Annotated in this window: 51 protein-coding genes and 2 CRISPR repeat arrays (1 of these 53 cut by a window edge); of the genes, 12 read left to right on the top strand and 39 right to left on the bottom strand. The window is 71.3% G+C overall.

The window, feature by feature from the left end:
* Positions 1-293 precede the first annotated feature (293 nt).
* From ACZ6CV_RS20475 to ACZ6CV_RS20420, 12 genes are all read right to left on the bottom strand, one after another.
* On the bottom strand, positions 294-974 hold the full coding sequence (locus tag ACZ6CV_RS20475; protein ID WP_469252166.1) for a phosphatase PAP2 family protein: 681 nt from the start codon (positions 972-974) through the stop codon (positions 294-296).
* A 150-nt stretch (positions 975-1,124) separates the two neighbouring features.
* The gene (locus ACZ6CV_RS20470) at positions 1,125-1,649 is read right to left on the bottom strand and encodes a flavin reductase family protein (protein WP_469252165.1); all 525 of its coding nucleotides are present in this window, start codon (positions 1,647-1,649) and stop codon (positions 1,125-1,127) included.
* Positions 1,646-2,998, bottom strand: coding sequence for an ATP-grasp domain-containing protein (locus ACZ6CV_RS20465; RefSeq protein ID WP_469252163.1), 1,353 nt, complete (start codon positions 2,996-2,998; stop codon positions 1,646-1,648). Before ACZ6CV_RS20465 ends, ACZ6CV_RS20470 begins: the two co-directional genes overlap by 4 nt.
* Entirely contained in the window at positions 2,995-3,867 is an 873-nt protein-coding gene (locus ACZ6CV_RS20460) for an NAD(P)-dependent oxidoreductase (protein ID WP_469252162.1), read from the bottom strand. Before ACZ6CV_RS20460 ends, ACZ6CV_RS20465 begins: the two co-directional genes overlap by 4 nt.
* 118 nt (positions 3,868-3,985) lie before the next feature.
* The gene (locus tag ACZ6CV_RS20455) at positions 3,986-4,726 is read right to left on the bottom strand and encodes a TSUP family transporter (protein WP_469252161.1); all 741 of its coding nucleotides are present in this window, start codon (positions 4,724-4,726) and stop codon (positions 3,986-3,988) included.
* Positions 4,719-5,966, bottom strand: a complete 1,248-nt coding sequence (locus ACZ6CV_RS20450) for an MFS transporter (protein ID WP_469252160.1) — start codon at positions 5,964-5,966, stop codon at positions 4,719-4,721. The genes ACZ6CV_RS20455 and ACZ6CV_RS20450 overlap by 8 nt, the downstream gene beginning before the upstream one ends.
* Position 5,967: 1 nt before the next feature.
* The gene (locus tag ACZ6CV_RS20445) at positions 5,968-6,972 is read right to left on the bottom strand and encodes a diiron oxygenase (protein WP_469252159.1); all 1,005 of its coding nucleotides are present in this window, start codon (positions 6,970-6,972) and stop codon (positions 5,968-5,970) included.
* Positions 6,969-8,324: a diaminobutyrate--2-oxoglutarate transaminase gene (gene ectB / locus ACZ6CV_RS20440; RefSeq protein ID WP_469252158.1), complete on the bottom strand. Its 1,356-nt coding sequence runs from the start codon at positions 8,322-8,324 to the stop codon at positions 6,969-6,971. The genes ACZ6CV_RS20445 and ectB overlap by 4 nt, the downstream gene beginning before the upstream one ends.
* Positions 8,321-9,295: a 3-methyl-2-oxobutanoate hydroxymethyltransferase gene (locus ACZ6CV_RS20435; protein ID WP_469252156.1), complete on the bottom strand. Its 975-nt coding sequence runs from the start codon at positions 9,293-9,295 to the stop codon at positions 8,321-8,323. The genes ectB and ACZ6CV_RS20435 overlap by 4 nt, the downstream gene beginning before the upstream one ends.
* Positions 9,285-10,454: a pyridoxal phosphate-dependent aminotransferase gene (locus ACZ6CV_RS20430; RefSeq protein WP_469252154.1), complete on the bottom strand. Its 1,170-nt coding sequence runs from the start codon at positions 10,452-10,454 to the stop codon at positions 9,285-9,287. The genes ACZ6CV_RS20435 and ACZ6CV_RS20430 overlap by 11 nt, the downstream gene beginning before the upstream one ends.
* An 8-nt stretch (positions 10,455-10,462) precedes the next feature.
* Complete coding sequence (locus ACZ6CV_RS20425; protein ID WP_469252153.1) at positions 10,463-11,842, bottom strand: LLM class flavin-dependent oxidoreductase; 1,380 nt, start codon at positions 11,840-11,842, stop codon at positions 10,463-10,465.
* A 191-nt stretch (positions 11,843-12,033) separates the two neighbouring features.
* The gene (locus tag ACZ6CV_RS20420) at positions 12,034-12,732 is read right to left on the bottom strand and encodes a response regulator (RefSeq protein WP_469252152.1); all 699 of its coding nucleotides are present in this window, start codon (positions 12,730-12,732) and stop codon (positions 12,034-12,036) included.
* A 345-nt stretch (positions 12,733-13,077) separates the two neighbouring features.
* On the opposite strand from ACZ6CV_RS20420, the gene ACZ6CV_RS20415 reads away from it, so the two are divergent.
* Positions 13,078-14,268, top strand: coding sequence for an ATP-grasp domain-containing protein (locus ACZ6CV_RS20415; RefSeq protein WP_469252151.1), 1,191 nt, complete (start codon positions 13,078-13,080; stop codon positions 14,266-14,268).
* Positions 14,269-14,458: 190 nt separating this feature from the next.
* On the opposite strand, the gene ACZ6CV_RS20410 is transcribed toward ACZ6CV_RS20415, so the two are convergent.
* Entirely contained in the window at positions 14,459-15,340 is an 882-nt protein-coding gene (locus ACZ6CV_RS20410; protein WP_469252150.1) for a helix-turn-helix transcriptional regulator, read from the bottom strand.
* 159 nt (positions 15,341-15,499) lie between these two features.
* Here ACZ6CV_RS20410 and ACZ6CV_RS20405 point away from each other — a divergent pair, with 159 nt between their 5' ends.
* Together ACZ6CV_RS20405 and ACZ6CV_RS20400 are read left to right on the top strand one after the other, a co-directional pair.
* Complete coding sequence (locus tag ACZ6CV_RS20405) at positions 15,500-17,077, top strand: MFS transporter (RefSeq protein WP_469252149.1); 1,578 nt, start codon at positions 15,500-15,502, stop codon at positions 17,075-17,077.
* 64 nt (positions 17,078-17,141) lie between these two features.
* Positions 17,142-17,957: an SDR family NAD(P)-dependent oxidoreductase gene (locus ACZ6CV_RS20400; RefSeq protein ID WP_469252148.1), complete on the top strand. Its 816-nt coding sequence runs from the start codon at positions 17,142-17,144 to the stop codon at positions 17,955-17,957.
* A 132-nt stretch (positions 17,958-18,089) separates the two neighbouring features.
* Here ACZ6CV_RS20400 and ACZ6CV_RS20395 read toward each other — a convergent pair whose 3' ends face one another.
* From ACZ6CV_RS20395 to ACZ6CV_RS20380, 4 genes are all read right to left on the bottom strand, one after another.
* Entirely contained in the window at positions 18,090-18,680 is a 591-nt protein-coding gene (locus ACZ6CV_RS20395; RefSeq protein WP_469252147.1) for a hypothetical protein, read from the bottom strand.
* Between the two features lie 464 nt (positions 18,681-19,144).
* Positions 19,145-20,071 (bottom strand): class I SAM-dependent methyltransferase, encoded by a 927-nt coding sequence (locus ACZ6CV_RS20390; RefSeq protein WP_469252146.1) that lies wholly within the window; start codon positions 20,069-20,071, stop codon positions 19,145-19,147.
* 81 nt (positions 20,072-20,152) lie between these two features.
* Positions 20,153-21,304 carry an NAD(P)-dependent alcohol dehydrogenase gene (locus ACZ6CV_RS20385; protein WP_469252455.1) on the bottom strand — a complete coding sequence of 384 codons (1,152 nt, stop codon included), beginning with the start codon at positions 21,302-21,304 and terminating at the stop codon, positions 20,153-20,155.
* Between the two features lie 85 nt (positions 21,305-21,389).
* On the bottom strand, positions 21,390-22,148 hold the full coding sequence (locus tag ACZ6CV_RS20380) for a (5-formylfuran-3-yl)methyl phosphate synthase (RefSeq protein WP_469252145.1): 759 nt from the start codon (positions 22,146-22,148) through the stop codon (positions 21,390-21,392).
* 418 nt (positions 22,149-22,566) lie between these two features.
* Here ACZ6CV_RS20380 and ACZ6CV_RS20375 point away from each other — a divergent pair, with 418 nt between their 5' ends.
* The 3 genes from ACZ6CV_RS20375 to ACZ6CV_RS20365 all read left to right on the top strand — a co-directional run bounded on the left by ACZ6CV_RS20375 (position 22,567) and on the right by ACZ6CV_RS20365 (position 24,530).
* Positions 22,567-23,100, top strand: coding sequence for an EF-hand domain-containing protein (locus ACZ6CV_RS20375; RefSeq protein WP_469252144.1), 534 nt, complete (start codon positions 22,567-22,569; stop codon positions 23,098-23,100).
* 112 nt (positions 23,101-23,212) lie between these two features.
* Complete coding sequence (locus ACZ6CV_RS20370) at positions 23,213-23,884, top strand: polyamine aminopropyltransferase (protein WP_469252454.1); 672 nt, start codon at positions 23,213-23,215, stop codon at positions 23,882-23,884.
* A gap of 76 nt (positions 23,885-23,960) precedes the next feature.
* On the top strand, positions 23,961-24,530 hold the full coding sequence (locus tag ACZ6CV_RS20365) for a DUF6328 family protein (RefSeq protein ID WP_469252143.1): 570 nt from the start codon (positions 23,961-23,963) through the stop codon (positions 24,528-24,530).
* 106 nt (positions 24,531-24,636) lie between these two features.
* Positions 24,637-25,031: direct repeats of the CRISPR family, unit length 29 nt; unit sequence GGGACCATCCCCGCAGGTGCGGGGAGCAC.
* A gap of 93 nt (positions 25,032-25,124) precedes the next feature.
* Here the strand turns inward: ACZ6CV_RS20365 and cas2e are convergent.
* From cas2e to ACZ6CV_RS20310, 11 genes are all read right to left on the bottom strand, one after another.
* Entirely contained in the window at positions 25,125-25,472 is a 348-nt protein-coding gene (gene cas2e, locus ACZ6CV_RS20360; protein WP_469252142.1) for a type I-E CRISPR-associated endoribonuclease Cas2e, read from the bottom strand.
* Positions 25,469-26,452, bottom strand: coding sequence for a type I-E CRISPR-associated endonuclease Cas1e (gene cas1e / locus ACZ6CV_RS20355; RefSeq protein WP_469252141.1), 984 nt, complete (start codon positions 26,450-26,452; stop codon positions 25,469-25,471). Before cas1e ends, cas2e begins: the two co-directional genes overlap by 4 nt.
* 4 nt (positions 26,453-26,456) lie before the next feature.
* Entirely contained in the window at positions 26,457-27,248 is a 792-nt protein-coding gene (gene cas6e, locus ACZ6CV_RS20350; protein ID WP_469252140.1) for a type I-E CRISPR-associated protein Cas6/Cse3/CasE, read from the bottom strand.
* Complete coding sequence (cas5e, locus tag ACZ6CV_RS20345) at positions 27,248-27,991, bottom strand: type I-E CRISPR-associated protein Cas5/CasD (RefSeq protein ID WP_469252139.1); 744 nt, start codon at positions 27,989-27,991, stop codon at positions 27,248-27,250. Before cas5e ends, cas6e begins: the two co-directional genes overlap by 1 nt.
* Complete coding sequence (gene cas7e / locus ACZ6CV_RS20340; RefSeq protein ID WP_469252138.1) at positions 27,988-29,175, bottom strand: type I-E CRISPR-associated protein Cas7/Cse4/CasC; 1,188 nt, start codon at positions 29,173-29,175, stop codon at positions 27,988-27,990. Before cas7e ends, cas5e begins: the two co-directional genes overlap by 4 nt.
* Positions 29,172-29,855 carry a type I-E CRISPR-associated protein Cse2/CasB gene (gene casB / locus ACZ6CV_RS20335; RefSeq protein ID WP_469252137.1) on the bottom strand — a complete coding sequence of 228 codons (684 nt, stop codon included), beginning with the start codon at positions 29,853-29,855 and terminating at the stop codon, positions 29,172-29,174. The genes cas7e and casB overlap by 4 nt, the downstream gene beginning before the upstream one ends.
* Positions 29,852-31,516 carry a type I-E CRISPR-associated protein Cse1/CasA gene (gene casA, locus ACZ6CV_RS20330; protein ID WP_469252453.1) on the bottom strand — a complete coding sequence of 555 codons (1,665 nt, stop codon included), beginning with the start codon at positions 31,514-31,516 and terminating at the stop codon, positions 29,852-29,854. Before casA ends, casB begins: the two co-directional genes overlap by 4 nt.
* A 28-nt stretch (positions 31,517-31,544) precedes the next feature.
* Positions 31,545-34,343 carry a CRISPR-associated helicase Cas3' gene (gene cas3, locus ACZ6CV_RS20325; RefSeq protein ID WP_469252136.1) on the bottom strand — a complete coding sequence of 933 codons (2,799 nt, stop codon included), beginning with the start codon at positions 34,341-34,343 and terminating at the stop codon, positions 31,545-31,547.
* A gap of 357 nt (positions 34,344-34,700) precedes the next feature.
* A CRISPR array of direct repeats spans positions 34,701-36,437; the repeat unit is 29 nt; unit sequence GTGCTCCCCGCACCCGCGGGGGTGGTCCC.
* A gap of 422 nt (positions 36,438-36,859) precedes the next feature.
* Positions 36,860-38,203, bottom strand: coding sequence for a class I SAM-dependent RNA methyltransferase (locus ACZ6CV_RS20320; RefSeq protein ID WP_469252135.1), 1,344 nt, complete (start codon positions 38,201-38,203; stop codon positions 36,860-36,862).
* 112 nt (positions 38,204-38,315) lie between these two features.
* On the bottom strand, positions 38,316-40,385 hold the full coding sequence (locus tag ACZ6CV_RS20315; RefSeq protein ID WP_469252134.1) for an APC family permease: 2,070 nt from the start codon (positions 40,383-40,385) through the stop codon (positions 38,316-38,318).
* A complete protein-coding gene (locus ACZ6CV_RS20310) occupies positions 40,327-42,696 on the bottom strand; it encodes an MMPL family transporter (protein ID WP_469252133.1) in 2,370 nt (789 codons plus the stop codon). The genes ACZ6CV_RS20315 and ACZ6CV_RS20310 overlap by 59 nt, the downstream gene beginning before the upstream one ends.
* A 158-nt stretch (positions 42,697-42,854) precedes the next feature.
* Between ACZ6CV_RS20310 and ACZ6CV_RS20305 the strand changes: the two genes are divergently transcribed.
* The 5 genes from ACZ6CV_RS20305 (at position 42,855) to ACZ6CV_RS20285 (ending at position 46,367) form a co-directional block, all read left to right on the top strand.
* The gene (locus ACZ6CV_RS20305) at positions 42,855-43,187 is read left to right on the top strand and encodes an ArsR/SmtB family transcription factor (protein ID WP_469252132.1); all 333 of its coding nucleotides are present in this window, start codon (positions 42,855-42,857) and stop codon (positions 43,185-43,187) included.
* Positions 43,188-43,195: 8 nt separating this feature from the next.
* The gene (locus ACZ6CV_RS20300) at positions 43,196-43,426 is read left to right on the top strand and encodes a hypothetical protein (protein WP_355804510.1); all 231 of its coding nucleotides are present in this window, start codon (positions 43,196-43,198) and stop codon (positions 43,424-43,426) included.
* 200 nt (positions 43,427-43,626) lie between these two features.
* Positions 43,627-44,295, top strand: coding sequence for a potassium channel family protein (locus ACZ6CV_RS20295; protein ID WP_055565843.1), 669 nt, complete (start codon positions 43,627-43,629; stop codon positions 44,293-44,295).
* The gene (locus ACZ6CV_RS20290; protein WP_062770899.1) at positions 44,295-44,972 is read left to right on the top strand and encodes a potassium channel family protein; all 678 of its coding nucleotides are present in this window, start codon (positions 44,295-44,297) and stop codon (positions 44,970-44,972) included. The genes ACZ6CV_RS20295 and ACZ6CV_RS20290 overlap by 1 nt, the downstream gene beginning before the upstream one ends.
* Before the next feature lie 165 nt (positions 44,973-45,137).
* Positions 45,138-46,367 (top strand): cytochrome P450, encoded by a 1,230-nt coding sequence (locus ACZ6CV_RS20285; RefSeq protein WP_469252131.1) that lies wholly within the window; start codon positions 45,138-45,140, stop codon positions 46,365-46,367.
* A 7-nt stretch (positions 46,368-46,374) separates the two neighbouring features.
* Here the strand turns inward: ACZ6CV_RS20285 and ACZ6CV_RS20280 are convergent, their stop codons facing one another.
* The 8 genes from ACZ6CV_RS20280 to ACZ6CV_RS20245 form a co-directional block, all read right to left on the bottom strand.
* Positions 46,375-47,115, bottom strand: coding sequence for a DUF3159 domain-containing protein (locus ACZ6CV_RS20280; RefSeq protein ID WP_355804505.1), 741 nt, complete (start codon positions 47,113-47,115; stop codon positions 46,375-46,377).
* Positions 47,116-47,118: 3 nt separating this feature from the next.
* A complete protein-coding gene (locus ACZ6CV_RS20275; protein ID WP_355804503.1) occupies positions 47,119-47,517 on the bottom strand; it encodes an OB-fold nucleic acid binding domain-containing protein in 399 nt (132 codons plus the stop codon).
* Between the two features lie 151 nt (positions 47,518-47,668).
* A complete protein-coding gene (locus ACZ6CV_RS20270; protein WP_355806220.1) occupies positions 47,669-48,352 on the bottom strand; it encodes a response regulator in 684 nt (227 codons plus the stop codon).
* Between the two features lie 71 nt (positions 48,353-48,423).
* Positions 48,424-50,970, bottom strand: a complete 2,547-nt coding sequence (locus tag ACZ6CV_RS20265) for an ATP-binding protein (RefSeq protein WP_469252130.1) — start codon at positions 50,968-50,970, stop codon at positions 48,424-48,426.
* A 157-nt stretch (positions 50,971-51,127) separates the two neighbouring features.
* Positions 51,128-52,351, bottom strand: coding sequence for an alginate lyase family protein (locus tag ACZ6CV_RS20260; RefSeq protein WP_469252129.1), 1,224 nt, complete (start codon positions 52,349-52,351; stop codon positions 51,128-51,130).
* A 225-nt stretch (positions 52,352-52,576) separates the two neighbouring features.
* Positions 52,577-53,347 carry a DUF3710 domain-containing protein gene (locus ACZ6CV_RS20255; protein ID WP_469252128.1) on the bottom strand — a complete coding sequence of 257 codons (771 nt, stop codon included), beginning with the start codon at positions 53,345-53,347 and terminating at the stop codon, positions 52,577-52,579.
* 1 nt (position 53,348) lies between these two features.
* Positions 53,349-53,891, bottom strand: coding sequence for a dUTP diphosphatase (gene dut, locus ACZ6CV_RS20250; protein ID WP_469252127.1), 543 nt, complete (start codon positions 53,889-53,891; stop codon positions 53,349-53,351).
* Positions 53,888-54,472, bottom strand: a complete 585-nt coding sequence (locus tag ACZ6CV_RS20245) for a PaaI family thioesterase (RefSeq protein WP_469252126.1) — start codon at positions 54,470-54,472, stop codon at positions 53,888-53,890. Before ACZ6CV_RS20245 ends, dut begins: the two co-directional genes overlap by 4 nt.
* Before the next feature lie 58 nt (positions 54,473-54,530).
* Here ACZ6CV_RS20245 and ACZ6CV_RS20240 point away from each other — a divergent pair, with 58 nt between their 5' ends.
* Positions 54,531-54,980, top strand: a complete 450-nt coding sequence (locus ACZ6CV_RS20240) for a DUF3093 domain-containing protein (RefSeq protein ID WP_358705912.1) — start codon at positions 54,531-54,533, stop codon at positions 54,978-54,980.
* A 14-nt stretch (positions 54,981-54,994) separates the two neighbouring features.
* Here ACZ6CV_RS20240 and ACZ6CV_RS20235 read toward each other — a convergent pair whose 3' ends face one another.
* The 3 genes from ACZ6CV_RS20235 to ACZ6CV_RS20225 form a co-directional block, all read right to left on the bottom strand.
* A complete protein-coding gene (locus ACZ6CV_RS20235; RefSeq protein WP_469252125.1) occupies positions 54,995-55,942 on the bottom strand; it encodes a hypothetical protein in 948 nt (315 codons plus the stop codon).
* 13 nt (positions 55,943-55,955) lie between these two features.
* Complete coding sequence (locus tag ACZ6CV_RS20230) at positions 55,956-56,252, bottom strand: DUF4193 domain-containing protein (RefSeq protein ID WP_055544889.1); 297 nt, start codon at positions 56,250-56,252, stop codon at positions 55,956-55,958.
* 393 nt (positions 56,253-56,645) lie between these two features.
* On the bottom strand, positions 56,646-57,083 hold the final stretch of the coding sequence (locus tag ACZ6CV_RS20225; RefSeq protein WP_355804486.1) for a sensor histidine kinase. Its footprint extends 810 nt past the window's final position; only the last 438 of its 1,248 coding nucleotides appear in the window; its start codon lies beyond the right edge, outside the window; it ends in the stop codon at positions 56,646-56,648.

Raw genomic sequence — 57,083 nt, 5'->3', positions numbered from 1 at the left:
GGGGAGGCCGGGGGCCGGCGAGGTCAGCGAGACCCGGCGGGACGGGCAAAGCCCGACCAGGCAGGAGAAGCCCGGTGGGACGGGCGGGGCCAGCGGGCAGGCGGGGCAGACCAGGCGGGCGAAGTCCGGCGAGGCAGGGTGGGGCTGGCGAGGCAGGACGCGCTGGCGGGCTGGCGGGCTGGCGGGCTGGCGGGCTGGCGGGCTGGCGGGCTGGCGGGCTGGCGGGCTGGCGGGCTGGCGGGCTGGCGGGGCAGTATCGCCCGAGCTGCGCCGCACCCGAGCCTGACGCAACGTCAGGCGTGCTGCCCCTGGCGGGAGTCCGTCGTCCGGGGCGTCATCCGGTCGGCCACCCCGTCGGCCAGCCACGCCACCGCCGGTACCAGCGCTAGCGCGACGCACCAGCCGCCGAGGACGTCCGTCGGGTAATGCGCTCCCAGCGCGACCTGCGCCCAGCCCATCGCGGCGCCCGCCACCAGCGCCGTGGCGAGCACGAGCAGCAGCCCGGCGCCCCTGCCGAGGCCGAGTCGGCCGGCCGCGAGCAGCGCCGCCGCGACGGCGAGTGCCGTGAAGAAGGCCGTGTGGCCGCTCGGGTAGGACAGGTTGCCCGCGCCGTGAATGGTGCGCCCCACCACGTGCTTGAGCAGCGTCGCCGCGCCCACGGCCAGGGCGGCGGAGGCCACCACGAGCACCGCCCCGCGCGGCCGCCGCCACAGCAGGCAGCCCGCGACGGCCGCCACCATCAGCAGCGCCGCGCCCGCGGGCTCCCCCAGGAAGTCCGTGGCCAGAGCGATGCCGCGCCACGGCGACCGCACGCTGTCCGCCGTCGGGTCGACGAACCACCGGTCCACCCGGCCGGGCTCGCCGTGCCCCGCGTACAAGGCCCCGATCGCGCCGACCACGAGCGTGGCGAGGAGCGCGATCAGACCGAGCGGGCCGCGCAGCGAAGGGGGCAGGGCGGGGGCCGGCGCCGTCATCTCAGGCGCACTTGAGGGCCGTTCGGTCCGCTTTCGGTCGTGTCCCGTCAGTTTCCCGGCTCCCGCCTGGCCTCGCGCATCGGCAATCGGTCTCTTCCCGTCACCCTAACCAACAATGCGGCACGGCAAGTGGCCGTCCCGCACAGGGAGTCAGCTCTGTCGGCCACCGGGCGCCGCGGGTGAACCCGGCGCGGCGTGCAGGCCTCCGTGCAGATGGACCAGGCCTCCGCCCGGCGCACCGATCCGTACGTGCTCCACGACGCACACGATCAACTCGTGGTCGCCCAGCGTCAGTTGACGGTGGCGGGCGCCGACCAGCCAGGCCGCGCAGTCGTCGAGCAGCGGCACCCCGTGCGGGCCGGTGTGCCAGCGGGTGGGCGGGGCGAACCGGTCGACGCCGCGCGCCGCGAACCGCTCGGCCACCTCCCGTTGCCCCGCACCCAGCAACTGGATCCCGAACCGCCGGCAACCCTTGATCCTGGCCCACGTCGAGGACGTCTCGGCGAGCGCGAAGGAGACCAGCGCCGGTTCCGCGCTCACCGAAGTGAACGACGTGATCGTCACCCCGGCGGGACCGTCGGGCGTGGCCGCGGTGAGCACCGCGACGCCCGAGGCGTGCCCCCGCAGCGCGGCGCGCAGCTCACCCGCTCCCACCGTGGGCGGCGCCGTGGTCACGAGCGCGCCGCCGGGGGCGTCGCGCCGATCAGCCGCTCGGGCCGGGGGGCCACCGCCGTGATGGAGCGGGGTGCGCCGGGCGCCGCGCCCGGCCGGGTCGTGATGGTGATCCGGGCGGCCAGTTCATGGGCCGCGTCGCGCGCCTCGTCGGCCGAGTCGCCCCGGACGATGAGCAGCCCGGACCGGTCGTACGACCAGGCGATGGGGTCGACCGTGTCACCGGGGGCGACGGAGAGCTGCAGGGAGACCACCCGCGGGTCGGCGCGCACCTCCTCGGCGCCGGTGACGGACTCGACGACGCCCGGCTCGGCGGTGAGGAACCGGATCGCGCCGCCGCCCCTGGCCGGGCCCGGCGTGCGGGGCCCGGTGCGGCCCGCGTACCAGAGGAAGCCCAGCGCGTCGATGTCGGTGCCGTACACCTCGTGGGCCAGGTCGGTGATCCGGTCGCCGCCGCGCCGGTTGTGCGACTCGACCAGGCGGGGCCCTTCGGCGGTGAGGATCACCTCGGTGTGCGAGGGGCCGTCCGTGACCCCGACGGCATCCAGCATCCTGCCCACCAGCGAGCCGATGCGGGCCACGTCCACCGCGTCGAGGCCCGCCGGCTGTACGTGCCCGACCTCGACGAACGAGTCGAGCTTCTCCTTGGCGGTGTACGCGACGACCACGTGCTCACCCGCGAAGCTGAACGCCTCGACGCTGAACTCCGGGCCGCGCAGATACTGCTCCATCACGAACGTGTGCAGCCCGAACTCCGCCGCCCAGGACGCCACTTCGGCCACCGCTTCGGGCCCCGGCACCAGCCGCACGCCCAGGCTGCCGGAGCCGTACCGGGGCTTGATCACCGCGGCCCCGTGCGCGTCGACGAAGGCGCGGATGTCGGCCTCGTCGTGGCCGAGGCGTGCGGCGACGCCCTCGATGCCGCGCTCGGCGAGCAGCTCCCGGAAGGCCAGCTTGTCCTGCAGCAGGCGGACGGTTTCGAGGCCGGTGCCCGGCAGGCCGAGCGCCGTCGTCGCGGCCGCCGCCGACTCCAGGCCGTCCTCGATGATCGAGACGACCCGGACCAGCGGCCGGTGCCGGTGCACGGCGGCGAGGAGGTCGGCGACGGCCTGCGGGTCGCGGTAGTCGGTGAGATGCGCCTCGGCCACCAACGCAAGGCCCGCGGGGTCGAGTTCGTGCGGTCCGTGCAGCCAGACGACGTCGAACCCGGCCGCGCGGGCCTTCTCCAGGGCGGCGACCTGCCCGCCGATCACCGCGATCCGGGGCGCGGCCTCGTGCCGGTGGTCGTCGCTCTCGTGCCCGCGGTTGTCGCTCTCGTACTCGTGCTTGTTGCTCTCGTCTTCGTGCGTCATGCGCGCAGCTCCCGTCCCGATGCGTTCTCCAGCCAGCGCACGACCTCGACGTTGTCGGCGCCCGCCGGCAGCTCGTCGTGCGCCTTCTCCCACAGCTCCTGGCAGGCGTGGCCGAAGGCGGCGGGGCCGCCCGCGGAGTCGAGCAGCGACGTGCCGATGCGGATGTCCTTGAGCATCAGCCGCAGCGCGAACCCCGAGTCGAAGGTGCCGGTCAGCACATGGTCGGGCAGCTTGGTCTGCGAGGCGTGGTTGCGCCCGGTCGACGCGTTGATCACCTCCAGCATCGCCGCGGGTTCGAGCCCGAACGCCCGCCCGGCGAGCATGACTTCGGTGACGGCTGCCAGATTGACCGCGGAGAGCAGGTTGTTGAGCGCCTTCAGGGCGTGGCCCGCGCCCGCGGGGCCCACCCGGTGGACCCGGCCGAGCGCGCCGAGCACCTGTTCCGCCCGTACGACGTCCTCGGCTCCGCCCGCGGCCATCAGCGTCAGCTCGCCCGCGCGCGCGGCGGCCGGTGAGCCGGAGACCGGCGCGTCCACCACGGACACCCCGTACGCGGCGGCCGCGCGCCCGAGGGCGAGGGTGTCCCCGGGCGCCGATGAGCCCGTGTCGACGATCAGCGAGCCGGCGTCGAGGTGCGGGAGCAGCTCGTCGGCCACCTGCCGGACCGCCGCGCCGTCGGGCAGCATGGTGACCACCACCGGCGCGGCCAGCTCCGCGACGCCCCGCGCCGCGCGCACGCCCGGGTGTTCCCCGCCCGCCGCGGCGACGCCCGGATCGGCGTCGTACGCGACCACGTCGAACCCGCGCTCCGCGAGGCGGCGGCACATCCCGCCGCCCATGGACCCCAGTCCCGCGAACCCCACTCTCATCGAACCGTTCCTTTCTCGGTGCGTGAGCTCATCTCGGTACGTGAACTCATCGCGGTACGTGTGCTCATCCCGGTACGTGTGCTCATCTCGGTGCGTGTGCTCATCCCGCTCCATGCGCTCACCCGGCGACGAGGGCCGTCAGGCCCCGGACGATGAGGACGGCCGCGGCGACGACGGCGAGGACGAGCACCGCGCCGCGCAACCGGCCGCCGCCATCCACCCGCTTGCGGACCGGCCCCGACAGCGCGAACCCGGCCACCACGGCGGGCAACAGCATCGCGCCGAAGGACAGTTGGTCGCCCGAGAGCCGGCCCACCGCGGTGAGGGAGACGAGCGACAGCAGCGTGCCCGCCGTGTAGAAGACGCTGAGGGTGCCGCGGACCTTGGGCCCGGGTTCCTGGCTGTAGACGAGCGCGATGAACGGCCCGCCGATGGACGAGGTCGTGCCGGTGAGGCCCGCCACGGCGCCGGAGGCGATCAACGTGCTCCGGTTTCTGGGCAGCCTGGCCGGGTCGAAGGCGAGCAGCGAGACGACGCCCAGGGTGATCCCCGCGGAGAGCAGGTCGAGCGTCGGCACCGAGACGACGAGGATGACGTACGACGCCGTCACCGTGCCGACGATCCGCCCGGCCATCGCCCAGGAGACGCCGTACCAGTCGGTGTGGGAGATCTCCCGCACCGCCCCGAGCGCGGCCAGGACCGCGGCGACCAGGAGCAGTGAGCCCGGCATGAGGTCCGGCGCGGCGATCTGCACCACCGGCGCCGACACCAGGGCGAGCCCCACGCCGAGGCTGCCCTGGACCAGCGCGCCGAGGAAGACCGCGACGGACGCGAAGACGAGGACGGAGAGTTCAGGCATCGACGAGCCCCTTCTCGCCGATCCGCCGTCCCGCCGCGCGGGCCACCCGCTCGGCCGCGAAGCCCGCGGCCACGAGGACCGCCGCGGCCACCACCCAGCCGAGCGAACCGGAGCCGAGCAGCAGCCCGGTGACCAGGACGGGTCCGAGGACGCGCTGGCCGGCCACGCTCAGGTTGAACACGGACAGGTACCGCCCGCGCCGCTCCTCGGGGGCCAGGGCGATGGAGAGGTCCCACACCGCGGAGTTGGCGGTCACCTCGGCCAGGGACAGCGTCACCACGGCGGCGGCCAGCCACGCCACGGCGGGCCCGCCCGCGACCGAGCCGGACGCGGCGAAGCACAGGCTGCTCACCGCGAGCACGGCGCCCGTCCAGGTGAGCATCCGGGTGGTGCGCCGCCGGCCGGTGGCCAGCTTGCTGACCGGGATCTGCAGGACCACGACGAGCACGGTGTTCAGCGTGAACAGCACCGACACGGTGGCCCGCGGCGCGTCCGTGTGCTCCAGGATCCACACGGGCATCGCGACGAGCAGCATCGTGTCGAAGGAGAACAGCAGGAAGTTGAGCGCGGTCAGCGTCAGATAGCGCGCGTCGGGCAACCCCCGTTCCTTGACGGCTCGTTCCGCCGTCTCCCGCGGTTCGGCACCGGCTTCATCATCCAAACCGGCCCCGGGCGCGGCCAGTTCGTCCACCCGCAGCACCAGCACCGCGCCGCCGAGAAAGGCCAGCCCGATGGCGATCAGGGTGACCCGGTAGGCGGCCTGCGTGTCACCGACGAGCGCCACACCGGCCGCCATCGCACCGACCCCGAGTCCGCAGTTGCGTACGACGTTGACCACCGCGAGCAGCCGGGTGCGCTCCCGGCGTTCCGGCACGGCCACGGCGACCAGCGCCTGGAGCACCGGGGGCCCGGCCCTGTCGCACGCCACCGCGCAGAGCGTCACCACCATGAACTGCCAGAAACTGGTGACGAGGACGTACGCCGCACAGCACACGCCCCGCCCCAGATACACCGCGGCGAGCACCCGCCGCGCCCCGTACCGGTCGGCGAGGACCCCGCCGAGCAGCGAGATCCCGAGGGCGACGACGCCGGCGACGGCGAGCCCGGAGGCCACCTGGTTCGCCGACAGGTCCACCTGCCGGGTGAAGTACGCCATGGAGCTCGCCATGAACAGGCCGATGCCGAGCGACTGGACGAGGGCTGCGGCGGCGAGCCTGCGCCCGCCCGCGGTGAGCTTCACGTCACTCGGTCCCGAAGTCGAAGTCGACCCGGTCCTCGAGCTCCATCTCGCGCACGATGCGCCGCACCCCGGAGAAGTCGCGCACCAGCAGGCCGGTGCCGGCCTGCCGTCGGCAGTCCTCGACGATCTCGTCGGCCTTCTCGAACCCGGCCGCCCGCAGGATGCCGGGCCACACCGCGAAGTCCTGCTCCACGAAGGCGTGCAGCGCCGTGGGCAGCGAGTCGACGAAGGTGCGGCGCTGCTCGGTGTTCATGTGCACGTACAGCGCCTTGGCGACCTCGACCATGACGGAGGAGTGCGCGGACTCGTCGCGGGCGTGCAGCCGGGGCACCAGGGCGTGCAGCGGCTGGACGCTCTTGTCGCGGGAGAGCAGCTCCAGATAGGCGTTGACGCTGATCTCCGAGACGGTCGTCCAGACCAGCCTCAGCAGATCGCGCTCCCAGCGCTCCGACGCCTTCGCGTCGGCTTCGAGGAGGCGGCGGTAGGTGACGGTGTGCGGGTAGGCGGGCTCGCCGGTGATCTGCCGCACCTCGCGGGTGCGCTGCATCGCGATCATGTGCATGTACGTGTGCCAGACCTCGTCCACGTGCGTCTGCTGGACGGCACGCTTGAGCTGGACGCTGTCGGCGCCCGGGAAGGCGCCGTGCATGATCATGGCGAAGGTGGGGTTGGCGACGTGCTCCTCGGCCGCGATGACCCGCTCGTTGTAGACCAGCCAGGCCAGGGTGAGGACCTTCTGCCGCTGCTCGGGCGCGGCCGCGAGGTAGAGCGGGTGGTCGGCGAAGGGCAGCAGGTGCTCGGGGTAGTCCGGCAGTCCCTCGTCGTACTCCTCGGGCTCGGATATCTGGTCCAGGTCGGTGCGGATGGTGGCGCGCCGGGGCCAGGAGTCGGCGATCCGGCGCAGCACGGTCTCGTCGATGTCGTGCGCGTGGCCGTCTCCGTGAGCGTCCTCGAAGTCGCCCTCGATGTCGTCCTCAACGGTGTGCTCGTGTTCGGCGATGCTCAACTCGGGTCCCCTTCGGATACGTGCTGTCGTGCCGCCGCCGCGACGGAGTCGGCGAGCAGGGCGAGGCCGGGCGCGAGCTCGTCGGCGTCGGCCACGATGGGCGGCATGATCTTGAGGACCTGGCCGCGGGCGCCGGACGTCTCCACCAGGAGCCCGCGCGTGAAGGCGGTCCGCGACACCCGGTCCGCGAGCGCCGGGTCGGTGAAGCCGAGGCCGCGGATCAGGCCGCGGCCGAGGACGGTGCAGCCCAACTCGGCGAAGGAGCCCGCCAGTTCGGTGAGTCGGTCCGCGAGGGCGGCGGCGTTGCGCCGCACCTGCGCGGCGAACTCCGGGTCCGCCCAGCGGTCCAGGCAGGCCGTGGCGGTGACGAAGGCGAGGTTGTTGCCGCGGAAGGTGCCGCTGTGCTCGCCGGGGCCCAGCTGGTCGAGCTCGGGGCGGACCAGGACCAGGGCCATCGGCATGCCGAAGCCGCTGATGGACTTGGACAGACAGATCAGGTCCGGGACGATGCCCGCCTCTTCGAAGCTGAAGAAGGTGCCGGTGCGCCCGCAGCCCGCCTGGATGTCGTCGACGATGAGCAGGATGCCCCGCTCGCGCGCCACCTCGGCGAGCCTGCGCAGCCACGAGGGGCTCGCCGCCGCGAGGCCGCCCTCGCCCTGCACGGTCTCCACCACGAAGGCCGCGGGCAGGTCGACGCCGCTGCCCGGGTCGTCGAGCATCCGGGTCAGATAGTCGATGGTGTCGACGCCTTCGCCCGCGTACCCCTCGTACGGCATGCGCGTGACGTGGCCGAGCGGCACCCCGGCCGCCCCGCGCTTGAACGAGGTGGCGGACGCGGCGAGCGCGCCGAGTGAGAGGCCGTGGAAGCCGCCGGTGAAGGCGATGACGTCGGTGCGCCCGGTGACCCTGCGGGCCGTCTTGAAGGCCGCCTCGACGGCGTTGGTGCCGGTCGGCCCGGTGAACTGCACCCGGTGGTCGAGCCCGCGCGGCGCGAGCACCACCTCGCGGAAGCGGCGCAGGAACGCGGCCTTGGCGCCGGTGTGCAGGTCGAGGCCGTGGACCGGCCCGTCGGCCTGGAGGTAGGCGATGAGGGCGGCGCGCAGGTCGGCCGGGTTGTGCCCGTAGTTGAGCGCGCCCGCGCCGGACAGGAAGTCGATGTACTCGCGGCCCTCGGCGTCCCACATGCGGTGTCCGGAGGCCCGCGTGAAGACGGCGGGAAAGCGCCGGCAGTAGGTGCGCACGGCCGATTCGAGCTCGTCGAAGACGGCCGTGTCGGAGCCGGGGGTAACCGGCTCTGTGGTCACCGGCTCTGCGGTGACCGGCCCAGCGGTGACCGGTTCGGCGGTGGTCATGAGGCACTCCAGGGGTCGATGCCGGTGATCTCGGCCGTCTCACGGGGGGTCAGTGCGGTGCGCGGGGAGAGCGGGAACCAGCCGGCGACGCTGAGCCGCAGCAGTTCGCGCATGCGGTCGGCGATCAGCTCCGGGGTGTACCGCTCGGGCACCTCGGCCGCGTCGATGACCGGGGTCGGCGGGAAGTAGCGGCCGCCGGGGACGGGGCGCACGACGGCGTCCCACAGGTTGAGGCTCTGGCCGCCCCAGCGGGCCCGGCCGCTGAACACCGAGTACAGCGGGAGGCCCGCGGGGTGCGGGCGGCTCAGCGCCTGGTTCACGGCCTCGCTGACCATCTCGACGATCAGCCCGCAGCCGCCCGCGTCCCGGGCCCTGCGGGCCTGCGCGAAGAGCGTGAGCGCGCCGTCCAGGGCGTCGCCGTGCCGGGCCAGGCCGCCGCTCTGCGGGGTGTAGCCGAGGTGCGCCAGGGTGGGGACGCCGGCCGCGGCCACCGCCTCGACGCAGCCGAACTCGCCCTCCCCCGCCACCTCGATCTTGACGGCGTCCGCGCCGGCGGCGACGAACCGGTCGGCGGCGGCACGGGCCGTGGCGGGGCTGCGGGTCGTCCCGTCCGGCAGGTCGGCGAGGAGGAACGGCCGCCGGGCGGAGGGGAATGCGGCGTCCAGCGTCTCGCGCACCTCGGCCACCAGGCCGGTGAGGGTGGCAAGGCCCCACTCCTGCTCGGCGTCGCCGGTCAGGGCGGTGCCGGTGCGGCCCAGGTGCGTCATGAAGTACGAGTCGCCGACCATCACGCATTCGACGGGGGCGTCGAGGAGGTCCGGCGCGCGCAGCGCCTCGGCCAGGCCCTCCACCTCGTACCCCCGGTACGCGTTGATCTTGAGGCCTAACTGGGCCGGGCTGTCGTACCGGTGCAGGTAGGGGGTGAGCGCGGTGGCCGCCGTGGGCCTCGCGGTGGTGGTGTCAACGGTCACGGCCGCCCTCCCAGTAGATCTTGTTGATACGGCCGATGGCGTCCGTGACGGCCTCTTCGGGCGCCGCGGTGAAGCAGAGCCGGGCCCAGCCGTCGCAGTGCGCGCCGAACACCCGGCCCGGCGCGAGCCCCACGCCCGCCTCGGCGCAGCGCCGCACGAACTCCGCGCCGTCGCCGTACCCGCCGAGGTCGAGGAAGGTGTAGAGGCCGCCCCTGACCCGGGTGTGCGGGATCTCCAGGGCGGCGTCGGCGAGCCGCCAGGCGCGCTCGGCCGCCGCCCGGCGCCGCGCGAGCTCGTCGGCGGGGGTGGCGAGCGCGCGGAAGGCGGTGTATTGCGCGGCCGTGGAGACCGAGTACAGCGTGTGCAGCGACCACTTGGTGAGGACCTCCTCGGCGCCGGGCGGCGCGATGAGGTGGCCCACGCGGGCGCCGGGCATGGCGTACGTCTTGCTGCAGCTGTGCACCGAGAAGGTGCGCTCGGCGGCGCCGGGGACGGTCGCCGTGTCGAGGAAGCCGCCGTCGCCGAAGTCGTAGTTCTCGTAGGCGTTGTCGGCGATCAGCCACAGGTCGTGCCGGGCCGCGAGGTCGGCGAGCGCGGCCAGGGCGCGTGCGTCGAGGCGGAAGCCGGTGGGGTTGTTGGGGTTGTTGAAGTAGATCGCCCGGGTGCGCGGTCCCACCGCCCGCTCGATCGCGGCGATGAAGTCGAAGTCCGGGTCCTCGCTGAGCTCCAGGAAGACCGGCACCTCGCGCGGGATGCCGCCGGCCGCCCACACCAGGCCGGTCGCGAACAGCCACTGCGGGGAGAGCACGACGACCTCGTCGCCCGCGTCGAGGACGGCGTGCAGGGTCACCGCGATGGCGTGGGTGGCGCCGCTGGTGACCAGGACCTGCCCCGGGTCGACGGGGGTGCCGCGGCGCCGGCTCGCCGCCTCGGCGAAGGCCGAGCGCAGCGCGGGGACGCCGGCGGGCGGCGCGTGCTCGTGGGCGGCGATCCCGAACTCGGCGCGGTCCCAGGTGCCGGGCCGCGCGCACGGCTCGAAGACGGTTCTGCCCTGCTGCAGCGGCACCGGGTCGGCCACCGCCGAGGAGCGCAGCAGCCGGTCGACGGCCACCAGCGCGGAGGGCGGTATCTCACTGAGGGTTCTGGCGAACGACGGCATGGCGGTGCTCACTCCTGGACTCGGGACGGGCCCGGCTTCAGCGGGACGCGGGCCGCGGCACCCCGGGCGGGCCGGTCGATGCCGAGGTTGCCGCGCAGGGTGGTGCTCTCGTACTCGGTGCGGAACAGGCCGCGGCGCTGCAGCTCGGGCACGACGAGGTCGACGAAGTCGTCCAGGCCCTCGGGGAGTACGGGCGGCATGACGTTGAAGCCGTCGGCGGCCCCGCCGGTGAACCACTCCTCCATGAGGTCGGCGACGTCGTCGGGGGTGCCGATGACGATGCGGTGGCCGCGGCCCCCGGTCAGGGACCGGTACAGCTCCCTGACCGTCAGGCCCTCGCGGCGCGCCTTGTCGTAGACGAGCTGCTGGCGGCTGGTGCTGCCCTCGGTGGGCGGCAGTTCGGGCAGCGGCTCGTCCAGCGGGAGGCCGGAGATGTCGATGTCGCCGAGGAGCTGGGTGAGCAGCCCCAACCCGACGACGGGGTCGACGAGTTCCTGCAGCACGGCGTACTTGTCCTCGGCCTCGGCGCGGGTGCGGCCGATCACGGGGAAGAGGCCCGGCATGACCTTCATCTGGTCGGGGTCGCGTCCGTAGCCGGCGGCCTGTTCCTTGATGCCGCGGTAGAACGTCCGCCCCTCGTCCAGGGTCTGGGCCGCGGTGAAGATCACCTCCGCCCAGCGCGCGGCGAAGTCCTGGCCGTCCGCGGAGGCGCCCGCCTGGACGAGGACGGGGTAACCCTGCGGCGGGCGGGCCACGTTGAGCGGCCCGCGCACCGAGAAGTGCTCGCCCTTGTGGTCCAGGACGTGCAGCCCGGCCGGGTCGAAGTAGCGCCCGGACTCCTTGTCGCAGATGAACGCGTCGTCGTCCCAGCTGTCCCACAGGCCGGTGACGACCTCCATGAACTCCCGGGCGCGGTGGTAGCGCGCGGCGTGGTCGGGCTGGGAGTCGCGGTTGAAGTTCTTCGCCTCGGCGTCGGTGACCGAGGTGACGATGTTCCAGGCGGAGCGGCCGGAGCTCAGGTGGTCGATCGAGGCGAACTTCCGCGCGATGTGGAACGGTTCGTTGTACGTCGTCGACGCGGTCGCCGCGAGACCGATGTGCGTGGTGTGCACGGCGAGGGCGGACAGCAGCGTCAGCGGGTCGAACTGGAGGAAGCGGCCCCAGCGGCTCAGGTCGTCGGCGTCGCGGTACGGGGTGCGGATGCCCACCCCGTCGGCGACGAAGAACATGTCGAACTTGCCGCGCTCGGCGGTGTGCAGGAGCTCGCGGTAGTGAGCGAAGTCCAGGCCGCCGTTCGCGCGGGCCGTCGGGTGCCGCCAGGAGGCGACGTGGTACCCGGGGGCCAGGAGAAAGGCTCCGAGGCGGAGCGTACGGCGTGTCACGCCCATAGCAGGTCTCCGGTGTCCTTGCAGGTGAGGAGCTTGTGGATCGAGTCGGACACTAGATCAGGAGCCAGGGGCGGACACGGTTTAGCGGGCACTGTGGCTTTACTGCGGAAATCCCCTTCTGCTTCTTTTGACTACCGCTTCTTTCGGCTGCCGCTTCTCTCGACTGCCGCTTCTCTCGACTGCCGCGGAGTTCAGCGGGGGTGCGGGCGTAAGGCGCCGTGCGCGGTCTCGTAGTGGTGCTCGGGCCGGCCCGCTCCCCCGTACTTCAGGGCGAGTTGGACGGTGCCGCACTCCTGGAGGTGCTTGAGGTAGCGCTGCGCGGTGGAGCGGCTCACCCCGGTGCGGTCGGCCACCTCCTGCGCGGACAGCGCCTTGCCGGCCCGCAGCAGTACGTCGCGGATGTGCTCGGTGGTCGCCGCCGAGTAGCCCTTGGGCGGCAGCTCCGCGCGGACCGGCGTGTGCAGCGTGCCGAAGATCTCGTCCACCTCGCCCTGGCCCAGGGAGTCCGAGCGGTCGAGCCGGTCCCGCATCTGCGCGTACGAGGTCAACTTGGCGCGCAGCGCGGCGAAGGTGAACGGCTTGACGAGGTACTGCAGGACGCCGTTGCGCAGCGCCGAGCTCACCTGCTCCGCCCCGTGCGCCGCCGAGATCATGATGACGTCGGTCTCGTGTCCGAGCCGCCTCAACCGGCGCACCAGTTGGAGCCCGTCCTCGTCGGGGAGGTAGTGGTCGAGCAGCATCAGGTCGACGCCGCCGCGCTCGACGGCCCGCAGCGCCTCGGCGGCCGTGTGGGCCCGCCCCATGACGCGGAAGCCCTGAATGCGGGACACGTACCGGGAGTTGATCTCGGCCACATGGAAGTCGTCGTCCACGACCAGCACGTCGATCACGGCGCGGCTCCCGGCTGCATTTCCGGGTCGGACGAGCCCGCGAGGGTATGCGGGAAATTCACCGGTCCGTGGTCGTGAACCGATGGCGTTGCGGCGAGAATTCGTTGGTTCTTCAACTTCCCCCCCGTTTCCTGTGCAAGATCAAAAACTCTGGGTCTCCGTTCTTCCTACACGGGCGCAATGAGCAGAACAATCTTTCCGAGGTAAAGCCGAGGTATCCGCCGGGACGGCCCTGACCTGGGCTCACGCCCCTAGCCTGGGTGCCGCGCGCAGCCGGTGCGCGCGGTGAGAGGGGGCGCGGAGATGTCGATGAGTTCCGGCGCGGCACGGAATGTTCTGGCTTTCGTGGACAGCGACTATGCGGACACTCCGTACGACAAGTGGGCGGCCGATACGGGCGTACGGCCGTACCTTCTGGTCTCCGCGGCCAAATTCCCGCAGTACCGGCACATCCCCGACGCCGTCTCCGTCGCCGACTTCCGCGAGGGCGGCGAGGCCGAGCGGCTGGCCCTCGACATCGCAGGGCGCACGCCGATCGGCGCGGTCATCGCCCGCATGGAGGGCGACCTGCTGCGCGCCGCGCGGCTGCGGGAACTGCTCGGCGTACCGGGCCAGGACTTCGCCGGCGCGCTCGCGTTCCGCGACAAGGTCCACATGAAGGACCTGGTGCGCCGACACGGTCTGGAGGTACCGGAGTTCGCCCCGGTCCGGGTGGCCTTCGATCTCTTCGGCTTCGTCCGCGAGCACGGCTACCCCGTGGTGGTGAAGCCGGCCCTCGGCTCCGGCTCCACGGGCACCCAGGTGCTGCGCGGCCCCGCGGACCTGGCCTGGCTCCTCGCCGCCGGCCTGCCCGAACAGGCCGAGGTGGAGCGGTTCGTGGAGGGCCGGATGTACGTGGTGGACGGCCTGGTGGCGGACGGCGCGCCGGTGGCCACGTTCGCCTCGCGCTACCTCAACGACTGCCTGTCGTTCCACGACGGCGTGTACCTGGGCTCGGCCCAACTGGCATCGGACCGCCCCATGACGGACCGTCTGATCGCCTACGCCCGCACGGTGTTGGCGTCACTCCCCACCCCCGAGTGCACCACGTTCCACCTGGAGGTCTTCCACACGCCCGACGACCGCCTGGTGCTGTGCGAGGTCGGCAGCAGGACGGGCGGCGCGCTCACCTCCCCCGCGATCCACGCGGCGACCGGCTTCAGCCTCGACGAACAGTGGTTCCGTGCGCAGGTCGCCCCGCGGACCCTGACCAGCGCCCGCCCGCACGGCGTCGCTCCCGGCCGGAGCGCGGGCTGGGTCGTCTTCTACCCCGAGCGCGCGACGCTGGCGGCCCTGCCCCACAACCCCCCACCGTTCGTGGTGGAGGAACGCCTCCGCGCCACGATCGGCACGTCGTACGAGGGCGGAGTGAAGTCCGCCCACTACTTGGCGGCCTACGTCCTGACGGGAGCGGACGACCGGGAGATCGAACGCAACGCACAGGAACTGGCGGGGTGGTTCGGGGCGGGGGTGCGGTGGAGGGAGCGGCGGGGGTAGGGGGGCGGGGGGCCGGGGGGGTACGACTGTGGGGGGGGCGCGGCACGTGCGTACTTACTCACGGGCTGGCGAGGTGGGGCCTTTACGGACGGACGACGTCCGCCGCACCACGCTCGGCACCGGCGTACCCGGCACGGAGGCACCGGAGTACCCGGCACGGATGCACTGGCGTACCCGACACGGAGCGCCGTCAGGCGTTGCGCTCCGTCGCGTCCGACGACCCAGCCCTGCGCCGCGCCAGCAGAGAAGGCCTCCGGGAGGCGTGCAGCGAGCCCAAGAGGGCCAGGGCCTGGGCCGATGGGCCGGCCGGTTCGGCGTGGTAGATGACGAGTTGCTGGCCCGGGGCGTCCCTGACGTCGAAGGACTGGTAGGTCAGGGAGAGCCGCCCCACGTCGGGGTGGAGGAGTTGTTTGGCGTCCCGGGTCTTCCCGCGCACCGTGTGCTGCGCCCACAGCCGCCGGAACGCCGCACTGCGCTCGGTCAGCGTGTCCACCAGGTCCCGCAGACGCGGGTGTTCGGGGTCGAAGCCGCTCGCCAGCCGCAGGTTGGCGACCGCGGCCTGGGCGGCCCGGTCCCAGTCCCGGTAGAACTGCCGTCCGGCCGGGTCGAGAAACGTCATGCGGGCCAGGTTGTCCGCAGGGGTGAAGGGGGCGTACAGCGCGTCGGCCAGGGCGTTGGCGGCCAGCAGGTCGAGGGTGCGGCTCATCACGAACGCCGGAGTGTGCGGGTAGCCGTCCATCAGCTGCCGCAGCGCGGGGCTGACGTGTTCGCCGGCGTGGAGGCGGTCCTGCCCGTCCGGTGAGACACCGGCGAGGCGGTGCACGTGGTCGCGGGCGTCCCCGTCGAGCAGCAGGGCACGGCTGAGCGCGCCGAGCACCTGCGGCGAGGGATGGCGCTCACGGCCCTGCTCCAGCCGCGTGTAGTAGTCCGCGTTCACGCCGGCCAGGACGGCGACCTCCTCGCGGCGCAGTCCCGCGACCCTGCGTACGCCGTGACTCGGCATGCCGACGTCCTGCGGCCGCAGACCGGCGCGGCGCGCGCGGAGGAACTCCCCGAGGTGGTTGTCGTCCATGCCGTCCAGGCTAGGCCGTGGCCCGCTCCCACAGCCTGGGTGTGCCGCACCCAGGCAACGAGCACCCTGGTACCCCCTCGCTGACCTGCACAGACTCGGTCGGGCACGACACCTGCACCCCACCGAGGCACCTGCACCCCACCGAGGAAGGCCACGTTGATGACAGCCGATGCACGGAGCGGCGGCCGCGATGTCGGACATGCCGACGAGGGCGCCGCGGACGCCGCGGACGCCGCGGACGCCGACGAGACCACCACGGATGCCCGCGAGACCGCCACGGACGCCGACGGACCCACAGCTGCCGCCGACGGCCCCGGAGCTGCCACCGACGGACCCGGAGGCGCCGCCGAGGTCTCCCCGCGACCCGGCACCCCGGCCCTGCTCGTACTGTGCGCAGCTCACTTCATGGACGCCATCGACCTGTCCGACGTCGGCGTGGCCCTGCCCGCGATCCAGCACGACCTCGGCCTGGCCGCGGGCTCCCTGCAGTGGATCGTCTCCGCCTACGCCCTCGGCTACGGCGGGTTCCTGCTCCTGGGCGGGCGGGTCGCCGACCTGTTCGGCAGGCGGCGCGCGTTCCTGACCTCGGTCGCCGTCTTCGGCGTGGTGAGCGTGCTGGGTGCGCTCGCCCCGACCGGGGAACTGCTGATCGCGGCGCGTCTGGTGAAAGGCGTCGCGGCGGGCTTCCTCGCCCCGGCGGCGCTCTCCCTGATCACCGCCAACTGGCCGGAGGGCCCACGGCGCGGCCGTGCCCTCGGCTGGTACGCCACCGCCGGCGCCTGTGGCTTCGTCGGCGGTCTCGTGCTCGGCGGCGTACTGACCGAACAGTCGTGGCGGCTGGTCTTCGCGCTCCCCGTACCCATCGCCGTGGCGGCGCTGCTCGCGGGACCGCGCCTGCTCCCGCCGGACCCCCGGGGCGGCGCCCGCGGAAAGCTCGACGTGCCCGGCGCGCTGACGGCCACCGGAGCGCTGGTGATCCTGGTCTACGCCCTCACCCTGGCCCCCTCGTACGGCTGGCTGTCCGCCCGTACCCTCGTCCTCTTCTGCGCGGCGGCCGCCCTGCTCGTCCTGTTCGTACGTGCCGAGTCCCGCGCCCGCACGCCCCTGGTCCCGCTGCCCTTCCTCACCCGGCGCACGACCGCCGCGACCAACCTGACGATCTTCGCCATGTGGGGCGCCTACACGTCGTTCGCGTTCCTGGCCACGCTCTACCTGCAGAACGTGCTGGGCTGGACGCCGCTGCAGACCGCCGGCGCCTTCGTCCCGCTGGGCCTCGCCAACGGCGCGCTGGCACCGTTCGCCGGGCGGCTCGCCGCCCGGTTCGGCGCGCCCAGGATGATCGCCGCCGGGATGCTGCTCCTCGCGCTGTCCTACGCGCTGTTCTTCCGCATCGGCCCCGACAGCCCGTTCCTCACGGTGGTCCTGCCCGTCATGGTCGTCAACGGGATCGGCACCGCGGCGACGTTCCCGGCCCTGAACATGAGCGCGGTGGCCGGGGTGCCCGACCGGGACCAGGGGCTGTCGGGTGCCCTGCTCAACACCTTCATGCAGATCGGCGGCGCGGTCGTCCTCGCCCTGGTCACCGCCGTCGTCGAGGCCGGACAGCGGACGGACCGGGGCGACCCCCTGGCGGGCTACGCCCTCGGCACCGGCGTCATCGTCGCCACCGTGCTCGCGGGCCTGGCCGCCGCCACGCTCATCGGGCGCGGGAGCCCGACCGAGGGCCGGGACCACTGACCCGACACCTCACTGACCACCGACCCAAGACCCCAAACCCCAGACCTCACCAGGGAGCACCCACATGACACCCCGAACCCCGTCCCCCGAAGCCACCGAAGCCGCTGCCTCCGCCGAGTTCGCCGCCTCCGCCGAGTCCGCCGAGTTCGCCGGGAAAACGGCTCTCGTCACCGGCGCCGCACGCGGCATCGGCAAGGAGACCGCAGCCCTACTCCACACCCGCGGCGCCCACGTCGTCGCCCTCGACACACGCCCCGAACTGGGCGCCCTCGCAACGGAGTTGGCCGGGGTCGTGACCGTGACCGGCGACGTCACCGCGGAGGAGACCGCCACCCGCGCGGTGGGCGCCGCCGTCGACGCCTTCGGCGGCCTCGACATCCTGGTCAACAACGCCGGACGCACCCTGAACAAGCCCGTCACGCACACCACCGCACAGGACTGGGACAGCGTGATGGACGTCAACGCCCGCGGCGCCTTCCTCTTCGCCCGCGAAGCCTTCCGGGCGATGGAGGGGCGCGGCGTCAGCGGCGCCATCGTCAGCACCGGTTCGTACGCGTCCACGGTCGGCCTGCCCCAGGGGGCCGCCTACAGCGCGTCGAAGGGGGCCCTGGCCCAACTGACCAAGGTCCTCGCACTGGAGGGCGGCCCCCTCGGCATCCGCGCGAACCTCGTCGCCGCGGGCGTGGTCGAGACGGACTTCCTCGACACGTTCCGCCCCGACAGCCGCGCCTACCTCGCGTCCTTCGCGGACGTCCACCCCTTGGGCAGGGTGGCGCGGCCCCGCGAGATCGCGGAAGTCCTGTGCTTCCTGGCCTCCCCGCGCTCCTCCTTCATCACGGGCGCCGTACTCGCCGCAGACGGCGGCTTCACGGCCGCCTGATCCGTCGTTCGTACGACACCGACTCGGCGTAACAGCCGAGGAACTCCTCCAGGGCCTGCCGGTTGTCACGCTCGACGCCCGTGGAGACACTTTCGTGGTTCACAGACGACTCCTTGATCACGGATCACGGCTTCAGATCTTCAGGGCTCTGGGAAACGCGTCCGGGTTGTCCGCCGAGACGTAGACCGACGTGACCTCCATCGTCCCGTCCTTCCCGAGGTCGACGAGGACCCGCGGTTCGAGGTGGACGCAGACGCTGACGGAGCCGCCGACCGAGCAGGCCAGGGACCCCGGTTCGTCGGGCACGGGCCGCAGGCCGCGGCCGGGGATCGTGCGCATCGACCGGCTGGCCGAGCGAACGTTTTCGCGCGGTAGGGAGATCTCCCCCATGAATCCGGTGCTCAGGACGACCCGGGAGGCGGACACCCGGTGCGGATGCCGGGCCATGGCCGCGAGCACGCTGAAACCGAGCAGGATCAGTGCCCCTTCGAGCAGCGCGTGAGGGAACCGCGCGGGCACCGGCAGGATCGACGACACCAGGAAGGCGACCGGTATCTCACACAGCGTCAGGGCCATGACCATCTGCCGGACCTCCGCGGAGTGGCGGATCAGGGTCGGCCCCTCGGCCTCGGACGCGCCGTCGAGCGGCCGCCTGCCCACCCACCCGACGAGGGCCCGCGTCAGCGCGCGGACCTGTTGGGCGGCGGCCGGCTTCGGTGTCACCCGCACTCCAGTCGTCGTATCTGACACAGCGCGACTCCCGTTCACGGCGGCGGACAACGAAGCACGAGCTTCCCCTCAGGTGCACCCCCTTCACTCAGGTGCACCCCCTGGGGTCGACACCGGCGGAGACGGGGCAAAGGGAGCGTTACCCAGTCAAGATCACGTTTTGACTGACATCGAAGTTGACCGCACACCTGCCCCCACGTCAGTACCCGCCCAGGACCCAGGCGGTGGGTGCGGGGGGGGGCGACGAGACACGCAGAAGAGGGCGCGACGCTCATCCCCCGCGCCCTGGCCGCCCAAGCGGGCGGCGAGCCCGCGACCTCCCGCGCGGTGGGCATCATCCTCCCCGCCAAGGACACCTTGAGCGCCGACACCCAGCAACTCACCACGGTCTCCCGCTCACTTGCTCTCCCTCCCGCTTCGGACACCGTGACCCTGTGCGTCATCGCCGGGCCTGCACGTCACCGCCGGGGCTTGTGCGCGAACACCCACCGGTTGCCCGCCAACGCGTCGTTCGGCTCGGGCAGCGGGCCGCGTCCGTGCCGGCGGGTGAAGTCGAAGGGGGTACGGACCGTCGTGGACCAGCCCTTGCCCGCGAGGTCACCGGCGGAGTCGGGGCGCGGTCCGGTGTCGAACAGGTCGAGCAGGTCGATGCCGATCTGCCGCGTCGTCGCGGTGTAGAGCGGGCTGTCGCGGTAGGCGAGCAGGTCCTTCTCCAGCTTGACTTCATAGGCCAGGGCACTGCCTGCCGCGCTCAAGTGGTCGATCCTGTCGACGAGGTACGTCTCTGCGGCGGGCGGCAGGTAGAACAGCAGCCCCTCGGCCAGCCACGCGGTCGGCGCGGCCGTGTCGAAGCCGGCGTCGGCCAGCGCCGCGACCCAGTCGGCGCGGAGATCGACGGGGACGGGTACGCACTTCGCCCTCGGGGTGGCCGACAACCCGTCGAGTACCTCGTGCTTGAACTGGAGCACCCCTTCCCGGTCGATCTCGAAGATGACGCACTCGGAGGGCCAGTCGAGGCGGAAGGCCCGCGAGTCCAACCCCACGCCCATCAACACGACTTGGCGGATGCCTGACGTGTGCACCGACCGGAGCAGGAAGTCGTCGAGGACCCTCGTCCGCAGACCGAAGTACCGCGCGAACCGCCCCCACAGGGGGTTCGCGTCCCCGTCCGCGACCTGGTGCATACGGACCGGCCAGCCGGCGGAGGCCGGTGCGGTGAGCACGAAGTGCTCCGCGTAGACGTCCCGTGCCAGGGCGTCGGGGCGGTGGGTCTCGATCGCCCGCGCCGCGGCGACCAGCAGAGCGGTCGCGCCCACACCTCCTTCCACGCCGTCCGTAGGAGTGGGGTGAGCGGGGTGAGTGGGGTGATGCGTTGTGCCGGCCACGTTTCCTCCGTTGGCGGATGCGGTCCCCGTAGAGCGAGAAGTACGTACGAACGAGAGGGAGCGAGGCCTCGAAGTCCCCGCTCACCGGCTCCCGCGCTCCGGCACCACGACGGGTTTGACCACGCGGCCGGCCTCGCAGTCCCGTTCGGCCTCGTTGATGTCGGTGAGTGGATAGGTCCGGATCAGCTCGTCGAAGGGGAACCGTCCGGCCTGCCACAGCCCGATCAGCCGCGGCACCAGCACTCCCGGCACCGCGTCCCCCTCACAGATGTGCGAGATGCTCCTGCCCCGGTCCAGCGCCCCCGGTTCGAGCGACAGCGGGGCGTGCAGCCGTGCCACCAGGCCGAGGCGGCCGGTCGGACGCAGCGACAGGAGCGCGTCGTTGATCAACCGAGGGGAGGCCGTGGTGTCCAGGGCGTAGGCCGCGCCGCCACCGGTCAGTCGCCGGATGTGGGCGGGCAGGTCGGATGTCGCGGCGCTCACCGCGGTCGCACCGAAGCGTTCGGCGAGGGCCAGCCGTTCGGGGTGCCGGTCGACGGCCACGGTGACCGCACCGGAGGCGGTGGCCGCCATCACCGCGGCCAAGCCCACCGCTCCCGCACCGAAGACCACGAGCGTCTCGCCGGGCCCGGCACCGAAGGAGTTGAGGACCGCGCCGGCGCCGGTGAGGAACCCGCAGCCGAGCGGCCCGAGCAGTTCGAGGGGCAGCGCGGGGTCGACCCGTACGGCGTTGCGCGCCGGGGCCACCGCGTACTCCGCGAACGAGGACTGCCCGAACCACCGGGGAGCCAGCTTCTCCCCGGCCTCGTCGGTGAACCGCGCGGCGTTCTCCGCGCGCCCGCCGAAGAGGTTGAGCGAGGCGAAGGAGTCGCAGTAGGCGGGAGCTGCGGCCAAGCAACTTCGGCAGTGTCCGCAGGAGTCGAAGCTCAGGACGACGTGGTCGCCCGCGCTCAGGCCGGTGTGCGGGCCGCCCGTCGCCACCACGACTCCGGCCCCTTCGTGGCCGAGCACCACGGGCAACGGTGAGCGGCCCGCCGAACGCCGGACCGCGAGGTCGGTCCGGCACATCCCGCAGCCCGCCATCTCGACCAGGATCTCGCCGTCGGCCGGGCACGTGCCCGTATCCGTACCCGTATCCCTACCCGTGCCCGTGCCCGTACCCGTGTCCAGGTGTACCTCTTCGACGGTGAACGGGCCGTCGTACGAACGCAGTACCGCCGCGCCGAACCTCATCGTCACGCCTCCTGCGGGCATCGAAGGTCGCGGGTGGACGCCGGGGTTCATGGTGGGTGGTGGCCGTGGCGGCACGTACCAGCACTCACCCCGCAGCGGTCACGGCCGGCGTGTGGTGGTCCCGCGCATGCCGGTCCATCTCCGCCCGGAAGGCGGCGATCAACTGCGGCTTGATCCTTCCGGCGTTGCGGTCGCCGCCCTCGCAGACCGCCCCGCGCACACCCACGATGTCCGTGCCGATACGAGTGAGCGCACCGAGGTCACCCACCCGCACACTGCCCGCGAGGGCGGCGAGCAGACCGGCCCGGTGGGCCCGGAGCACGAACTCCCCGCAGACCTCCGGCGGAACATGGTCGAACAGCCTCGTCCCGTCCTTGACCGCGGTGTCGAGCATGGCGGCGTCGGAGCCGGAGCGCGCGGCGATGTCGGGCAGTGCGAGCGGGTTGACGGAGCCGATCCGGTGGGCGTCGGCGTACCCCGAGGCGACGACGAGGGCGTCGGGCCGGTGGTCCTTGACCGCCCGGACGACCCCTCGCATGACGTCGATGGCCTGCTCGGGTGTGGTGCAGCCGTACAAGCCGACCTTGATGTAGGTGGCTCCGGAGACCACCGCGCCGAGGGCCGCCTGGGCCACGGTGCCGGGTTTGTACGGGACGTCGCCGACGGTCGCGGAGACGGGTCTGTCGGCCGGGACCACGTCACGGATCTCTCTGATGACCCAGGGGTAGTTGGCACCGAGCGAGCCCTCGTCGGGCTTCTTGACGTCCACGATGTCGAGGTGTTCCGCCGCCTTCGCACATTCGAGGGCTTCCTCGACGCCGTCCGGGGAGATGAGCAGCAGCAATGTGGGCTCCTTCTTCGCAGATCAGCCTGACGGGGGCACCGGGGCACCACGGGTGCCCAGAGGGCAGAGGTGGACAGGGGGTGCGGAGTCGCTCGGGATCCGTGCGGTGCGCTCATCATCGAGTGCGTCCCGCGACCACGGGTAGGGCGCACGCGGACCGAACGAGGCGCCGGCGATCTCCCCAGTGCGCCGTGCACGCCGGTCCACGTACTGCCTGCGTCGGGTTGCGGCGGGTCATGCCCTAGTGGGGCGCCGGTTCATGCCGGAGCGACGCCCGTTTCACTCTTTCTGTTGACCGGTCAGATCGCCCCGGGACACGGCGTTCCGGGGCCCGCATAGTGACAACGCGACGGCCGTGCCACCCGCTCACCGCGAACACGGCTGTCCGTCAGCCGGCCTGAACGAAAGGTAGGAGCCCATGCGCAGCGAAGCGGTCAACCGCGTTCGACTCGTCTTCACCCTGTTTGACGCCGACGGCAACGGAGTTCTGGAATCCGACGACTTCGACCTGATGAGCGACCGGGTCGCCGCGGCCGCACCCGGCGCCGACGCGGAGAGCGAACGGGCCATGCGAGCGGCGTTCACGCGCTACTGGAAGACGCTGGTCGGCGAACTCGACACCAATCGTGACGGCCGGATCACCTACGACGAGTACCAGGCGTGCGTGCTGTCGCCCGAGCGTTTCAGCGGGGCGATCGACGAGTTCGCGGCCGGCTTCGCACGCTTCGGGGACCTGGACGGCACCGGTACGGTGACCCGGCCGGTCTTCACCGGCATGCTGAGGGGGGTCGGGTTCGAACTGCCGAACATCCAGGCCCTCTTCGAGGCCCTCGGGCCCGATGACGCCGACCGGATCAGGGTGGATGCCTGGGAAGCCGAGATCAAGAACTTCTACGCGCCGGACAAGGGCGGCATCTCCGCGGACCTGCTGGCACCGGCCCCGGCGGTCTGATTCCGGCCCCACGGTCCCGGCCCGCAATCCGCAGCCCGCAGTCCGCACTCCAAAGAAGAGGCAGCACGTGAGCAAGCGGCGTTTCGAGGAGATCGACTGGCGCCCCACCCCGATGGGGGACATCAGCCTGCGGCGGCGCCGGGACCCGGGCTCCGGTGCGGATGTGTACGAGGTGAAGCTCGGGGACGAGTTCCTGATGTCCAGCCTCTTCACCGCGGGCGAGATCGCACTCGCCCGCCTCGGCCTCGCGCCTCTTCCGGACACCGGCCTCGACGTCGTCGTGGGCGGCCTGGGCCTCGGATACACGGCGCAGGCAGCGCTGGCCGACCCACGGGTGCGCTCCCTGACGGTGATCGAGACGCTGGCAGAGGTGATCGCATGGCACGAGGGCGGATACGTGCCCCTCGGGGCCGAGTTGACGTCGGACTCCCGATGCCGCCTGGTCCAGGGGGACTTCTTCGCGCTGGCCGGTGCCGACGACGGACTGGACCCGCACGAACCGGGCCGCCGCTTCCACGCGGTCCTGCTCGACGTGGACCACTCCCCCCGCCACGTACTGCACCCCGCGCACGCGGCCCTCTACCGCCCCGAGGGCCTGCGGGCGCTCGCCCGATGGCTCCACCCGGACGGCGTCTTCGCCCTGTGGTCGAACGACCCGCCCGACGACGAGTTCCAGGCCGTACTGGCCAAGGTCTTCCCGAAGACGGAGAGCCACGTCGTCGACTTTCCCAACCCGTTGCAGGGCGGGAACGCCACCAACACGGTGTACACAGCCCAGCTGTAGAGGCACGCCCCCGGCGACGACCTGCATGGAAGACCCCGGTTGGGGCATCAGGGTCCCACCAACCGGGGAGGATGCCATGACCATGACCGAGCGACGGGCCGAGTCGAAGAAGAAGGAGAAGGAAGAGAGGGAGACCCCCGCCCATACACCTCGGGAGAGACCCGCCGAGGCGCCGGAGACCTCGCGGGAGAGGGTCAACCGTCGCTGGCACGAGATCCTGCAGGAGACGCGGGTCGCCCAGACCGGTGTGCAGATCCTCTTCGGCTTCCTGCTGAGCGTGGCGTTCACTCCCATGTTCCGGGAGCTGGGCACGTTCGACCGAGTCGTCTACGTCGTCACGGTGGTGCTCGGCGCGTCGGCCACGGGAGCGCTGATCGCACCCGTCTCCATCCACCGCTGCCTGTCCGGGCAGCGCATGAAGGACGACGTGGTGGAGACCGCGGGGCGCCTGATGACGTGCGGCATGGTCCTCCTCGCCCTGACGATCGGCTGCACGCTCCTGCTGATACTGCGCATAGTCGTCCCCGGCCCCCTGGCCGAGGCCCTGGCCGCCGGCGTGATGCTGTGGTTCGCCATCTGCTGGTACGCCCTCCCCCTCCACCTCCGCCACCGCGCTGCCCGGAACTCCCCGGGCGACGACGTCTGAGCGGCGCCAAGCCCGGGGGGGGGACCGCAGGTCAGGCGCCCTTAAAGACAGGACCCCGCAGGTGCGGGGAGCACCAGCGGCAGTCCCATCGAGAAGGCCCTTGCCGGGGACCATTCCCGCAGGTGCGGGGAGCACGCCGGCGGTGTACTTGGGGCCGTCGGAGTCCCGGGACCACCCCCGCAGGTGCGGGGAGCACTGCCCCTTCCACGGCAATGCCCAGTGGCGCCAGGGACCATCCCCGCAGGTGCGGGGAGCACAGGTGCCGGGTCAGGGACAGTGAGGCTTCGGTGGGACCATCCCCGCAGGTGCGGGGAGCACCACATGCAAGACGTCATCGCCGACATCAGCCTGGGACCATCCCCGCAGGTGCGGGGAGCACTCCGGGTCCCCGTCCACCATCGCCAACAGCGGGGGACCATCCCCGCAGGTGCGGGGAGCACGAGCTGCGCGAAGTCGCCGTCGAGGCCTACTCGGGACCATCCCCGCAGGTGCGGGGAGCACGCTGCTCGACCTGCTCTTTTGTCAGCCGGCAGAGCCGTCTCGACGCTGCTCTACCGAGTCCGACAAAAGTAGCAACAGGGACATGTGGCCAGGTCAGCCCTTACCGAATCGGCGGCGCTTCGCAACGTTGCTCCAGCCGGGCTTCGGTGTGGCGGAGGATGGCGCCTGGGTGTTCGGGCGGCGGATGAGGGTTAGGCCCTCGTGGTCGATCGGGTGCCAAGCGTGGTCATGGGTGCGGAAGGTGAAGCCCTGTTCGTTGTTTGTGGTGTGGGCAAGCAGCGCGCGGCCTTGGCCCGCGTATTGCTGCACCTCGTTCCACAGGACGTCGCGGACGCGGGCGGAGGGGTTCCCGATGAAGACGCCTGCGGCGATTTCGAGGAGCCAGCGGGTGAGGAATCCGCGGAGTCCGGGTGGGCAGGTGGTGAGGACGATGACGGTCACCAGATGACCGCCTCGTCCGTGTCCGTGGCCTCGTTTGCGGAGCTGTAGTTCACACCGGCCGCCACTTGGTGGCCGCGGTCGCTTTGGAGCGTGACGCGGTCCTGATCACCAAGCGGGTCGTCAGCCGCGCTCCGGGGGCCGGGCAGCAGCATGTGTTTGATGTCCCGGACGCACCGGTCCAGGAGTCCGGTCTCGTTGATGCGGTCGCGCAGGCCGCGGCGGGTTCGGGGGCCTACGTCCTCGGGGCTCTCGGCTGCGATGTCGAAGGCGAGGGGGATGCCGATCTCGGTTTTGTAGAGGTCTGCGATGTCCAGGACGAAGGAGAGTTCGTGTCCGGAGTGGACGAATCCGAGGGCCGGGCTGCACCCGAGCGAGGCGACGACGGCGTGGGCGATGCCGTACATGCACTGGGCGGCGGCGGTGATGCTCTGGTTGACGGGGTCGCCGCTGCCGAAGTCGCCTGGGGTGTATTTCCTGCCCTGCCAGCGCACTCCGGTGCGGGCTGCCTGGGTGCGGTAGCACTCTTTGACACGGTCGCCTTCACGTCCGAGGAGCTGTTGGCGGGTCAGGCCGTCCGGGTCCTCGTCGGGGAAGCGCAGCCGGTACATGGCGCGTGCGACGGTGAGGCGGCTGCGCAGGTTGGCCCACTGGGTGGCCTGTGCTTCGACGAGTGCGGCTGAGCGGCTGAGTGCTCTGCCGCCGGCGTAGTAGCGCACGCCGTGCTCTCCCACCCAGGCGACCGCCGCTCCGGTCTCGCCGAGGACACTCATCGCCTGGTGGGTGATGCGGGTGCCGGGCCCGAGCAGGAGGGTGGCGATGGTGGCGGAGGGGATGTGGGTGGTGCCGTCGGCGTCCTCGACGGTGATGGCGTTGGCGTCGCGGTGTACGGTGCAGCGCTCCAGGTAGATGAAGGAGACCCGCTCACCGGTGCGGGTGAGGTGGCGCGGGGTGAGGGCGGCACGCTTGCCGACGGTCGGCACCTCCTCACTCCTCGGGAGCCGGAGGCGTCGGGATGGGGGCGAGGGTCATGAGCCCGCAGCCGTACGCCTTGGCCTTGCCCAATCCCTGAGTGAGGGTGCGGCGCAAGGCGTCGGGGTCGGTGACTTCGAGACGTCCGTCGAAGGTGACCGTCACGACTTTCACCCGGTGGGCCTGTGACCGGTCGTCGCGAGGCTTGGCGAAGGACAGAGCGCGCTCGTCACGGACGGTCAGTTGGTACCGGTCACCGTGGTGAGGGTGGTTGTTCCGAGTGGTGCCGCCGGGCAGCAGGCGTTGGTGCTGTGGCTTCTCCAGGACGCGGAAGCCCGCCCGCTCCTGGCGTTTGGGGTCCAGGAGCCAGCCCTGCTGGTGGACGGGGGTGAGGTGCGCGGTGCGTTTGGTTGGTTCGCCGTCCTTGCGCCGGATCTGGTGGACCGGGTTGGCGGTGAGCCGGAACTCCCAGATGGCGCCCGCGGCGAGGCGGTCGAGGAAGGGGCCGTAGGGGCGGCTCTGCCAGCCGGGGGTGTCCGGGTCGAGGGCGGCGGCCGGCCAGCCGGCCTGCTCCACGAGGTGGGTCAGGTCGGGCCGATCAGGGCTCACGATGTAGAGGATTACCTCGGCCCTGGCGTTGTGGTCCAAACGCCACAGCACGCGTGGCCCCTCAGTACCGCCCGTGCTGGTGGTGGGCAGCAGGCCAGGGAAGGAGGACATGACCGCCGCGTGCAGAGACTGCGGTGAGGAGAGCAGGCGGCGGGCACCAGGGCGTGCGGTGTTCACACGAAAGCGGGTCAGATACATCAGAGAGTTTCCTCCTCCACGGCGTCGAACGGCTCATGGCGCGGCAACGGGCGGCTGGCCGGTCCGCGGGGAGCCACCACGGCACGGGGGTTGGGGACCTCCACGGTGGTGCTGACCACGGAGCGCAGTGCGTGACGCCGGTGCGCGGCAGCGAAGCTTAGGGGCTGATCGCGTATGACGTCCCCGTGCTGTTCGCCCGGAGCGGGCTCCCGTGACACGACCAGCGAGATCGTGAGCTCCTGGCCGCGCAGACGCTGGTACCAGTCGGCGGCCTGCCAGGGCTCGTTACGAAGGGCCTGCAGGAGAGAGCTGTCGCGGGTGCCGAGTTCCACTGGAAGGGCCGGCGGGCAGGAACGCCGGCCGAGGAACAGAGGGTGGAAGGGCGTGCGCAGGGCGGCGTAGAGGTCGTCCAGGAAGGCGCCCTCACCTTCAAGGACGGCGACGAATACGGCATCGGCGAGGTAGAAGCGCTCGGACAGCGGCATGGATTTGCCGGTGACCGCGTGCTGGGCGGTCTGAAAGTCCCGTACTCGGGTGCCGGGTTGGTCGGTACGGACGCCGAAGCGCAGCGCGGCCAAACGGGAAAGGCCCGCGTCGTCGCCGCGGTCCAGGCCCTGGGCGGCGGCGAGCACGCCGATGACGCCGCTCTTGGTGGGAGCGGACTCGGTGGTGCGGCGCACGAAGCGGGCCGATGCTCCCCAGGCTTGCAGGGGGGCGGCAAGCCGGAGGACCAGAACGCTCATGCGGGCTTGCCCAGGCGTTCCGCGACGGCCTGGCCGACCGCCTCGACCAGTTCGCTCAGCCGGTGAGCCTGCGTACCCAGGGCGGTGAGCTCTTCAGTGTTGGGTCCGACCCGAAGCACCCAGGAGAGGGTGGACTCCTCGTCCCCGTAGGTGCGTTCCACGTCCGGGACATACTGCGCGAGGCGGGTCACGGCTTCCCGCAGGTGCCCGCTCTCCCCGGAGACGGGTTCCTCGAACGCGGCGACATAGCTGATGGGCCGGGTGGCGCGCAGTTTGACGATCACGGCGTCGGGGAGGGTGTGGTTCCCAAATGTGTTGATTTTTCCGGTCGGCAGGGACTCGAGGAAACTCTGTACGAACGCCTCGACCGCGCGCCGTACGGGCGCGGTCCGCGGGTCGTCCTCGCGCAGTCCCTCCCCGAGGTTCTTGGCGAGCTGGTGGACGCTGAGCGCCGCATAGCGGTAGAGCGTGGAGGAGTTGAAGTCGACGGTGCCGATCATTCCGGCTCCCGATTCGGCGTCGGTGTTCTCGTCGTCCACAGCCGTGTAGTAGTCCGACTCGTTGTCCACGCGGTGCACGCTGATGGCGTGGGCGACCTGGACCGCGGCATCGACGTTGAAGTCGGCGGAGTCGGCGACCATGCGGCCGAACAGCGCGATGTCGACGGAGTGCCGGGTATCGGCGATCTCCCGCGCGCGTGCCTTGTTGTCCTTGAGGTGGGTCTTGATGTCGGCTGCGCCCTCGACGGCCAGCGCGGCGAGACCGTCGAGCTGGCGTGCGCTGAGGAACATCAGGTACTTCGACTCCGGCGCCGGCTCCTGGCCGCCGTCCTTGGCTGCGTCGGTCTTCCGCTTGGGCGCCTCGATCTTGGAACCGGTCGCCCCCTGAATCACCTCGGCGGCGAGCTGGAGAGCCTTCACGGCGTCGAGGGAGGTGTCGAGTTTGGTGATGCGAGCGGCGAGGACCTCGGCGACCTTCTTCGTCCGTACTCCCAGTTCGCTGGGGTCCAGGAGGTGTTGCTGGCTGAAGTAGGTACGGGTGGCGCGCTTCCACGCCTGGCTGGAGACGCGGGCGCGGGGCACGCCGCCGTAGACGGCTGACTTCGGCGCGCCGGTGTCGTCCCGGTTGAGGTTGCTTGGCGGCACCGTCTGCAGCGCGTGCACGTCGAGGAAGATGCGGTTCACGAGGTGTCCTTGTCCGTGGGATCAGTGATGTCGTCGATGCCGTCAGGAACAGTCCCGATATGTGCTGTGTTCTGGTGGGGAGCCCGGTAGGAGTGGAAGGACCGTCCCCAGGACCGGCGTACGGCCTCGCGGCCGGCGGGTTGCTGCCAGCCGTAGAGCTGTCCGGCCAGCAGGGTGTAGTCCAGGGGGATGTCCGCACCCCGCAGCAGCAGGACGAGCTCGCGCAGACGCTGGGCCAGCGTGGGCAGTCCAGGTGCGGTGCCGGCGCGCACGAAGCGTTTGCGGATGGGCTCGGCGATCTCGCCCGGTGGCATCAACTGGCGCACGGCGGCGCCCAGTCCCCGAGGCGCGGTGCGGGCGCCGGACCGGTGCATGGCCGTGCCGCGGGACTGCTGGTGCAGCGCCCACAACGTGAGCGCCACGTGTACCGCGTCCTCGGCGCAGGTCAGTTCATCCTCGCGCAGCGGCCGCCCGCCGTCGGCGGGCCGCTCGTGGAGGGCTGTGGTGTCGGCCAGCCCCCACAGGTCCGGCACCTGGGAGAACTCCTTGCCCGCGCCTCGGCGTAGCCGGGCCAGCGCGCCGACCGCGTGGGACTGGTCGCTCAGATAGCCCCGTTGCAACGGGACGATGAGGTCGCCGGTGAGTGTGCCGACGCGCTGCGCAACGGTGAGGGTGGTCATGCGGGCACCTCAAGTGGGGAGTTGGGCCCCTGCGCGGAGCCGTTGCCCGGCGGCCGGTCAAAGGGGTAGGGATCGCTGAGTGCTTTTCCGAGGCGGATGCGGAACCACTTGTCGGCGAGTGCCGAGTTGAGCCATTCGGAGCCCTTCTTCATGGCCACGACCCGCCCTTCCCATGCGGCTTCGCCTGCCTGGCTCATGAGCTGTTCGCCCAGGCGCCACAAGTGCCGGTGGGCGTCCTGCTGCCAGCGGATGCGGTGGGCGTCGGGGTCCTTGGCTGCGGCCAGGTCGCGCAGCCATAGACGGTAGGGACCGTCCAGGGTGGCGAAGCCGAGGGTGCGGGCGGCCGCGCGGGGTCCTTCGCTCTCACTCCCCGCCGCACGGGCGAGATCCGTGGCGAGGTCACCCAGTGCGGTGACCGCCCGCTCCGCCTCGCCGACCGCGTCGATGGCCTGGCGGGCATACACGCGGTCCTGCTGATGCAGCAGCACCACAGCCATGGCCAGCCGATCATCGACGATCTCGTCGATCACCGACTGCTGGGTTCCATAGACCGCCCCCACCACGCGCGCCCGGATCAAAAAGCCGCGCGGCAACTCGCCATCCGTGACCAGCCGGGCGATCCATTCCAGGATTCCCGGCCGCAGCACTCTGGCGGCCTCGCCGCCCTGTGCCGTCTCGGCCCGCCCCGCCACCAGGGCTTCGATACCCCGCCACGCCGACCGGGCCGGATCATGCTCCCGCGGCAGGTACACCAGCGGCTCGCCGCGCTTCTTCTCCTGGGCCGGGCTCCTGCGCCAGGCGGTCATCGGCTCGTGGGTGTGCAGGTTGTGCGCGGCGAGCGGGTCACCGTACCCCAGCACGACGCCGTAGGCGCCGTCCGCGTCGAAGCGCAGACGCAGCCGGCGGGTCTGCCACGTGTACAGGTCGCGCACGCCCGACGGACGTGTGCGGCCCGTCGGACCGGGGCCGTACGCCTCGCGCCGCCAGGCCGGAGCGTCGTCGCGAGAGATCCGCACACCGCTGGTATCGGCGGCGACCAGGTTCAGGAGCAGGGTCTGGCGCAGGCTTGGCCCCTCGGCGAAGACTCCCCCGAGCGTGCCCGCCCAGCCCACCCCCAGTGGGTACACCTTGCCGCCTTTGACCCGGTGATCGCCCTCGATGCCCGTCTTGATACCAGAGGTGTCGTAGGCGTGCGCGTGCACGACCCAGCGGGCCGCTTCGGCAAAGCCGAGACGGTCGACGGCCGGCATCCGGGAGCTGAAGAACGGCTCCCCGTTGGGGACATCAGCAACGATCCGGTTGAGGGAGAACACTTCGTCGCGCACGGTGCGTAACTGTGCGACCTGGAAGAACGGCGTGGCAGGGTGCAACAGGTCGAACCGCTCACGGTGTTCATCGAGATAGGCCGCCACCGGCGCGAAGCAGTCCTCGTCGGCCCACAGGCTCGCCCAGTGCTCAGTGTCGCGCGGGCCGTCCAGCGCATCGTGGGCCAGCGCCAGCAGCAGACGCAGCAACGCGAACTCCTGTGTGGGCAGGTCCCCCACCAGTCCACGGAGTTGGCCCGCGCGGGCGAAGACGTCGCGGAGCGACAGTTCCCCCTCGCCGCCGTGCTCGTCCAGCACCGGGATCCAAGGACGGCTGGTCAGGTCGAACGTCAACATGCCTTCCAACGCGGCTGGTTCATCGAACTCAGTCACTGCTCACCTCAAGGCCGTCGCTCTGGCTGTAGCGGAGTGAGAAGCCTGCCAAGCGGGTCCGACAATCGGCATCAAGCGCCAAGATCAGCTGGCCGGCCAGCCAATGGCTGCCCTTCCCCTGCCAGGCCGGGACGTAGAGTTCCTCCAGTTCGGCGATCGCGCGGTCCATGACCTCGGCGTGCGAGAACTGGATGGGCAGGCGCAGTCCGCAACTGGCCGCAGCCCGCGCCGCGGCGCCCGTCGGAGGCCGGTCGGTGGGCAGGTCCAGCCCTCCTTGGCCCTTCGCCAGCCAGGGCAGGGTGGCCAGCGACCCATCAGCACGCCGCTGCACGACCACCACCTCCAAACTCTCCTTGCTGTCGCGGACCTGAGCCCGTCCGGCCCGGGTGTCGTCCGCGTCGCCCACCCCCGCCGCGATCCACCCGATGAGCGGCCGACCAGGCCGCCCCACCTCATCCAGCCGGAAGACCTCCGCCCGCCCGGCCTGCTCCACCCGGTGCTTGGCGTGCCGCTCCCCCGCCGCCGCCATCGCATCGGCCCACACTGCGGGGCCGACAGGACCATCGGCGTAGGCACCCTGGACAAGAGGGCTGATGTCTTCGGGCAGCCGCACAGGACGGCGCGCTCCCTCCAGGTGAGGCAGCAGGACAGCCGCGGAGCGCAGCAGCACGTACGCCCCGTACACCGCGACCGATCCGCGCACCGGCACCGGCACCGGCCCGCTCCAGTCGACACCGGTGACCAGGCACCGGGCCCTGCGTAGCCGCTCAGGGCGCATCGCCTGCCCGTTGCCGCGCCGGTGACGGTGGAGGCGTCCCATCCTCTGCAGCATCAGGTCGACCGGGCACAAGTCGGTGACGAGCAGGTCGAAGTCGACATCGAGGGATTGCTCGGCAACCTGGCTGGCAACCACGATGTGCGGCCCGGCCGGGCGCCGCCCGCCCGCCTTGCCCGGCGGCCCGAACCGGGCGAGGAGATCGGCGTCCTTCACCGCCCGGTCCACATCGACGAAGCACGAGTGGGCGACGGTCACGGCCTGTTCACCGAAGCGCTCACGCAGCATTCGGGCGGTCTCCAGAACCCGGCGAACCGTGTTGCGCACGACCAGAACGCAGCCGCCGCCCTCAAGCTCGGCCGACAGCCGGTCGGCCAAGACCTCCGAATCATCGTCGAGTCGTTCCACATGGACATCACCGCCCCGGGAAGAGGCCGCGGTCCCTTCGACGACCGGGTCCTGACCGGGCGTCACGGTGGTCAGCAGCGGATAGGCGGTAGCCCGGGCCACCGCCTCGAAAGCACCCCCCGCCTCACCCCGCTCACCGCCGCCTCCTGCGTAGGCTTCTACGAGCTGACGGCGACGGGCCGAGGGGAGAGTCGCGGACAGCACCACGACCGGCACCCGGTAGGCCCCCAGCCACGACAGCACCCGGTCCAGATAGACACTCATATACGTGTCATAGGCGTGCGCCTCGTCGATCACCACGACTTTGCCCGCGACCGCGAGATGACGCAGCGCCAGATGCCGGCTCTTGAGCCCGGCGAACAGCAACTGATCCACCGTCCCGGCGACGAACGACGCCAGCATCGCCTTCTTCCGCCCCCGTAACCACGCATGGGCGACCAACTCGGCTGGAGCCAACCGCATCTCGTCCGAGGGCCGCCACCGCCCCACCTCACCATCCACGTCGACGGCAGCGATCTCCTGCCGGCCACTACGCAGCAAATCGGCGTACTCGTCATTGAGTGCGGCCTTGGAGTGCGCGAGCAGCACCGACCACCTGTCGCCCTCCTGCTTGGGCAACCGGCCAAGCCACTCCAGCAGCCGCGGGAACATCGCGTTCCCGGTCGCCATCGTGGGCAGCGCGAAGAACACCCCGCCCGCACCTGAACGGGCCGCGAAGATCTCAGCAACCGCGAGCGCGGCCTCCGTCTTCCCCTCCCCCATCGGCGCCTCAACGATCATCAGGCCAGGCGCGGGCATCTCGCGCGCCAGCCGCACCGCGGCCTCCTGTACCGGTCTGGCCTTCGCTCCCGACGGCAGATCGAAACGTGACGCGAAGACCTCCTGAGCGCCCCCGGACGGCTCCTTGGCCAGCCACGGCGCGGGCAGCCGCAGACCCCGCCAGGCCGCAGCGACCCGCTCCTCACCGGTACGCGTCTCCTGCGGGAAATACGGGAACAGGTCCGGGTTGCTGGCGATCCAGTCAGCGACAATCACCACGGCGGTGAGCAGCACCTGCACAGGCTGCGGCAGTTTCACCGCCCGCCAGGCACCAAGGCGCTCACGCACGCCGTACTCATCGGCACACGCTTCCAGCAGCTCCTCCTGCACCCGCCGCCACAACGCTTCGCTGGCGCCGGGAGTCCGCAGCAGATGCAAACGGTCATACAGGTCATTGAGCTGTCCATGCTCCGGCGGCACCCCGTGATGGCCACCCGCGACAACCGCGAACTGCCCGCCCTGCCGGGGCGGCCAGCCCTGCCGTTCCTCCAGCCATTCACCCAGCAATACCTGCCCCGCCAGCGCGTGCGGAGCCATCCCCCGATCGGCCCCGAACTGTTTGCGGGTCTTCATCTGCAGGCCCTGACGACGCATCTCGTCGGCAAGCTGATCGACCTGGCACGCAAAGGCCGGCGTGGCCTTCCCGATGTCGTGCACCGCCGCCAGCCACACCACCAGCGACCGGCCGTCCTCCGCCCCACCCGGCAACGCCTCGGCTATCAGCGCCCGAACGCCGGCGGGCAGCCACTCGTCCCAGACCAAAGCGGCCACCGCCGCACTGTCGTCCATGTGCCGCCACAGGGGCAGCCACCCCTCGCTATCCCGGTCATGCTTGGCCCACACAGAACGCACCGGCCCCGCGAGCCGACCCCCCAGACCCGCCCCTAACTCCCCCTCAACCGTCATGCCACAGGCATACACGCACACCCACGGCCGCGTCAGCGATACAGGAAACGCGCATCCCCATCGCGGAGAATCCAGACCCCCACTCACAGCACGCCGTATCATCCGGCGTCGCACACACTCGACTTGCCAGCACTCGCAAGTACCAAGGAAACCCCAATGGCAAAAATGCCCGATACTACCGATTCGGTGAAACTTCCCGAAACCAGCGCCCTGCGGCGATAAAGTCGCAGGCCGTTGAGTGTGCTCCCCGCACCCGCGGGGGTGGTCCCGCGCCAGATGCCCGCCAGGGCGCCACCCAGGAGTGCTCCCCGCACCCGCGGGGGTGGTCCCTTCTCCAACTCGGCCCGCAGCTTCAGGAGTTCGTGCTCCCCGCACCCGCGGGGGTGGTCCCGCAAAGAAGCGGGCCCCGTCCAGTGGACGGGGGTGCTCCCCGCACCCGCGGGGGTGGTCCCCCGGACATCACATCGCGCGCTCCGCGCCACCCGTGCTCCCCGCACCCGCGGGGGTGGTCCCTCGCACTCGTCCCAGGTGATTTTGGACGGGGTGTGCTCCCCGCACCCGCGGGGGTGGTCCCAACATGCTGGAGTGCGTCATGGTCGAGCAGTCGTGCTCCCCGCACCCGCGGGGGTGGTCCCTCTTCGCGCGGCCGCAGCTCCGCGACCTCGGCGTGCTCCCCGCACCCGCGGGGGTGGTCCCGGTGGATCCTGATCCGAGAGCGGTGGGAGAAGGTGCTCCCCGCACCCGCGGGGGTGGTCCCCCGTTCCACTCCTCCAGCGCCCTTGCCTCCTCGTGCTCCCCGCACCCGCGGGGGTGGTCCCCACTCGCTCCAGCCGAGTGATTCCTGGGACTGGTGCTCCCCGCACCCGCGGGGGTGGTCCCGATGCGGTTGAGTTCCATGATCAGCGCCTCACGTGCTCCCCGCACCCGCGGGGGTGGTCCCAAGCTCGCCGAGCCCTACGTCATCCGCGTCGGGTGCTCCCCGCACCCGCGGGGGTGGTCCCATAACCCGGTGGTCGATCGGTGTCCGGTACCTGTGCTCCCCGCACCCGCGGGGGTGGTCCCGGTGCGCCCGCGCCGCGCCGCCTCACTCAGATGTGCTCCCCGCACCCGCGGGGGTGGTCCCGACGCGGCCGTCTGGCCGTGATGCATAGGTGTGTGCTCCCCGCACCCGCGGGGGTGGTCCCCCCGTTCGGGTCGTACGCCCCTCTCGCCTTCGGTGCTCCCCGCACCCGCGGGGGTGGTCCCAAGACACGCCCCCTCACCCCCGAAGACGAGTTGTGCTCCCCGCACCCGCGGGGGTGGTCCCGCGCGCAGGGCAAGACCGTCTGGGAAGAGACAGTGCTCCCCGCACCCGCGGGGGTGGTCCCAAGTGGGGTGCTGGGATCGCGGACACGGTGGCGTGCTCCCCGCACCCGCGGGGGTGGTCCCCCGAAAGGACCACCGTGACCCAGCCCCGCTACGTGCTCCCCGCACCCGCGGGGGTGGTCCCCGCTGGGAGTGCCCCAACCCCGAGTGCATGATGTGCTCCCCGCACCCGCGGGGGTGGTCCCAAGTGGGGTGCTGGGATCGCGGACACGGTGGCGTGCTCCCCGCACCCGCGGGGGTGGTCCCCGCTGGGAGTGCCCCAACCCCGAGTGCATGATGTGCTCCCCGCACCCGCGGGGGTGGTCCCGACATCGACTATCTGGATCTCGACTTCTGAATGTGCTCCCCGCACCCGCGGGGGTGGTCCCAGCTCTTGGTCTGCCACGATCGGCATGTCGGAGTGCTCCCCGCACCCGCGGGGGTGGTCCCGACGACGAACTGGCGGTCCCCCTTGAGGCCGCGTGCTCCCCGCACCCGCGCGGGTGGTCCCCGTACCTATGCGATGACGTCCGACCCCGTGGAGCGCTCCCCGCACCCGCGGGGATGGTCCCTGGCCGCGGTCCTCGCGGAAGAGCACCCGGAGGTGGTCCCCGCACCCACGGGGCTGGTCCTCGTGGTCAGGTCAAGGAGAAACGCGAGGATGGGTGCTCCCCGCACCCGCAGATGTCCGCTCCAGCCTCGGCAGGGCCGCCACCCCAGCACCCGTCGGCTCGCCATAGGAGGCTGTACGCGCCGTCGGCGCCACCAAGATCCTGACCTGTCGCACTGACATTCTTGCTGGTCAGACGGGTTTATCGCTTGTACCACCAGCAGACGAAAAACCTGCTGCTGTTCGGCGCAAGCGGATCAGCAAAGCCGCTCAGCGTCACACCCCTCAGGACCCCGGCTACACCGGCATGGCCCCCGAGCCCTGACCAGCCATCACCCGCACCTGACAGCCCAGCAGAACGAGCGTCAAATGAGCGTCATTTCGGCGTCAAGATATCGTCCATAACGCCCGCAACACATACAATACACATCAGCAAAACCGCAGGTCAGGCGCCCTTCTCGGCAGGCTCCAAAATCGCCACACACTCCACATGATGCGTCATAGGAAACAAATCAAACGCCCGAAGCGTCCGCACCCGGTACCCGCCCTCCCGGAAGTACCCGATGTCCCGCGCCAGCGCCGCCGGATCGCACGCCACGTAGGCGATGCGTCGCGCGCCCAGGCCCGTCAGGTGGCGGACCGTCGCCTTGCCCGCGCCCGCCCTCGGCGGGTCCAGGACGATCAGGTCGGCCTCCGTGATGCCCGTGCGCGGGAGGACCGCTTCGACCTTGCCCTGTTCGATGCGGACGCGGTCGAAGGACGCCAGGTTGTGGCGCGCGTCCTCCACCGCCCGCTTGCCGGACTCGATGCCCAGCACCGCGCCCTTCTCGCCGACGCGGTCCGCGAGCGCGCCCGCGAAGAGGCCGACGCCGCAGTAGAGGTCGAGGGCCGTGTCGCCCTTGCGCGGGGTGAGGCCCTGCATGACGGCGAGCATCAGCGTCTCCGCCGCCTTCGGGTGGACCTGCCAGAAGCCGCCGCTGCCGACCCGGTACGTGCGGCCGTCGGCGCGCTCGCGGACGAACGCGCGGCCGTGGACGCGGTGGATGCCGCCGTCCTTCTCCTCCACCCGCATCACCGACACCGGCTTGTCCAGCTCCACGATCGGCAGGCGCGCTCCCGGCTTCGGGGCGAGGATCACCTGGCGGTCCCCTGAGCCCGTCGCCGCGATCGCCTCGATCGACGCCATGCCCGACCAGTCGCGCTCCTCGATGCCCAGTTCGGAGACGCCCTCGGCCGCGATCATGCAATGCTCGATCGGCTCGACCTCGTGCGAGCGGTGGCGGCGCAGGCCGGCGTTGCCGTCCGCGTCCACCGCGTACTGCACGCGCGTGCGCCACGACGGGACCTCGCCCGCCGGCAGCTTGTCGCCCTCGGCCGGCATGACCGTGCCGTCCCAGCCCGCCTCCTCGGGGGTCAGCCCCGCCAGCCGCTGGAGCTGCTCGGCGATGACCTCGCCCTTGAGGCGGCGCTGCGCGCCCGGCTTCGCGTGCTGCCAGTCGCAGCCGCCGCAGCGGCCGGGTCCCGCGTACGGGCAGGGGGCCTCGACCCGGTCCTTGGAGGGGTCGAGGATCGTCACCGCGTCGGCCCGGAGGAAGCGCGCGCCCTCCTCGCCCTCGGTCACGCGTGCGATGACCTTCTCGCCGGGCAGCGTGTGCCGTACGAAGAGCACCTGGCCCTCGGCCGTACGGGCGATGCAGTGGCCGCCGTGCGCGACGGGGCCGATCTCGACCTCGTACTCCTGGCCGACCAGCGAGTTCCCCGCCTGCTCGTTCTTCGGTTCTGCCTGCATGGCGGGGTGACTCCACAACGTAAAAGGGGAACGGCCGGACAACAGCCCACCAGTCTACGTGGGTGTCGTCCGGCCGCTCGCCACGGAACCAGACGGGACGGGGCAGATACTCCTAGCCCTTCTTGCTCGGCTCCTTCTTCCCCTGTTCCTTCGGTCGCTTCGTCCGCTCCACCGGACCCCTGCGCACCGCACCCGGCGCGTTCCACTCCGAGCGCCTGCGGGCCCGCTTCTTCGCGGCCTCGGAGGAGTCCAGCTGGTACGGGACCGACGTCACCATCACGCCTGGCGTGAACAGAAGGCGGCCCTTGAGGCGCAGCGCGCTCTGGTTGTGGAGCAGGTGCTCGTACCAGTGGCCCACCACGTACTCGGGGATGATCACGCTGACCACGTCGCGCGGGCTCTCCCTGCGCAGGTTCTTGACGTACTCGATGATCGGGCGGGTGATCTCGCGGTACGGCGAGTCGAGGACCTTCAGCGGGACCGTGATGCCGCGGCGCTCCCACTCCTCCTTGAGGGCCTTGGTCTCCGCCGGGTCGACGTTGATGCTGAGCGCCTCCAGGTCGTGCGAGCGCATCAGCTTCGCGTACGACAGGGCGCGCAGCGTCGGGCGGTGGATCTTGGAGACCAGGACGATCGAGTGGACCCGGGAGGGCCGCACGCTCTCGTCGCCGGGGGCGTCGGGGGCGGCGATCTCCTCGGCCACGCGGTCGTAGTGGCGCCGGATGGCCGTCATCGTCGCGTAGAAGATGCACATGCCGAGCAGCGCGACCCAGGCGCCGTGGGTGAACTTCGTGAGCAGGACGACGACCAGGACCAGGCCGGTGAAGAAGGCGCCGAACGTGTTGATCGCGCGGGAGCGGATCATGTGGCGGCGCTTGTTGGCGTCCTTCTCCTTGGCCAGGTGGCGGTTCCAGTGCCGGACCATGCCGATCTGGCTGAGCGTGAAGGAGACGAAGACGCCGACGATGTAGAGCTGGATGAGGCGGGTGGAGTCCGCGCCGTAGATGACGACGAGGAGCGCGGCCGCGCCCGCGAGCAGCACGATGCCGTTGGAGAACGCGAGGCGGTCGCCGCGGGTGTGCAGCTGGCGCGGCAGGTAGCGGTCCTGGGCCAGGATCGAGCCGAGCAGCGGGAAGCCGTTGTACGCGGTGTTGGCCGCGAGGAAGAGGACCAGCGCGGTCGCCGCGGCGAGGATCATGAAGGGGAAGCTGCCGTGGCCGAAGACGGCCTCGGCGACCTGCGAGATCACCGGGTTCTGGACGTAGTCCGAGCCGACCGGGACGCCGTTGTGGAACAGGTCCTTGCCGGGGATCTCCGCCATCCGGACCTTGGTCACCATGGCGAGGACGATGATGCCGCAGAACATGGTGACGGCCAGGCCGCCCATGAGCGCCAGCGTCGTCGCGGCGTTCTTGGACTTCGGCTTGCGGAAGGCCGGGACGCCGTTGCTGATCGCCTCGACGCCGGTGAGCGCCGCACAGCCGGAGGAGAAGGCCCGCAGCAGCAGGAAGACCAGGGCGAAGCCGGCCAGGCCCTGGTGCTCGGGCTTGATCTCGTAGTCGGCGGTGGGCGCCCGCATCGAGTCGTCGAGGACCAGGCCGCGGAAGGCGCCCCACGCGATCATGATGAAGACGCCCGCCACGAAGACGTACGTCGGGATGGCGAAGAGCTTGCCGGACTCCTTCACGCCGCGCAGGTTCATCAGCGTGAGGAGGACGATGACGGCCACCGCGCAGAGGACCTTGTGCTCGACCACGAAGGGGACCGCGGAGCCGAGGTTCTCGATGCCCGAGGAGATCGACACGGCCACGGTCAGGACGTAGTCGACGAGCAGGGCGCTGGCGACGGTGAGGCCGGCCTTGGGGCCGAGGTTGGTGGTGGCGACCTCGTAGTCGCCACCACCGCTCGGGTAGGCGTGCACGTTCTGTCGGTAGGACGCCACGACCGTGAACATCAGCACGACGACCGCGACGGCGATCCAGGGGCTGAAGTGGTAGGCCGACACACCCGCGATGGAGAGGACGAGAAGGACCTCTCCCGGCGCGTACGCCACGGAGGAGAGTGGGTCGGACGCGAAGACGGGGAGTGCGATGCGCTTCGGCAGGAGCGTTTCTCCGAGCCGGTCACTGCGCAGTGCGCGCCCGATGAGGATCCGTTTGGGCACGTCGGTCAGTTTGGACACGCAGAGGATCGTAAGCGTTCGATTGGGGGCGCGCCCACCCACCACCCCCAACTTCACCGGTTATCGGTCCTGTGCGATCCTGCGCTCCTCCTATTGCCGGGTTTTCCGGCCCGCGAAAGGCACGGGACGGCCACCAGGTGGCGCGGCCGAGCAGGAGCAGCGCCGCGGGCAGGATCATGACGCGGATCACGAAGGCGTCGAGCAGGACGGCCGCCGCGAGCACGAAGCCCATCTGCTTCATCTCCAGGATGTGCAGCATCACGAAGCTCGCGAAGACGGTGACCATGACGATCGCCGCGCTGGTCACGACCTTGGCGGAGGACGCGATGCCGTCCAGGACCGCCTGCCGCGTGGGCACTCCGTTCAGCGCCGCCTCGCGGATCCGGCTGACCACGAAGACCTGGTAGTCCATCGAGAGCCCGAAGAGGATCACGAAGAGGAAGAGCGGGACGCGCGAGGAGATGCCGTCCAGGGAGTCGAAGGCGAGCAGTCCCTCGGCCCACTCGCCCTGGAAGACGAGGACGAGCAGGCCGAGCGCGGATCCCACGGAGAGCAGGTTGAGCAGGGCGCCGAGGAGTCCGAGGACGACGGAGCGGAACGCGAGGACCGTCATGGCGAAGGTCATCAGGAGCAGGAAGCCGAGGACCAGCGGGAGCTTGCCGTTCTGGTGTCCGACGTAGTCGACGCCGCGCGCCACCTCGCCGGTGACGGCCGTCTCGGCGCCGGGCACATGGCCGACGGTGCGGGGCAGCAGATCCTTCCGGAGATGTTCGAGTGAGACTTCGGCGTTTCTCGAGTACGTGGGGTCGGCGGCGTTCAGTTCGAGCAGGGTCGTCCGGTGGTCCGCGGCGGAGCGCAGGAGCGGGGCGTCGGAGCCGCGCGCGAAGAGCGGGTCGTCCTGCGCGGCGCGGTCGAGGTCGGTCAGGGCCTCGCGTACGTCACCGGCGCGCGCGGCGTCGGCGCGGACCACCACGAAGTGCCGTACGCGCAGCTCCGGGAAGGCGTCGAGCAGCCGGTCGTACCCCTTCATGGCGTCGATGTCGCGCGAGAAGCTGTCCCGCGCCGGGTTCTTGAGGTGCATGTCGAGGGCGGGCACCGCGAGGCCCAGCATGGCGAGGACGGCGAGGCACAGGGTGAGCGCGGGGCGCTTGCGGGCCGGGGCGAGCAGGGCGGACCAGACGCGGCCCGACTCACGCTCGCCGTACGTCTCGCTCCTCCCCCGCACTCCGCTCCTCCCCCGCATCCCGCGCGTCCGGACCGGCTTGCCCTTGGCCAGGCGCTTGGCGGCGCGGCGCTCGGCGCGGCGGCCGAGCACGACGAGCAGGGCGGGCAGCACCGTCACCGAGCTGACCATGGCGACGGCGACGACCAGGATGGTGCCGGTGGCGAGCGAGTCGAAGATGACGTCACGGGCCAGGAAGAGCGCGGTGGTGGAGACGATCACGGCGAGGCCGGAGACCACGATGGCGCGGCCGGCCGTCGCCGCGGCCGCCTCGACCACCGCCGCGGAGGTGAGGCGGCCGCCGGCCCTGGCCCGCTCCTCGCGTTCGCGCTTGAGGTAGAAGAGCGTGTAGTCGACGCCGACGGCCATGCCGATGAGCAGGATCATGCTCATCCCGACGCCGGTGTCGGGCAGCAGGTGCGAGGCGAGCATCGCCAGGCCCATCGTCGCCATGATCGAGGTGACGGCGAGCAGCACCGGTACGCCGACCATGACCACCGAGCCGAAGACGACGGCGAGCGTGATCAGCGTGACGGGCAGCGTGATCGCCTCGGAGAACTGAAGGTCCTTGTTGCGCTGGTCCTCGACGCCCTTGCTCACGGAGGCGTCGCCGGTCTCCTCGACGAGCAGGCCCGGGTGGGCCTTCTTGACCTTCTCGGTCACGGCCTGGAGCGGCGGGACGTTCTTCTGGTCGTCCTGCTCGGAGCCGTGCAGCTCCACCTGGACGCGCAGCACGCGGCCGTCGGCGGAGCGCGCCGGGGGCGCCACCGACGCCACCTCGGGCAGGGCCTCCATCCGGTCGGTGACGTCCCGCACGGCGGCCGCGGCGGCCGTCTTGTCCAGCGGTCCCTTCGCGGCCCGGATCAGTACGTGTTCGGTGGACCGCAGCGGTAGACCGCCGTCCGTCGCCAGGGCCTCGGCGCGGCCCGCCTCGCCGACGCGGAAGTCCTCCGAGGTCGCGCTGTTCATGCCTGCGGCCGCGCCGACCCCCAGGCACAGCACCACGAAGACCAGCCAGCCGATGACCGCGCGCCCCGGATGCAGCGCGCTCCAGCGGGCCGCGCGGACCGTCACCGATCGCTTTCTCATTTCGTTCCCCCTCCATGCTTCACGTGTAAGCGGAGACTGACAGGTGAAGGAGCGAGCCGTCAACTGTCATTCGTATACGGACAGGAGTGGATTGACAGCGGATCCCGTCATGCGTAAGCCTTGGCTGACAGGTTTCGGGACCAGCGCGAAGGCGGGCCATGGACAGCGAGGAGCTACTCGCTTTTCTCGCTGCGGTGGGTCACGCGCAGCGCATCCGGATCATCAACGAGCTCTCCGGCGGCCAGCTGTACGTCAGCGAGCTGGCCCGGCGGCTCGGGGTGTCCCGCCCGCTGCTCTACATGCATCTCGAACGCATGGAGAAGGCCGGCCTCGTCGTCGGCCGCCTGGAGCTGTCCGACGACGGCAAGGCGCTCAAGTACTTCGAACTGGCGCCGTTCGACGTCCGGTTGAACGTGGATACGATCGTCGCCGCCCTGCGGCAGCAGCCGCCGGGAGAGGACGAGCAGCACTCATCGAGGGGGACGTCCTAGTGGACGACGTGATCATCCCGGTTGCCTTTTTCCTGATACTCGCCGGCGCGGTCGTCTCGGTCGCGTACTTCCAGACGCAGCGCAACAAGGAACGCGACCGGCAGTACGCCGACGCCATGAACGGCTACCGCGAGGCCGTCGAGCGGGCCAGGTCCGAGCAGGAGGCGAACCGTCTGCAGCTCGTCGAGCTCGGCCACCGCCTGGAGAAGGTCGAGGGTCTGCTCCGCAGCGTGGACTGAGCACCCCTGTCCCCTCACGTATGCCTCCGCGTCCCCCGCGCCCACCGTGGGTGAGTGCGCGGGAGGGGTTGCGGCTTAAGCTCGTCTCTTGGCAACGCCGCACGCTGTTGCCCCGTTCGTGCCAGCAGACTGAGAGAGAAGAGTGAGCCCGATGTTTTCGCAGGTCAGCGGGATGACCAGGAGTGCGGGGTAAGAAACAGGTGCACATCGTCATCATGGGCTGCGGCAGAGTCGGGTCCGCTCTCGCCCAGAATCTCGAACAACAGGGGCACACGGTCGCCGTCGTCGACCAGGACCCCACGGCCTTCCGCCGGCTCGGCTCCGGGTTCGGCGGCCGCCGGGTGACCGGCGTCGGCTTCGACCAGGACACCCTGCGCGAGGCCGGCATCGAGGAGGCGGGCGCCTTCGCCGCCGTCTCCAGCGGCGACAACTCCAACATCATCGCGGCCCGGGTGGCCCGCGAGATGTTCGGCATCGAGAACGTCGCGGCACGCATCTACGACCCGCGCCGCGCCGAGGTCTACCAGCGTCTGGGCATCCCGACGGTCGCCACGGTCCGCTGGACCGCCGACCAGATGCTGCGCCGGCTGCTGCCGTCCGGCGCCGAGCCGCTGTGGCGCGACCCCACCGGCGGCGTGCAGCTCGCCGAGGTGCACGCGTCGTCGGCCTGGATCGGGCACAAGATCAGCCAGCTCCAGGAGGAGACGGGCGTGCGCGTGGCCTTCCTCACCCGGCTGGGCGAGGCGGTCCTGCCGACCTCGCAGACGGTCCTGCAGGAGGGCGATCTGGTGCACGTCATGATGCGCACCGACCAGGTCGACAAGGTCGAAGCGGCGTTCGCCGAAGGCCCCGAGGAAGGCGGTCACTGATGAGGGTCGCCATTGCCGGAGCCGGCGCCGTCGGGCGCTCCATCGCCGGTGAGCTCCTGGAGAACGGCCACGAGGTCCTGCTCATCGACAAGGCGCCGACGGCCATCTCCGTCGAGCGCGTGCCGCAGGCCGAGTGGCTGCTCGCCGACGCCTGCGAGATCACGTCCCTGGACGAGGCGGCGCTGCAGCGCTGCAACGTGGTCATCGCGGCCACCGGCGACGACAAGGTCAACCTCGTCGTCTCGCTGCTCGCGAAGACCGAGTACGGCGTCCCGCGCGTCGTCGCCCGCGTCAACAACCCCAAGAACGAGTGGCTCTTCAACGAGTCCTGGGGCGTCGACGTCGCGGTCTCCACGCCGCGTCTGATGTCCGCGCTCGTCGAGGAGGCGGTGAGCGTCGGCGACCTGGTGCGCCTGCTCCGCTTCAGCCACGGCGACGCGAACCTCGTCGAGCTGACGCTGCCGCCCGAGTCGGCGCTCGCGGGCACGCAGGTCGGCGACGTCCAGTGGCCCGAGGACACCTCGCTGGTCACGATCATCCGCGGCACCCGCGTCCTCGCGCCGACCGCGGACGACTCCCTGGAGGCGGGCGACGAACTCCTCTTCGTCGCGGCCCAGGCCCGCGAGGAACAGCTGGAGGACCTGCTGTCGGTACGCCGCGAGGACGCGGTGGGCTGAGGCCTTTGCGGCAGTACGTACGGAGGGGGCGCCCGGAGGATTTCGGGCGCCCCCTCCGCGTATGTCCGAAGCAGTCCGCAGGGCGGTAGCGCGACGTTAGCCTGCCGTGCGGAGCCGCACCACCGCCGCAGCCACCGCCGGCGGCCCCGCCCAGAAAGGAAGCCGATGAGCGACTCGGTCCCCGTGTCGCGCGGTCTGCCCGTGGAGCGCGACGCGGGCCCCTTCGACCCGCCCCGCGCGATCACCCGGCTGCGCGCGGCGCGTCCGGTCAGCCCCCTGCTGTTCCCCGACGGCCACGAGGGCTGGCTCGTCACCGGTCACGACGCCGTACGCCGGCTCCTGGCCGATAACCGCTTCAGCTCCCGCCAGGACCTCGGCCCGCTCCACGTCCCGTACGAGATACCCGGCATGCCCGCCGTGACCGAGCCCTCGCCGCAGCTTCCCGGCGTGTTCATCGCCATGGACCCGCCGGACCACACCCGGCTGCGCCGCAGACTCACCGGCGCCTTCACCGTCCGGCGCATGCAGCAGTTGGAGGAGAGCGTCGTCGACATCGCCGAGCGGCGGCTGGACGCGATGGCGCGGCTGACCGCGCCCGTCGATCTGGTCAAGGAGTTCGCGCTGCCGGTGCCGTCCCTGGTGATCTGCGAACTGCTCGGGGTCCCCGCAGAGGACCGGGAGAGCTTCCAGGCCCACTCCGCCACGTTCATGGAGCGGGAGGTGGAGCTGGACACGAAGATGGCCGCTTACGGGGCGATGATGGCCTACCTGGCCGAGCTGGTCACCGCGAAGCGCGCAGAACCCGGCGACAACCTGCTGTCCGACCTGGCCCGCCACGACGACCTCGACGTCGAGGAACTGACCGGCATGGCCTTCCTGCTGCTCCTCGCCGGCCACGAGACCACCGCCAACATGCTGGCCCTCGGCACCTTCGCGCTCCTGGAACACCCCGCGCAACTGGCCGACCTGCGCGCGGACCCCGACCTGCTGCCCGGCGCGGTCGAGGAGCTGCTGCGCCACCTCTCCGTGGCCGACATCTTCTACCGCTACGCCACGGAGGACATCGAGCTCGGCGGGGAGCTCATCCGGAAGGGTTCGACCGTCGTCGTCTCCCTGCTGGCCGCCGACCGTGACCCCCGGCGCTTCGACGGCCCCGACGCCCTGGACATCCGCCGCGCCGCCCGCGGCCACCTCGCCTTCGGCCACGGCGTCCACCAGTGCCTCGGTCAGCAGCTGGCCCGCGTCGAGATGCGCGCGGGCCTGCGGAGTCTGCTGCGCCGCTTCCCGGACCTGGAACTCGCCGTCCCCGCCGGCCAGGTGCGGCTCAGGACCGACATGAACATCTACGGCGTCCACGAACTGCCGGTCACCTGGCGGACGGAACCGGTCCGGTGAGCCCGGCCTAGACCTCGCGGCGCTCCCGCTCCCGCTCCGCCTCGCGGGCCTTCTGGGCCTCCTCCTCGGCCTCCATCTCCGCGAACACGTCGATGGGCGGCGGGGCCTTCGCCAGGAAGACCCAGGTGAGGTAGACGGCGAGCAGGAACGGCGGGATCTTCAGGGCGACCAGGACCCAGCCGAACTGCGTGGTGTCCCCCCACCAGTACAGCGGGAAGAGGATCGCGCACTTGGCGAGCAGGATCAGGCCCCAGGCCCAGCTGGCCTTCGCGTAGGCCTTCTTGCGGCCGGGGTTGCGGGTGCGCCAGGAGAGGTTCTCCTTGAAGACCGGGCCGAGGATCAGGCCGATCAGCGGGGCGCCCGCGAGGGTCGTGATCATGTACGCGAGGGCGAGGCCCAGGGTGTAGAGCATGCCCGGCAGGTAGAAGTCCTTGGCGTTGCCGGTCATCATCGCGAAGACCACACCGAAGACGACGCCGAAGACGCCGCTGAAGGCGTGCTTGACGGTGTCCCTCATGACCAGGCGGACCACCACGAGCACCAGGGACACCGCGAGGGCCGCGATGGCCGACATGTGCAGGTCCTTGTTGATCGTGAAGATGGTCACGAAGAGCAGGCCGGGAACGACCGTCTCCACCATGCCCCGCACGCCGCCGAAGGCTTCGAAGAGCGCTGCCTCGGTCACGGCCCGGGAATCCGCGTCCTGATCCGTCTTCCCGTGGTCCGTCGGCTTGTCGAGGGACGTCACCGGCTACTCCCGTCCGAGGGGTCTGAGTTCGTACTTGGGGTTGAAGAGCACCCGGCGGCCCCGGCTCATCGAGATCCGGCCCGACGCGATCAACTTGCGCCCCGGTTCTATCCCCACGATGGAGCGCCTGCCCAGCCACACCACGTCCAACGCCGCCGAGCCGTCGAAAAGCTCGGCCTCCAGGGCGGGGACCCCGGCGCGTGGCCGCAGAGTGACCGTGCGCAAGGTACCAGTAACCGTGACGATCTGGCGGTCCTGGCAGTCGCCGATACGGACGCACCCGGCCGTCTCGGCGTCCTCGCGCAGCTCCTCCGACTCCAGGTCCTCCTGGGAGGAGGAGAGCCGGTCGAGCATGCGCCGGAAACGGCCCGCCGGCTTTTCGGAACCAGGAACAGCACTCATACAAGAAGCGTACCGGGGGGCGCCGACACTGCGGTAAGCGGTGCGCTCATCTGTGCTTATGTCCGCTCAGTACCCGCTGCGACCCCCGCTGAAGCAATTAATCCGGTCACTTCTCAGCCCGTCACCTCTCAGCCAGTCACCCCCCAGCCCGTCACTTCTCGAACCGGTATCCCATGCCGGGCTCCGTGATGAAGTGGCGCGGGTGCGCCGGGTCCGTCTCCAGCTTGCGGCGCAGCTGCGCCATGTAGACGCGCAGGTAGTTCGTCTCCGTGCCGTACGAGGGCCCCCAGACCTCCTGGAGCAGCTGCTTCTGGCTGACCAGGCGGCCGGTGTTGCGCACCAGGACCTCCAGGAGGTGCCACTCCGTGGGCGTGAGGCGTACGTCGCGGCCCGCGCGGTTGACTTTCTTCGCGGCCAGGTCGACGGAGAAGTCCCCGGTGTCGACCAGCACGTCGCCCTCGCCGGGCCCGGTGGGCTCCGCCCTGCGCACGGCGGCGCGCAGCCGGGCGAGGAGCTCGTCCATGCCGAAGGGCTTGGTCACGTAGTCGTCGGCGCCCGCGTCCAGCGCCTCGACCTTCTCGTCCGAGCTGTGCCGGGCGGACAGGACCAGGATCGGCACGCGCGTCCAGCCGCGCAGCCCCCTGATGACCTCCACGCCGTCCATGTCGGGCAGACCGAGGTCGAGCACGATCACGTCGGGGTGGCGGGCGGCGGCGACCTGCAGCGCGGTGGCGCCGTCGGGGGCCGAGTCCACCTCGTACTTGCGCGCCTTCAGGTTGATGACGAGGGCGCGCACGATCTGCGGCTCGTCGTCGACCACGAGCACCCGGGTCATGCGTACCTGCCTTTCTGGCATCTGTTCGGGGTCACCTGCATCCCTTCGGGGTCACGAGCATCCGTTCGGGGTCACGAGGTGACCTGGGCCGAGAGCTCGGGACGGGCCGTGGGCCGCCCGGTCGCGGCCCGCAGGGTGAGGACCATGGTCAGGCCGCCGCCGGGGGTGTCCTCGGCGGCGAGGGTGCCGCCCATGGCCTCGGCGAAGCCGCGGGCGACGGCGAGGCCGAGGCCCACCCCGGCACCGCGCGGAGCGTCACCGTAGCGCTGGAAGGGCGCGAAGATGCGGTCCTTGGCGCTGTCGGGGACCCCGGGCCCGCGGTCCACCACGCGTATCTCGACGCGCTCGCCCAGGGCGCTGGCGGAGACCTTGACGGGGACGCCATCGGGGGCGTACTTCACGGCGTTCTCGACGACGTTGGCGACCGCCCGCTCCAGGAGGCCCTTGTCGACGGCGACCATCGGCAGTGTCTCGGGGATGTCGAGGTCCGCGCTGCCGTCGGGGACGCCGCCGAGCGCCATGGGGACGACCTCGTCGAGGTCGACCTCGCGGATCAGCGGGGTGACGGTGCCGGTCTGCAGGCGGGACATGTCCAGCAGGTTGCCGACGAGGTGTTCCAGGCGGTCGGCGCCCGCCTCGATGCCCTCCAGGAGCTCGGCCTCGTCCTCCTCGGACCACTCCACGTCGTCGGAGCGCAGCGAGGACACGGCCGCCTTGATGCCCGCGAGGGGGGTGCGCAGGTCGTGGCTGACGGCGGCGAGCAGGGCGGTGCGGATGCGGTTGCCCTCGGCGAGGGTGCGGGCCTGGTCGGCCTCGGACTGCAGGCGCTGGCGGTCCAGGACGACGGCGGCCTGCGCGGCGAAGGCGGCGAGGACGCGGCGGTCCGCCGCGGGCAGGACGCGGCCGGAGAGGGCGAGCGCCATGTGGTCGCCGACCGGCATGTCGACGTCGGCCTCCTCGGGGCGGGTCAGCGGGCGGCCGTCGCCCGCGCTGCCGGCGCAGGTCCAGGGGTCGGTGTCGCCCGCGCGTTCCAGGAGGGCGACGGAGTCCATCGCGAAGGTCTCCCGGACCCGCTCCAGGAGGGCCTCCAGGCTGGTCTCGCCGCGCAGCACGCTGCCGGCGAGGAAGGAGAGTATCTCCGCCTCCGCCCGCAGCCGGGCGGCCTGGGCGGTGCGCCGGGCGGCGAGGTCCACCACGGACGCCACCGACACCGCGACGCCCACGAAGACGGCGATCGCCACGATGTTGTTGTTGTCGGAGACCGTCCACAGGTGCAGCGGTGGCGTGAAGTAGTAGTTGAGCAGCAGCGAACCGAACGCCGCGGACGCGAGCGCCGGGAGCAGCCCGCCCACCAGCGCCGCGGCGACCGTCAGCGTCAGGAACAGCAGCATGTCGTTGGCGAGGCCGAGGTCGGCGTCGACGTGGGTGAGCAGCACGGTCAGCAGGGCGGGTCCCGCGACGCCGACCAGCCAGCCCCAGATGACCCGGGAGCGGCCCAGCCTGGCCCCCCGGGCGACGGGCAGTCCGCGCCCCTTGGCGACCTCCCCGTGCGTGACGATGTGCACGTCCAGGTCGGGGCCCGAGTCGCGGGCGACGGTCGCGCCGACGCCGGGCCCGAAGACGTACTGCCAGGTCTTGCGGCGCGAGGAGCCGAGGACGATCTGGGTGGCGTTGACGCCGCGCGCGAAGTCCAGGAGCGCGGCCGGTATGTCGTCGCCGATGACGTGGTGGAAGGTGCCGCCGAGGTCCTCGACCAGGGTGCGCTGGACGGCGAGTTCCTTGGGGGACGCGCCGGTCAGGCCGTCGCTGCGGGCGATGTAGACGGCGAGGATCTCGCTGCCGGAGCCCTTGGCGGCCATCCGGGAGGCGCGTCTGATCAGGGTGCGGCCCTCGGGTCCGCCGGTGAGGCCGACGACGATGCGCTCGCGGGCCTGCCAGGTGGAGCGGATGTTGTGCTCGCCCCGGTACTGCTGGAGGTACTCGTCGACGCGGTCGGCGACCCAGAGCAGCGCGAGTTCGCGCAGCGCCGTGAGGTTGCCGGGCCGGAAGTAGTTCGACAGGGACGCGTCGATGCGGTCGGACTGGTAGACGTTGCCGTGCGCCATGCGGCGGCGCAGCGCCTCGGGCGACATGTCGACCAGTTCGATCTGGTCGGCCCTGCGCACCACCTCGTCGGGGACGGTCTCGCGCTGGCGCACGCCGGTGATCGACTCGACGACGTCGCCGAGGGACTCCAGGTGCTGGATGTTGACGGTCGAGACGACGTCGATGCCGGCGGTGAGGAGCTCCTCGACGTCCTGCCAGCGCTTGGCGTTGCGCGAGCCGGGGACGTTGGTGTGGGCGAGCTCGTCGACCAGGGCGACGGCGGGGGCGCGCCGCAGCACCTCGTCGACGTCCATCTCGGTGAAGGCCGTGCCGCGGTACTCCAGGTCCTTGCGGGGCACCTGTTCGAGGCCGGTCAGCATCACCTCGGTGCGCGGCCTGCCGTGGTGCTCCACGAAGGCGACGACGCAGTCGGTGCCGCGTTCGGTACGGCGGTGCGCCTCGGAGAGCATGGCGTACGTCTTGCCGACGCCCGGTGCCGCACCGAGGTAGATCCGTAGCTTGCCGCGTGCCATGGCCTCATTGTCTTCCCGAAACTGCTGTGTACGCAGCGTCGACCTTACGGCCAATAATTCCGGCATTACGGACGAGGGGGCACGGGGGTGCGGTCCTTGACACAACCCTGATGCGGACGAGGGGCGCCCGCATCAGGGCCGGTGGCGGACGGTGGGGTCAGCGCGGGTTGGCGGCGTGCGTCAGGGTCTCCCAGGCGACGAACAGGTTGTTGGAGCCCGCCGGACGGTTCTGTTCCGTGAGCTTCTGGGTGTTGGTCATGGGCTGGCCCAGGCGGCCGGCGAGGGCGTTGTAGCCGACCTCGGTGACGGGCCCGAGGCCGCGGTGGACGGTGCCCTTGCAGAGCGAGGCCGGGGGCGCCTCCCCCAGCTCGTACTTGGCCTGGAAGCCGAGCCCCTGGCGCAGCCGTTCGCCGACGTCCGTGCCGTAGAGGTCCTGGCCCTGGATGCGGCTGGTCTCGGCCACGTGGGAGATCGCGGAGAGGCCGTATCCGGTGTGGGTGAAGTCGCGGCAGGTCTCCTGGGTGAGGCCGGTGGTGAACGTGCCCTGGCCCTGCCAGTACTTGACGATCTTGTCGCGGGTGTCGAGGTGCTGGCCGGGCACGGTCTTGGGCAGCGCGCCGTCGGAGGCGAGGTAGACGTACGCGGCCGTGCGCGTGCGGAACGTCGCCATCGCCTCGTCGTACGACGCCTTGTCCTCCAGGAAGACGGAGATGCCGACGGCGGCCTCCATCATCGAGAGCTCCCAGTTCCCGTTGGAGTTCGAGCCGTTGATGACCTCGGGGAGGTAGACGGTGCGCAACATGGTCCCGAAGCGGCCCGAGTTGGCCCAGTTCCCGGAGTACGTGTACTTGATGATCTCGGCGGCGCGCGGCCAGCTGGAGCCCGCCCAGCCGGTCTGCAGCGGCGCGTTGCTGTTGGTGTGGTCCTTGAGGGTGGCCGACCAGGCGTCCATCAGCTCGATGGACTTCTTCGCGTACCGCTCGTCCCGCGTGATGTACCAGGCGAGGGCGGTGGTGTACGCGGCTATCGCGTCCTCGCGCTCGTCGGTGCAGCCGTAGTTGGGGTCGGAGTACGAGCCGCACTCCACGACCGCGCGGGGCTTGGGGGTGCGCGAGAGGGAGGCGTACTTGCTGCCCATCATCTGGTCGTAGGCGGACTTCCAGGGCTGGGCGCCGGCGGTGACCTTCTCGCGGGTGAAGTCCAACTGGCCGCGGGAGACGGTGACTCCGGGGTGGACGAAGGCCGAGGGCGCCGCCTCGGCCCGGTCGGCGCCGGGGAAGGCGACGAACCCGGCGATCAGGGCGGTGACCGCGGCGACGGCGGCCGCGCCGGCGGTGCGGCGGGCTCTGCGGGGGCGTGCGGGGGCGGGGGCGTACGGCATGGGGGGACCATCCGTTCTCGTATGAGAGAGCTCGGGTTCTCGTATGTGAACGTCAAGCGCCTTTATGAACACGCGCGTTGGCCCGTGACCATAGGTACGGACCTGACGTCCGTCAAGACGTGGCGTCGGAGAACCCGCGCACCGCACGGGCGTACACACATGTGGCCCGCGGCGGCACCGGATGAACCGGAACCGCCGCGGGCCACAAGGGAGTTCGAGGAGCGGTCAGCGCACCTCGGTGATCTCGGGGCCGCGCTGCAGCTGCCCCATGCCACCGGAGAAGCGCGAGCCCTCCTGCTGCTCCTGCTGCACGTTCTCGGCGACCATCTGGGCGTCGTCCGGCAGCTTCAGGACGATCGGGTCGCGGGGCGCCATCGGGCCCTCGCCGCGCACCACGACCGTGTCCCGGAAGATCTGCTCCAACAGACCCGCGGCCTGCGGCTGCACCGCGCCCTGGCCGGAGATCACACCGCGCAGGAACCAGCGCGGCCCGTCGACGCCGATGAAGCGCACGACCTGCACGCCACCCGTGCCGTCGGGCAGCTGCACCGGCACCTGGGCGCGCAGCTCCCAGCCGAGGGGGCCCTCGACCTCGTCGATGACACCGCCCTGCTGGGTGATGCCCGAGGCGATCTCCTCGCGGACCTCGCCCCAGATGCCCTCCTTCTTGGGGGCGGCGAAGCCCTGCAGCTGGATGGCGCTGTCCTGGAGCACGACGGTGGCCGCGACGATCGCGTCGCCCGCGACCTCCACCCGCAGCTCCATGCCCTCGACGCCCGGCACGAAGAGCCCGCCGAGGTCCACCCGGCCCTCGCCGGGCTCACGGACCTCCGAGAGGTCCCAGGGGCCGTCGGGACGAGGCTCGGGCTCGAGCCTCACGCGCGAGCGCGCGGCGCCGGCGTCAGCGGAGTCATCGCTGTCCACGCCGTCGACGACCTGCTCGTCCGCGCCCGCCGCATCCTCGGCGGCACTGTCCTTCTTGCGACGTCCGAACACGTCACTGTCCTTCCCGGTCGGATACGACCGATGCGTATCGATTCCCACCCGTTTGTTCGACCGGGCTCACGCCCGAGCCGACGCCCACGGCAGCATGGCCACCGGTGGACCCGAAGCCCCCCTCGGCCCGCGCCGATGCGGGAAGCTCCGCCACCTCCTGGAAGCGAACCTTCTCGACCTGCTGGACGACCAGTTGGGCAATCCGGTCGAAGCGCTCGAACCGCACTGCCTCGCGCGGGTCGAGATTCACCACGATCACCTTGATCTCTCCACGGTACCCGGCATCCACCGTCCCCGGGGCATTCACCAGAGCGACACCGCAGCGGGCGGCGAGCCCCGAACGGGGGTGCACGAAGGCCGCGTACCCCTCGGGGAGCGCGATGGACACCCCGGTCGGCAGCACCGCTCGTTCCCCCGGCGCCAGTTCGCGGGATTCGGTCGTCCGCAGATCGGCGCCCGCGTCGCCGGGCTGCGCGTACGCCGGCAGCGGTACGTCGGGGTCGACGCGCCTGATCAGTACGTTCAGCTCGTGGGGGGACGTCACGGGTTCACCTCGAAAGCGCGGGCGCGCCGGACCTGGTCCGGGTTGTTCATGGCGGCCTGGATCTCCTCCGGGCGGCCGTTGTCGATGAAGTGGTCGACCTTCACCTCGATGAAGAGGGCGTCGGCGCGGACCGCGACAGGCCCCTCGGGGCCGCCGAGCCGGCCGGTGGCGGTCGAATAGATCTTCCGGCCGGCGACGGCGGTGACCTCGGCCTCCAGGAACAGCACGGTGCCGAGCGGCACCGGCCGCACGAAGTCGGTCTCCAGGCGGCCGGTCACGGCGATCACCCGCAGCAGCCAGTTCAGCGAGCCCAGCGTCTCGTCGAGCGCGGTGGCCAGGACGCCGCCGTGGGCGAGGCCCGGCGCGCCCTGGTGGGCCTCGCGCACGGTGAACTCGGCGGTGACGGCCACGCCCTCGCCGGCCCGCGCGGCCAGATGCAGTCCGTGTGCCTGGCCCTCGCCACAGCCGAAACAGTGTTCGTAGTGGGCGCCGATCAGCTCGCCGGGAGCGGGCGCGTCGGGGTGGCGGACGGGCGCTGTCGCGTCGGCCGGGGGCTTCAGAGCTGCAGATGTACCACTCACAGGCGCAGACCTTACCTCCGCGTCAGCGCGGCGACCGCACCGTGCCAAGCTTGGTCGCATGCAGCCTTATGAAGAACGCCTGACCGCGCCCCGTTCCTGGTGGTTCACCTCGGTCCTGGTGGGCGTCGCGATGGCCCTGATCCTGCTGCCGTTCGGCACGCTGCCGCTGCTCGGCGGACTGGTCGGCGGCACGGCCGTGGCAGCGGTCGTCACCAGCGCGTACGGCGCGGTGCGGATCCGGGTGGTGGCGGGCTCGCTGGTCGCGGGGGACGCGAAGATCCCGGTGTCGGCCCTGGGTGACGCGGAGGTCCTGACGGGCGAGGAGACGCGCGCCTGGCGCACGTACAAGGCGGACCCGCGCGCCTACATGCTGCTGCGCGCCTACATCCCCACGGCGCTGCGCGTGGACATCACGGACCCGGAGGACCCCACCCCGTACGTGTACGTCTCCACACGCCACCCGGAAGAGCTGGCGGCGGCACTGAAGTCGGTGCGCGAGAGCGCCTAGGGCGCCGGAGGCGGTCAGCGCCCCAGCTCCCGGGGGCTCTCCCCCATCCGCAGCGGGTCGTCGGGCTTTTCGAGGGGCGGCAGCTCCGGCAGCGCGTCCCACGGCACCTGGGTCTTGCGCAGGTCCCGGCGGATCCGCTCGGCCAGCTTCCTGGTGTCACGGCGGTTCATGACCGCTCCGACCGCGGCGCCCACCATGAAGGGCATCAGGCTCGGCAGGTTCCGGACCATCCGCTTCATGATCTGCTGGCGCAGCTCGCGCTTCATCTGGCCGCCGAGCGCGGTGTTGAAGGTGGCCGGTTTGGTGACGTCGACGCCACGCTCCTCCGACCAGGAGTTCAAATAGGCCGTGCTGCGCTGCTTGAGGTTGCCCTCGGGCCGTCGGCCGTAGACCTCGTGCAGCTCGGCGATGAGCTTCAGCTCTATGGCGGCGACGCCGGTGATCTCCGCCGCGAGTTCGGCGGGCATCGCGGGCGGCACCGGCAGCATCGCGGCGGCTCCCACGCCCGCGCCCACGGTGGACGTGGCGTTGGCGGCACCCGCGACGAGTTTGTCCGCGAGCTGCTCGGGGCCGAGGCCCGGGAACTGCTTGCGGAGGGTCGCCAGATCGCGGACCGGGATCCGCGGGGCGTTCTCGATGAGCCGGTCGGCGAGGTAACCGAGGCCGGCCTTGGCACCGCGTCCGCCCTTGCGCACGCCGTGCATCACTCCGCTCGTGACGGCGGCAACGCGGCCCCTGGACCCGGCCTCAGTGGCCTCGCCCGCCTTCCGGGTGGTCCTGGGCGCCTTGCCGGCCGCCGTCTCGTCCGGCAGCGCCCCAGGGGCGTCCGCCGGCTCGAGCGAGGCTGCTCCGGGCTCGGAAGAGCCCCGCTCGTCGTCACGCACACCGGCGTCCGGGACGCCGGCCATGTCCGCTCCGCGCTTGCGGAAGCGGCGCTTCCTGGACGGGGTCGAGCCAGTCACGGCCGACCCCGCCTCAGTCGCAGTCGCGGCAGATCGGCTGGCCGTTCTTCTCGCGGGCCAGCTGACTGCGGTGGTGCACCAGGAAGCAGCTCATGCAGGTGAACTCGTCCTGCTGCTTCGGGAGCACGCGGACCGCGAGCTCCTCGTTGGAAAGGTCGGCGCCGGGCAGCTCGAGGCCTTCGGCGGCCTCGAACTCGTCGACGTCGACAGCCGAGGTCGACTTGTCGTTCCGCCGTGCCTTGAGTTCCTCGATGCTGTCCTCGTTGACGTCATCGTCGGTCTTACGTGGGGTGTCGTAGTCCGTTGCCATGTCGCTCTCCCCCTCTGGGTGTCTGCGGTGTCTCAAGCGCTCGTAACGCGTGAGAGGCCGGACTTGTGCCCGACCTGAGGCGGAGATTTTGCCTCACATCAAGGTCTGTTACTCAATCGACACCCAACCGCACCCCTGAAGAGGTGATCGGTTTGGATGGCGATCGGGACCGTACACGGTCCGAATGTCGCACTTCACAGGCGCCACCCCGTGTACTTCCCGTGATCAAGACCCCTGAAAACCCGGATTTTCCCGGCTTTCCGACGACTTTCACGATCACGGAGAGTAGATGGCCGAAAAATCGCCCCTGTGATCGATCACACAGGAAATCTCCGGGAACAGATCCGAAAATTCCGCGTAAAGCGAACATCGCGGCGCGTCCGCGGCAGCATCTCAGAGAGGAAGGGTGACTCGCATCACGAGCCCTCCCCCCTCGCGCGGCTCCGCGATGATACGGCCCCCGTGGGCGCGCGCCACCGACCGGGCGATCGACAGGCCGAGACCGACGCCCTTGTCGCTGCCCGTCCGCTCGGTCCGCAGCCGCCGGAACGGCTCGAAGAGGTTGTCGATCTCGTACGCGGGCACCACCGGGCCCGTGTTCGACACCACCAGGACCGCCTGGCCGTGCTGGGCCTCCGTGGTGACCTCGACCCACCCCGCGTCCGGCACGTTGTACCGCACGGCGTTCTGGACGAGGTTCAGGGCGATCCGCTCCAGGAGGACGCCGTTGCCCTGCACGACGGCCGGAGCGCGCTCCCCGCGGATCTCCACGCCCTTCGCGTCGGCCTCGGCGCGCACCTGGTCGACGGCGCGGTCGGCGACCTCGGCGAG

Source organism: Streptomyces sp. NPDC041713 (genome assembly GCF_055591085.1).
The sequence above is the reverse complement of the archived record's forward strand: the minus strand, read 5'-3'. Positions and strand labels throughout refer to the sequence as shown.

Coding starts and splice junctions, on each gene's coding strand:
- ACZ6CV_RS20475 (WP_469252166.1), bottom strand. CDS start 974: ATGACGGCGCCGGCCCCCGCCCTGCCCCCTTCGCTGCGCGGCCCGCTC.
- ACZ6CV_RS20465 (WP_469252163.1), bottom strand. CDS start 2,998: ATGACGCACGAAGACGAGAGCAACAAGCACGAGTACGAGAGCGACAAC.
- ACZ6CV_RS20460 (WP_469252162.1), bottom strand. CDS start 3,867: ATGAGAGTGGGGTTCGCGGGACTGGGGTCCATGGGCGGCGGGATGTGC.
- ACZ6CV_RS20455 (WP_469252161.1), bottom strand. CDS start 4,726: ATGCCTGAACTCTCCGTCCTCGTCTTCGCGTCCGTCGCGGTCTTCCTC.
- ectB (WP_469252158.1), bottom strand. CDS start 8,324: ATGACCACCGCCGAACCGGTCACCGCTGGGCCGGTCACCGCAGAGCCG.
- ACZ6CV_RS20430 (WP_469252154.1), bottom strand. CDS start 10,454: ATGCCGTCGTTCGCCAGAACCCTCAGTGAGATACCGCCCTCCGCGCTG.
- ACZ6CV_RS20425 (WP_469252153.1), bottom strand. CDS start 11,842: ATGGGCGTGACACGCCGTACGCTCCGCCTCGGAGCCTTTCTCCTGGCC.
- ACZ6CV_RS20410 (WP_469252150.1), bottom strand. CDS start 15,340: ATGGACGACAACCACCTCGGGGAGTTCCTCCGCGCGCGCCGCGCCGGT.
- ACZ6CV_RS20405 (WP_469252149.1), top strand. CDS start 15,500: ATGACAGCCGATGCACGGAGCGGCGGCCGCGATGTCGGACATGCCGAC.
- ACZ6CV_RS20400 (WP_469252148.1), top strand. CDS start 17,142: ATGACACCCCGAACCCCGTCCCCCGAAGCCACCGAAGCCGCTGCCTCC.
- ACZ6CV_RS20385 (WP_469252455.1), bottom strand. CDS start 21,304: ATGAGGTTCGGCGCGGCGGTACTGCGTTCGTACGACGGCCCGTTCACC.
- ACZ6CV_RS20375 (WP_469252144.1), top strand. CDS start 22,567: ATGCGCAGCGAAGCGGTCAACCGCGTTCGACTCGTCTTCACCCTGTTT.
- ACZ6CV_RS20370 (WP_469252454.1), top strand. CDS start 23,213: ATGGGGGACATCAGCCTGCGGCGGCGCCGGGACCCGGGCTCCGGTGCG.
- ACZ6CV_RS20365 (WP_469252143.1), top strand. CDS start 23,961: ATGACCATGACCGAGCGACGGGCCGAGTCGAAGAAGAAGGAGAAGGAA.
- cas6e (WP_469252140.1), bottom strand. CDS start 27,248: ATGTATCTGACCCGCTTTCGTGTGAACACCGCACGCCCTGGTGCCCGC.
- cas5e (WP_469252139.1), bottom strand. CDS start 27,991: ATGAGCGTTCTGGTCCTCCGGCTTGCCGCCCCCCTGCAAGCCTGGGGA.
- casB (WP_469252137.1), bottom strand. CDS start 29,855: ATGACCACCCTCACCGTTGCGCAGCGCGTCGGCACACTCACCGGCGAC.
- casA (WP_469252453.1), bottom strand. CDS start 31,516: ATGTTGACGTTCGACCTGACCAGCCGTCCTTGGATCCCGGTGCTGGAC.
- cas3 (WP_469252136.1), bottom strand. CDS start 34,343: ATGGACGACAGTGCGGCGGTGGCCGCTTTGGTCTGGGACGAGTGGCTG.
- ACZ6CV_RS20320 (WP_469252135.1), bottom strand. CDS start 38,203: ATGCAGGCAGAACCGAAGAACGAGCAGGCGGGGAACTCGCTGGTCGGC.
- ACZ6CV_RS20310 (WP_469252133.1), bottom strand. CDS start 42,696: ATGAGAAAGCGATCGGTGACGGTCCGCGCGGCCCGCTGGAGCGCGCTG.
- ACZ6CV_RS20305 (WP_469252132.1), top strand. CDS start 42,855: ATGGACAGCGAGGAGCTACTCGCTTTTCTCGCTGCGGTGGGTCACGCG.
- ACZ6CV_RS20290 (WP_062770899.1), top strand. CDS start 44,295: ATGAGGGTCGCCATTGCCGGAGCCGGCGCCGTCGGGCGCTCCATCGCC.
- ACZ6CV_RS20285 (WP_469252131.1), top strand. CDS start 45,138: ATGAGCGACTCGGTCCCCGTGTCGCGCGGTCTGCCCGTGGAGCGCGAC.
- ACZ6CV_RS20275 (WP_355804503.1), bottom strand. CDS start 47,517: ATGAGTGCTGTTCCTGGTTCCGAAAAGCCGGCGGGCCGTTTCCGGCGC.
- ACZ6CV_RS20270 (WP_355806220.1), bottom strand. CDS start 48,352: ATGACCCGGGTGCTCGTGGTCGACGACGAGCCGCAGATCGTGCGCGCC.
- ACZ6CV_RS20265 (WP_469252130.1), bottom strand. CDS start 50,970: ATGGCACGCGGCAAGCTACGGATCTACCTCGGTGCGGCACCGGGCGTC.
- ACZ6CV_RS20260 (WP_469252129.1), bottom strand. CDS start 52,351: ATGCCGTACGCCCCCGCCCCCGCACGCCCCCGCAGAGCCCGCCGCACC.
- ACZ6CV_RS20240 (WP_358705912.1), top strand. CDS start 54,531: ATGCAGCCTTATGAAGAACGCCTGACCGCGCCCCGTTCCTGGTGGTTC.
- ACZ6CV_RS20230 (WP_055544889.1), bottom strand. CDS start 56,252: ATGGCAACGGACTACGACACCCCACGTAAGACCGACGATGACGTCAAC.